Source organism: uncultured Vagococcus sp., from assembly GCF_963518325.1.
GTDB lineage: Bacteria > Bacillota > Bacilli > Lactobacillales > Vagococcaceae > Vagococcus_D.
Window position 1 is genome coordinate 1 of record NZ_CAUQJB010000033.1, and the last position, 55,417, is coordinate 55,417.

At 39.1% G+C, this 55,417-nt stretch carries 49 protein-coding genes, 3 tRNA genes, 2 pseudogenes, 1 riboswitch and 2 other annotated features; of the genes and pseudogenes, 41 read left to right on the top strand and 13 right to left on the bottom strand.

From position 1 onward, the window contains the following. Window positions 1-59: 59 nt before the first annotated feature. From RWN13_RS19375 to RWN13_RS19385, 3 genes are all read left to right on the top strand, one after another. Window positions 60-130 (top strand) — tRNA-Gly (locus tag RWN13_RS19375). Between the two features lie 30 nt (window positions 131-160). Next, window positions 161-234: transfer RNA gene (locus RWN13_RS19380), tRNA-Ile, on the top strand. A gap of 18 nt (window positions 235-252) precedes the next feature. Then, window positions 253-324: transfer RNA gene (locus tag RWN13_RS19385), tRNA-Glu, on the top strand. 70 nt (window positions 325-394) lie between these two features. Here RWN13_RS19385 and RWN13_RS19390 read toward each other — a convergent pair. Then, window positions 395-1,153 carry a hypothetical protein gene (locus RWN13_RS19390; protein WP_314067096.1) on the bottom strand — a complete coding sequence of 253 codons (759 nt, stop codon included), beginning with the start codon at window positions 1,151-1,153 and terminating at the stop codon, window positions 395-397. A 201-nt stretch (window positions 1,154-1,354) separates the two neighbouring features. Further along, window positions 1,355-1,442: riboswitch (SMK box riboswitch) on the top strand. Here RWN13_RS19390 and metK point away from each other — a divergent pair. Continuing rightward, complete coding sequence (gene metK / locus RWN13_RS19395; protein WP_314067099.1) at window positions 1,440-2,621, top strand: methionine adenosyltransferase; 1,182 nt, start codon at window positions 1,440-1,442, stop codon at window positions 2,619-2,621. Its footprint overlaps the riboswitch before it by 3 nt. A gap of 80 nt (window positions 2,622-2,701) precedes the next feature. Then, window positions 2,702-4,186 (top strand): MDR family MFS transporter, encoded by a 1,485-nt coding sequence (locus RWN13_RS19400; RefSeq protein ID WP_314067102.1) that lies wholly within the window; start codon window positions 2,702-2,704, stop codon window positions 4,184-4,186. Window positions 4,187-4,206: 20 nt separating this feature from the next. Here the strand turns inward: RWN13_RS19400 and RWN13_RS19405 are convergent, their stop codons facing one another. The 5 genes from RWN13_RS19405 to RWN13_RS19425 all read right to left on the bottom strand — a co-directional run bounded on the left by RWN13_RS19405 (window position 4,207) and on the right by RWN13_RS19425 (window position 8,297). Beyond that, a complete protein-coding gene (locus RWN13_RS19405; RefSeq protein ID WP_314067104.1) occupies window positions 4,207-4,785 on the bottom strand; it encodes a class I SAM-dependent methyltransferase in 579 nt (192 codons plus the stop codon). Continuing rightward, window positions 4,760-5,743: a TIGR01212 family radical SAM protein gene (locus RWN13_RS19410; RefSeq protein WP_314067107.1), complete on the bottom strand. Its 984-nt coding sequence runs from the start codon at window positions 5,741-5,743 to the stop codon at window positions 4,760-4,762. The genes RWN13_RS19405 and RWN13_RS19410 overlap by 26 nt, the downstream gene beginning before the upstream one ends. A gap of 14 nt (window positions 5,744-5,757) precedes the next feature. Continuing rightward, window positions 5,758-6,417: a phosphatase PAP2 family protein gene (locus RWN13_RS19415; protein ID WP_314067110.1), complete on the bottom strand. Its 660-nt coding sequence runs from the start codon at window positions 6,415-6,417 to the stop codon at window positions 5,758-5,760. Window positions 6,418-6,567: 150 nt separating this feature from the next. Continuing rightward, window positions 6,568-7,641, bottom strand: a complete 1,074-nt coding sequence (locus RWN13_RS19420) for a DUF4097 family beta strand repeat-containing protein (RefSeq protein WP_314067113.1) — start codon at window positions 7,639-7,641, stop codon at window positions 6,568-6,570. Further along, complete coding sequence (locus RWN13_RS19425) at window positions 7,641-8,297, bottom strand: HAAS domain-containing protein (protein ID WP_314067115.1); 657 nt, start codon at window positions 8,295-8,297, stop codon at window positions 7,641-7,643. Before RWN13_RS19425 ends, RWN13_RS19420 begins: the two co-directional genes overlap by 1 nt. A gap of 290 nt (window positions 8,298-8,587) precedes the next feature. Between RWN13_RS19425 and RWN13_RS19430 the strand changes: the two are divergent. The 6 genes and pseudogenes from RWN13_RS19430 to pepV all read left to right on the top strand — a co-directional run. Continuing rightward, window positions 8,588-10,879: pseudogene (locus RWN13_RS19430) on the top strand (LysM peptidoglycan-binding domain-containing protein); the annotation flags it as partial. A 75-nt stretch (window positions 10,880-10,954) separates the two neighbouring features. Then, window positions 10,955-11,239, top strand: a pseudogene (locus RWN13_RS23710) (LysM peptidoglycan-binding domain-containing protein); the annotation flags it as partial. A 46-nt stretch (window positions 11,240-11,285) separates the two neighbouring features. Further along, window positions 11,286-11,494 (top strand) — a binding site (T-box leader). A 173-nt stretch (window positions 11,495-11,667) separates the two neighbouring features. Beyond that, a complete protein-coding gene (gene leuS / locus RWN13_RS19435; RefSeq protein WP_314067121.1) occupies window positions 11,668-14,082 on the top strand; it encodes a leucine--tRNA ligase in 2,415 nt (804 codons plus the stop codon). Between the two features lie 471 nt (window positions 14,083-14,553). Further along, window positions 14,554-16,200 (top strand): polysaccharide biosynthesis protein, encoded by a 1,647-nt coding sequence (locus tag RWN13_RS19440; RefSeq protein ID WP_314067123.1) that lies wholly within the window; start codon window positions 14,554-14,556, stop codon window positions 16,198-16,200. Between the two features lie 63 nt (window positions 16,201-16,263). Further along, on the top strand, window positions 16,264-16,992 hold the full coding sequence (locus RWN13_RS19445) for a pseudouridine synthase (protein ID WP_314067125.1): 729 nt from the start codon (window positions 16,264-16,266) through the stop codon (window positions 16,990-16,992). 86 nt (window positions 16,993-17,078) lie between these two features. Next, window positions 17,079-18,491 carry a dipeptidase PepV gene (pepV, locus tag RWN13_RS19450; RefSeq protein ID WP_314067128.1) on the top strand — a complete coding sequence of 471 codons (1,413 nt, stop codon included), beginning with the start codon at window positions 17,079-17,081 and terminating at the stop codon, window positions 18,489-18,491. A 53-nt stretch (window positions 18,492-18,544) separates the two neighbouring features. On the opposite strand, the gene cbpA is transcribed toward pepV, so the two are convergent. After that, window positions 18,545-19,198 (bottom strand): cyclic di-AMP binding protein CbpA, encoded by a 654-nt coding sequence (gene cbpA / locus RWN13_RS19455; protein WP_314067130.1) that lies wholly within the window; start codon window positions 19,196-19,198, stop codon window positions 18,545-18,547. A 175-nt stretch (window positions 19,199-19,373) separates the two neighbouring features. Between cbpA and rpmG the strand changes: the two genes are divergently transcribed. Together rpmG and secE are read left to right on the top strand one after the other, a co-directional pair. After that, window positions 19,374-19,526 (top strand): 50S ribosomal protein L33, encoded by a 153-nt coding sequence (gene rpmG / locus RWN13_RS19460; RefSeq protein WP_209525368.1) that lies wholly within the window; start codon window positions 19,374-19,376, stop codon window positions 19,524-19,526. 19 nt (window positions 19,527-19,545) lie between these two features. Next, the gene (gene secE / locus RWN13_RS19465; protein ID WP_314067132.1) at window positions 19,546-19,716 is read left to right on the top strand and encodes a preprotein translocase subunit SecE; all 171 of its coding nucleotides are present in this window, start codon (window positions 19,546-19,548) and stop codon (window positions 19,714-19,716) included. 53 nt (window positions 19,717-19,769) lie between these two features. Here secE and RWN13_RS19470 read toward each other — a convergent pair whose 3' ends face one another. Continuing rightward, window positions 19,770-21,017, bottom strand: coding sequence for a dicarboxylate/amino acid:cation symporter (locus RWN13_RS19470; RefSeq protein WP_314067134.1), 1,248 nt, complete (start codon window positions 21,015-21,017; stop codon window positions 19,770-19,772). A gap of 241 nt (window positions 21,018-21,258) precedes the next feature. Here RWN13_RS19470 and nusG point away from each other — a divergent pair, with 241 nt between their 5' ends. The 3 genes from nusG (at window position 21,259) to RWN13_RS19485 (ending at window position 23,875) form a co-directional block, all read left to right on the top strand. Continuing rightward, on the top strand, window positions 21,259-21,801 hold the full coding sequence (gene nusG, locus RWN13_RS19475; protein ID WP_314067137.1) for a transcription termination/antitermination protein NusG: 543 nt from the start codon (window positions 21,259-21,261) through the stop codon (window positions 21,799-21,801). A gap of 257 nt (window positions 21,802-22,058) precedes the next feature. Continuing rightward, window positions 22,059-22,934 (top strand): alpha/beta fold hydrolase, encoded by an 876-nt coding sequence (locus RWN13_RS19480; protein ID WP_314067141.1) that lies wholly within the window; start codon window positions 22,059-22,061, stop codon window positions 22,932-22,934. Between the two features lie 86 nt (window positions 22,935-23,020). Beyond that, window positions 23,021-23,875 (top strand): alpha/beta fold hydrolase, encoded by an 855-nt coding sequence (locus tag RWN13_RS19485; protein WP_314067144.1) that lies wholly within the window; start codon window positions 23,021-23,023, stop codon window positions 23,873-23,875. A gap of 58 nt (window positions 23,876-23,933) precedes the next feature. On the opposite strand, the gene sdaAA is transcribed toward RWN13_RS19485, so the two are convergent. After that, window positions 23,934-24,800: an L-serine ammonia-lyase, iron-sulfur-dependent, subunit alpha gene (gene sdaAA / locus RWN13_RS19490; RefSeq protein WP_314067146.1), complete on the bottom strand. Its 867-nt coding sequence runs from the start codon at window positions 24,798-24,800 to the stop codon at window positions 23,934-23,936. Between the two features lie 18 nt (window positions 24,801-24,818). Then, entirely contained in the window at window positions 24,819-25,487 is a 669-nt protein-coding gene (gene sdaAB / locus RWN13_RS19495; RefSeq protein ID WP_314067149.1) for an L-serine ammonia-lyase, iron-sulfur-dependent subunit beta, read from the bottom strand. Window positions 25,488-25,683: 196 nt separating this feature from the next. On the opposite strand from sdaAB, the gene RWN13_RS19500 reads away from it, so the two are divergent. From RWN13_RS19500 to RWN13_RS19530, 7 genes are all read left to right on the top strand, one after another. Continuing rightward, entirely contained in the window at window positions 25,684-26,535 is an 852-nt protein-coding gene (locus RWN13_RS19500) for an ABC transporter ATP-binding protein (RefSeq protein WP_314067152.1), read from the top strand. Beyond that, window positions 26,522-27,256 (top strand): hypothetical protein, encoded by a 735-nt coding sequence (locus tag RWN13_RS19505; RefSeq protein ID WP_314067155.1) that lies wholly within the window; start codon window positions 26,522-26,524, stop codon window positions 27,254-27,256. Before RWN13_RS19500 ends, RWN13_RS19505 begins: the two co-directional genes overlap by 14 nt. A gap of 159 nt (window positions 27,257-27,415) precedes the next feature. Further along, on the top strand, window positions 27,416-27,838 hold the full coding sequence (gene rplK / locus RWN13_RS19510) for a 50S ribosomal protein L11 (protein WP_209525358.1): 423 nt from the start codon (window positions 27,416-27,418) through the stop codon (window positions 27,836-27,838). Between the two features lie 123 nt (window positions 27,839-27,961). Further along, on the top strand, window positions 27,962-28,651 hold the full coding sequence (gene rplA, locus RWN13_RS19515) for a 50S ribosomal protein L1 (protein WP_314067157.1): 690 nt from the start codon (window positions 27,962-27,964) through the stop codon (window positions 28,649-28,651). Window positions 28,652-28,722: 71 nt separating this feature from the next. Beyond that, window positions 28,723-28,846 (top strand) — a sequence feature (ribosomal protein L10 leader region). 55 nt (window positions 28,847-28,901) lie between these two features. Continuing rightward, a complete protein-coding gene (gene rplJ, locus RWN13_RS19520) occupies window positions 28,902-29,405 on the top strand; it encodes a 50S ribosomal protein L10 (RefSeq protein WP_314067159.1) in 504 nt (167 codons plus the stop codon). A 66-nt stretch (window positions 29,406-29,471) separates the two neighbouring features. Then, entirely contained in the window at window positions 29,472-29,837 is a 366-nt protein-coding gene (gene rplL / locus RWN13_RS19525) for a 50S ribosomal protein L7/L12 (protein WP_314067162.1), read from the top strand. Between the two features lie 211 nt (window positions 29,838-30,048). Then, a complete protein-coding gene (locus tag RWN13_RS19530) occupies window positions 30,049-31,986 on the top strand; it encodes a 5'-nucleotidase C-terminal domain-containing protein (protein ID WP_314067164.1) in 1,938 nt (645 codons plus the stop codon). A gap of 111 nt (window positions 31,987-32,097) precedes the next feature. On the opposite strand, the gene RWN13_RS19535 is transcribed toward RWN13_RS19530, so the two are convergent. Together RWN13_RS19535 and RWN13_RS19540 are read right to left on the bottom strand one after the other, a co-directional pair. Next, complete coding sequence (locus RWN13_RS19535; protein ID WP_314067167.1) at window positions 32,098-33,738, bottom strand: peptide ABC transporter substrate-binding protein; 1,641 nt, start codon at window positions 33,736-33,738, stop codon at window positions 32,098-32,100. A gap of 16 nt (window positions 33,739-33,754) precedes the next feature. After that, window positions 33,755-34,072 (bottom strand): cupin domain-containing protein, encoded by a 318-nt coding sequence (locus RWN13_RS19540; protein ID WP_314067169.1) that lies wholly within the window; start codon window positions 34,070-34,072, stop codon window positions 33,755-33,757. 294 nt (window positions 34,073-34,366) lie between these two features. On the opposite strand from RWN13_RS19540, the gene RWN13_RS19545 reads away from it, so the two are divergent. The 18 genes from RWN13_RS19545 (at window position 34,367) to RWN13_RS19625 (ending at window position 54,239) form a co-directional block, all read left to right on the top strand. After that, the gene (locus RWN13_RS19545; RefSeq protein ID WP_314067171.1) at window positions 34,367-35,827 is read left to right on the top strand and encodes a nicotinate phosphoribosyltransferase; all 1,461 of its coding nucleotides are present in this window, start codon (window positions 34,367-34,369) and stop codon (window positions 35,825-35,827) included. 26 nt (window positions 35,828-35,853) lie between these two features. Next, a complete protein-coding gene (nadE, locus tag RWN13_RS19550; protein WP_314067172.1) occupies window positions 35,854-36,678 on the top strand; it encodes an ammonia-dependent NAD(+) synthetase in 825 nt (274 codons plus the stop codon). 88 nt (window positions 36,679-36,766) lie between these two features. Next, a complete protein-coding gene (locus tag RWN13_RS19555; RefSeq protein ID WP_314067174.1) occupies window positions 36,767-38,575 on the top strand; it encodes an LTA synthase family protein in 1,809 nt (602 codons plus the stop codon). A 3-nt stretch (window positions 38,576-38,578) separates the two neighbouring features. Then, window positions 38,579-39,352, top strand: coding sequence for an ATP-binding protein (locus tag RWN13_RS19560; protein WP_314067177.1), 774 nt, complete (start codon window positions 38,579-38,581; stop codon window positions 39,350-39,352). 31 nt (window positions 39,353-39,383) lie between these two features. Then, window positions 39,384-40,100 carry a LytTR family DNA-binding domain-containing protein gene (locus RWN13_RS19565; RefSeq protein WP_314067179.1) on the top strand — a complete coding sequence of 239 codons (717 nt, stop codon included), beginning with the start codon at window positions 39,384-39,386 and terminating at the stop codon, window positions 40,098-40,100. A gap of 15 nt (window positions 40,101-40,115) precedes the next feature. After that, on the top strand, window positions 40,116-41,408 hold the full coding sequence (locus RWN13_RS19570) for a GHKL domain-containing protein (protein ID WP_314067182.1): 1,293 nt from the start codon (window positions 40,116-40,118) through the stop codon (window positions 41,406-41,408). 92 nt (window positions 41,409-41,500) lie between these two features. Next, window positions 41,501-41,620: a cyclic lactone autoinducer peptide gene (locus tag RWN13_RS23715; protein WP_399553705.1), complete on the top strand. Its 120-nt coding sequence runs from the start codon at window positions 41,501-41,503 to the stop codon at window positions 41,618-41,620. Next, window positions 41,613-42,209, top strand: a complete 597-nt coding sequence (locus tag RWN13_RS19575) for an accessory gene regulator B family protein (protein ID WP_314067185.1) — start codon at window positions 41,613-41,615, stop codon at window positions 42,207-42,209. Before RWN13_RS23715 ends, RWN13_RS19575 begins: the two co-directional genes overlap by 8 nt. Before the next feature lie 24 nt (window positions 42,210-42,233). Further along, the gene (locus RWN13_RS19580; RefSeq protein WP_314067188.1) at window positions 42,234-43,199 is read left to right on the top strand and encodes a M50 family metallopeptidase; all 966 of its coding nucleotides are present in this window, start codon (window positions 42,234-42,236) and stop codon (window positions 43,197-43,199) included. Between the two features lies 1 nt (window position 43,200). Beyond that, on the top strand, window positions 43,201-43,863 hold the full coding sequence (locus tag RWN13_RS19585; RefSeq protein ID WP_314067191.1) for an ABC transporter ATP-binding protein: 663 nt from the start codon (window positions 43,201-43,203) through the stop codon (window positions 43,861-43,863). Beyond that, a complete protein-coding gene (locus tag RWN13_RS19590) occupies window positions 43,853-46,159 on the top strand; it encodes an FtsX-like permease family protein (RefSeq protein WP_314067192.1) in 2,307 nt (768 codons plus the stop codon). Before RWN13_RS19585 ends, RWN13_RS19590 begins: the two co-directional genes overlap by 11 nt. A 170-nt stretch (window positions 46,160-46,329) precedes the next feature. Continuing rightward, window positions 46,330-47,055: a hypothetical protein gene (locus RWN13_RS19595; RefSeq protein WP_314067193.1), complete on the top strand. Its 726-nt coding sequence runs from the start codon at window positions 46,330-46,332 to the stop codon at window positions 47,053-47,055. 356 nt (window positions 47,056-47,411) lie between these two features. Further along, window positions 47,412-48,677, top strand: a complete 1,266-nt coding sequence (locus RWN13_RS19600) for a radical SAM/SPASM domain-containing protein (protein WP_314067195.1) — start codon at window positions 47,412-47,414, stop codon at window positions 48,675-48,677. After that, window positions 48,674-50,086, top strand: coding sequence for an AMP-binding protein (locus RWN13_RS19605; protein WP_314067198.1), 1,413 nt, complete (start codon window positions 48,674-48,676; stop codon window positions 50,084-50,086). The genes RWN13_RS19600 and RWN13_RS19605 overlap by 4 nt, the downstream gene beginning before the upstream one ends. 47 nt (window positions 50,087-50,133) lie before the next feature. After that, window positions 50,134-50,427 carry an acyl carrier protein gene (locus RWN13_RS19610; RefSeq protein ID WP_314067200.1) on the top strand — a complete coding sequence of 98 codons (294 nt, stop codon included), beginning with the start codon at window positions 50,134-50,136 and terminating at the stop codon, window positions 50,425-50,427. A 144-nt stretch (window positions 50,428-50,571) separates the two neighbouring features. Then, window positions 50,572-50,715 (top strand): hypothetical protein, encoded by a 144-nt coding sequence (locus tag RWN13_RS19615; RefSeq protein WP_399553704.1) that lies wholly within the window; start codon window positions 50,572-50,574, stop codon window positions 50,713-50,715. A gap of 227 nt (window positions 50,716-50,942) precedes the next feature. Continuing rightward, window positions 50,943-53,675: a cation-translocating P-type ATPase gene (locus RWN13_RS19620; RefSeq protein WP_314067202.1), complete on the top strand. Its 2,733-nt coding sequence runs from the start codon at window positions 50,943-50,945 to the stop codon at window positions 53,673-53,675. A gap of 129 nt (window positions 53,676-53,804) precedes the next feature. Continuing rightward, window positions 53,805-54,239 (top strand): hypothetical protein, encoded by a 435-nt coding sequence (locus tag RWN13_RS19625; protein WP_314067204.1) that lies wholly within the window; start codon window positions 53,805-53,807, stop codon window positions 54,237-54,239. Window positions 54,240-55,209: 970 nt separating this feature from the next. On the opposite strand, the gene RWN13_RS19630 is transcribed toward RWN13_RS19625, so the two are convergent. After that, on the bottom strand, window positions 55,210-55,417 hold a 208-nt coding region (locus RWN13_RS19630; RefSeq protein WP_314067206.1), incomplete at its 5' end, for a hypothetical protein.

A 55,417-nucleotide genomic window follows, 5' to 3' on the forward strand; every position in this document is an offset into this window, starting at 1 on the left:
TAGAGCAACGGATTGAAGCTCCGTGTGTCGGCAGTTCGATTCTGTCCTGAGCCATCCAAGCGGGTGTAGTTTAGTGGTAAAATCACAGCTTCCCAAGCTGTTGTCGCGAGTTCGATTCTCGTCACCCGCTCTCTGTTTTTTTTTGCAAAAAAACGGATTTGGGCCTATAGCTCAGCTGGTTAGAGCGCACGCCTGATAAGCGTGAGGTCGATGGTTCGAGTCCATTTAGGCCCACTAGTTTCATATTTTTATGGCCCGTTGGTCAAGCGGTTAAGACACCGCCCTTTCACGGCGGTATCACGGGTTCGATTCCCGTACGGGTCATTTTAAAGAGCATTTGCTCTTATTTTTTTTACTCAAAAAACGTCACTGTTCAATTGAACAGTGACGTCTATTAAATATAGTAAATCAAAAGAAGTAAGAGTAGGGCCGCATTTAGTGTGAGCTCTCTTTTTTTCTGATTGTTATGGCGTATGATAAACCAGGCAGCTAAGAAAATGACGGCAATCATAGGCAGTAGCAGTAGCCAGATTAAGTGTTTCGCATAGACTTGATACGCCAGATAGCCCATGAGAATTAGAAAGGAAATAAAGCTCAGTCGATTAAAGTCACTGTTGCGGCCACCTTTGGCATATAAGGATTGTGTTAAAAGCGTCCCAATTAAGACGATGAGGAAACTGAAGAGATAAGACCAAAAATAAAAGGCTTTAAAGGAATACGGGTAATGAATACTAATTATTAGGTTAAAAACGATGCCTTTAAAAAAGGCATTGAGGCAGGTGTACAAAAGTGTTTCTTGATAGTTATACTTTTCTGAAAAGATGAAGAATTGAAAGACCTCGTACATCAGTAGAATAATCCCATACTGTGGGGCCAGTTTATTGGTAATAATCCAAATACAGATGATACCAATGACCACTTTTCCTACATAGAGATTGAGGGAAAGGGACTGTCCATTGGCATTGGCTCGTTGAATAAAGACTTGGAAAAATTCTGACAGTAGTAAATACAGGAGCAAAAGGACTAAGGCAAAGGAAATGTCGACTCGATCTTCGACTAATAAGATTCCAGGTAAAACAGCCATGAAAGTTCGCAAGAAGGCGATTAACAGTGGATAAGTTAACGCACGAGAAATTGGTTGTGGTGTCATCAAAATGTGTACCTCACTTTTTAAAAGTTAATAATTCTTACTAGGAAGGTGTTTAGCAAGACGCTTCAACTATTTTTAGGTTAATCGACGAGCAAAGCATTTCTTAGTATTCATTAATGGTAGTGGAACTTTTGATTAAGGTCAAGTTAATCTTCTGTTACAGAGAAAAACAAGTGCTTTTAGATTTGAAATTTGATATACTAGGAATGTTGCAAGATTCCCGATAGGATTTATTGGCGATGCCTTTAAAAATGCCTTGTAACCGAAAATTAAGAGGGGGAATAAAGAAATGAGAGAAAAGTATTTATTTACATCGGAGTCCGTGTCAGAGGGACATCCAGATAAAATAGCAGATCAGATCAGTGATGCTATTTTAGACGCGTTATTGGCCCAAGATCCAATGGCTCGAGTGGCCTGTGAGACGTCAGTAACGACAGGTCTTGTCCTGGTCTTTGGTGAAATTTCAACGACGGCTTATGTGGATATTCAAAAAGTGGTCAGAGAAACGATCAAAGGGATTGGCTACACTCGTGCGAAGTATGGTTTTGACGGTGATACCTGTGCGGTGATGGTCGCAATTGATGAACAGTCACCAGATATCGCTCAAGGAGTAGACGATGCCTTAGAGACGCGTTCTAACGAGGAAAATGACATTGGAGCAGGAGATCAGGGGCTGATGTTTGGGTTTGCCTGTGATGAAACACCTGAGTTAATGCCGTTAGCGATTTCCTTAAGTCACCATTTGACTAGAAAGCTAGCTGATTTACGTAAGGATGGCACCCTGGCTTATTTACGACCAGATGCTAAGTCGCAAGTCACTGTGGAATATGATGAGGATGGCCGCCCATTGCGTGTGGATACAGTGGTTATTAGTACTCAACATGATGAGCATGTGACATTAGAACAAATTCAACATGATGTGAAGGAACAGGTAATCGCAGCGGTTATACCGGAGCTGTTGCTTGATAGTCAGACAAAATATTACATTAACCCAACGGGCCGCTTTGTTATAGGTGGTCCTCAAGGGGATTCAGGTTTAACCGGTCGTAAAATAATTGTGGATACTTACGGTGGTTATGCCCGCCATGGTGGTGGTGCTTTTTCCGGCAAAGACGCTACAAAAGTTGATCGTTCTGCTAGTTATGCAGCCCGTTATATCGCCAAAAACATCGTAGCAGCCGGTTTTGCTAAAAAATGTGAAGTCCAATTGGCTTATGCCATTGGGGTGGCACAACCTGTTTCAATTTCGATTGACACCTTCGGAACTGGAACTGTTTCAAAAGAAGCGTTGATTCACGCAATTCGTGAGAATTTTGATTTACGTCCCGCAGGCATTATTGAAATGCTTGATTTAAGACGACCGATCTATCAAAAGACGGCAGCTTATGGACATTTTGGTCGTACAGATGCTGATTTCACTTGGGAGCGAACTGATAAAGTTGAAGCTCTTAAAGCTAGTTTAGCAGAGTAACAGAGGCGGCTCTTAGTAAAGGTTAATCCCTTTATTAAGAGCCGCTATTTTTAAAGTGATAGGAAAAAGGATGATGAAAAATGATGAAACAAAAGGAAACAAATGTTAAAATCGTAACCCTTACGGTTTTTATTGCCACCTTTATGACGGCGATTGAAGCGACGATCGTCTCGACAGCAATGCCGACCATTGCGGGGCAGCTTAAGGGCGGCGAAATTATGAGCTGGGTCTTCTCGATTTATTTACTGACCAACGCCATGATGACACCAGTTTATGGTAAACTAGCCGATCGAATTGGTCGCAAGCCAATCTTTCTTTTCGGGATTGTGGTATTTATTATCGGATCGTCCCTTTGCGGGATTTCAGGCAGTATGTTGCAACTGATTATCTTTAGAGCGATTCAAGGAATTGGGGCAGGGGCGATTATGCCAGTGGCCTTAACGATTATTGCGGACATTTATCCCATTGATAAGCGGGCAAAAGTATTAGGCTTAAGCAGTGCTTTCTGGGGAATTGCTAGTGTGGTCGGCCCTTTATGTGGTGGCTTTATTGTGGATACAATTGGCTGGCATTGGATTTTCTTTGTTAACGTACCAATCGGTATCATTCTGGTTTTCTTAATTATGATCTTCCTGGTAGAACCTAAAAATGATCGTGAAAAACAACCAATTGATGTGGCAGGTAGTTTATCATTGATGATGTTCCTACTAGTATTGCTTTATGGGTTCCAAACACTTAGTGAGGGAACTGGTTTTGGCTTAACGAGTATGCTTTCATTTGCAGCAGCTATCGGTTTTTGCCTATTGTTTGTTTTTATCGAAAAACGGGCAAAAGATCCGGTTATTTCATTGGACTTATTTAAAAATAAAACTTTTATGATCGTCAATATTATCGCGGCGTTAGTCAGCGGTTTTCTGATGGGAATTGACGTGTATATTCCCATGTGGATGCAGGGAGTTCTTGGATTAAAGGCAGCCTTAGGTGGCATGGCATTGGCTCCCTTGTCCTTTACCTGGATTATTGGATCCTTAGTAGCAGGTCGCCTGTTGGAAAAAACCACTACTAAGCGGGCCTTAACCATTGGCTTGGTGATTATTATTCTCGGTGGCTTGATGTTAGCTAACGCTCCCGTTACGACCCCTTTCTGGGCCTTTTGTTTGATTTCCGGCTTTACTGGAATAGGACTGGGAATCACTATTACAGGCTCAACGGTTAAAGCTCAGAGTAGCGTCTCTCATGAAAATGTTGGGGTAGCGACTTCCTTCAATACCTTAATGCGGACCTTGGGACAAACGATTATGGTATCCATTTTCGGGGTAATCTTAAACAATCATTTAAACAATGAAATAGCCGCTAATGTGGATTTGGGTTTAAAACGTGAGATGATTGATCAATTGTCCAATCGTGAAACCTTAGCCCAATTAGCCACGGATTTAGTGGGGCCTTTGCGAGAAATTCTTTACAAAGGGCTACACAGTGTCTATTTCGTAGGGGTGATATTGTTAGTGGTTGCGATTATCTTGAATCAATTCCAGAAATCAGAGCGATTAATGCCTCACGAGTAACACAAAAAACTTCGCAACCTTTAAGGTTGCGAAGTTTTTTTGCGTTCAATGGCAATTAAAATCGGTGGGTTGTTTTGCTGATTGATAAACTGGTAGGAGAGAACGTTATACTCTCTTTGGGGAATATCTTTGACAAAGGCCATTACGCCATCTTTTTCAGTGTCCCCACCTTCATGCCCGTAATAAATCACCACGATAATCCGACCGCCAACGGCCAGTTTTGGCAGTAAGCTAGTTAAGGCAACTAGGGTTGTTTCTTTGCGGGTAATGATGGTTTTATCACTTTTTGGTAAATAGCCAAGGTTAAAAATAGCAGCTTTCACAATCACCTCACTGTTCAAGACCTGAGCGACCGTTTCATGACCTTGATGGAACAAAGTCGTTCGTGATGCTAAACCGGCTTCAGTGAGCTTTTGACGGCTTGTGTCAATCGCTTGACCTTGGATATCGAAACCGTAAACATGGCCCTGAGAACCGACTAAATCAGCTAAAAACAAGGTGTCGTGGCCGTTTCCTACGGTTCCGTCGACAACGGTATCACCTGGCAAGACCACATCCCGCAATAGTTGATGGCTATAATGAAGAGCGGTTTGTAACATGATGGGCCTCCTCTCGGCAATTAAAGCGCCCTTGATAGCTGTCGCGCCGTTTGAGTTCATCGTCAATGGCGTTTAAGACTTCCCATTTCTTTAAACTCCACATTGGCCCGATAATGCTGTCCCGTGGCGCATCACCTGTTAGGCGATGAATCACAATTTCCGGTGGAATCAGTTCCAACTGATCACAGACCACAGAGACATAGCGCTCGCGATCCATTAAAGTTAAACGTCCTTCCACATAATCCCGGACCATTCGCGTGTTGGTCATTAAGTGAAGCAGATGGAGTTTAATCCCTTGAATATCAGAATCCTGAATCGTACGTTTAACATTTTTAATCATCATCTCATCTGTCTCACCAGGCAAGCCGTTGATCAAGTGGGTGCAAACTCTAATGCCATGTTTGCGCAGTTTAGCCACACCGTCAAGGTAAGTTTGATAGTCGTGGGCCCGATTGATTGAGCGGCTAGTCTCTTCGTAAGTGGTCTGTAACCCAAGCTCCACCCATAAATAATAGCGCTGATTGAGTTCTGCCAAGTATTCCACCACATCCTCTGGCAGACAGTCGGGGCGGGTCCCGATGGAAATACCAACCACACCAGGCTGAGATAATACCTGTTCAAAGCGGTGACGAATCGTTTCCAGCGAGCCGTGAGTATTGGTGAAGTTTTGAAAATAAACTAAGTACTGAGTGACTCCGGGCCATTTGGCGTGCATGCGGTTGATTTCCTGATGGAACTGCTCCGGCAAAGGCTCAGTTGGGGCGATAATCATATCGCCTGAACCAGAGACACTGCAAAAGGTACAGCCACCTTTTGCGACAGTACCATCCCGATTAGGACAATCAAAACCAGCGTCAATCGGTACTTTAAAGAGCTTTTCACCAAAGGTTTCTCGCAAGGCGTAGTTCCAAGTGTGGTAACGTTTATTAGGGTCCGATGTAAAGTTAAAGTTTGTCACGTGATTACCTTCTTCTATTTTTGTTTGCCTTGAAAACGCCAGATAAAGCGACGTTTCTGAAAGGTTGGATAGGTTCCTAAAATCCAGGCAGCTCCTAAAAGATAGCCTCCCAAGATATCTGTTGGGTAATGGACGCCCACGTAAATCCGGCTGATGCCGATCGTTAAAATCAGAACAGCTAGAAACAATTGAACAGCTAAACAAAGGCGTCGATGGGTGATTAATCGAGGTAAAATAATGATCAGTGTACCGTAAAAGAGCATGCTGCCCATGGCATGTCCACTAGGAAAGCTAAAGTGAGTTTCCGTCACCAGATGAGGCACACTGGGACGAGGGCGCTGAAAGGCAAATTTAATCAGATAATTGCCAACACCAGCGACTAGAGCTGAATTGATGATTAACCACAGAGCTTCGCTTAAAAATTTGCGATACCAGCAAATCAGCGAAACCACAAGAACCAAACCGGCAATGACCATGCCACTTCCCAAATGCGTCACCCCAATATAGAAAGAGGTTAGACCATCAGTCATATGAGCGCGGATCAAATCGCTAATGGGCTGATCAATAAAATTAAGCGTTGATTCATAAAATTTAACAGTATAACCTAAGATAACAAAAATGACTAAGCAACAACTAGCGGCAAAATGCCAGTAGAGGTTTTTGGCTGAATCCATGATTCGATCTTCCTTTCCCTGAAGCTTTTCAAAGGTTGCTCGCAAGCTGTTAAAACCTAAGAAAAAGCCCTCTAGTATGACTAAAGAGCTTTTCTCATTATAGCATATTTCGCCACAGGATTTAATCGGGGACGTTGTTTTTAGAATTTTTTAAAGGTTTTCTTCGATGGCATTAATGACGTCCGTTTCAACATCATCAAAGGTCTCATCGTAATCATCATATTCGCTGTCCTCATCATACACACGAATATCACCATGAAGGGATTCAAGGATTAGTGCAGGTCCACCGGTTCCTTTTTTCAGCGACTTTTTATCTTTGCCAAAGAGTCTGACTGTTCCGTTATTATTTTTAGTTGTGATACTGAAGTTAGTTGGTTGACGATTTAAATTAACGCGAATATTGCCACTGCTGGTCTTAATGGTTAAGTCGTCTGTTAACTTACTGTCTTCCCAGTTAACGTCACCATCGTCGGTTTCCACAGATGTTTTGCCTTTTAAAGCAGATAGTTCAACGAAACCACCTTCTGTTTTGACCGTACTGTCGCCAGTTAAATCATTTAAACTAATGTGTCCGTCGGTATTCTCAATATCGAAGGTTTCCGCACGACTGTCGTAAAGAGAAACATACCCTTGTTCACCTTTGAAGATAATCTTTTTCTGAGCTTTAACGCTACTCAGGTTAATGCTGCCATTTTGAGCAGTAACAGTCAAGGTATCTAGAGTTAGATTTTTTAGATTAGTGTAATCATGACTGTCAGTATTAAGAACTAACTCAGTTGTCTTCAAACCACTAATCTCAAGGCTGCTATCTTTGGCACCGTTAATCGTAATGGACTCAAATGAAGTAGGAATGGCGATATTGACATATTGAGAAAATCCTAATTGAATGTAATCACGGTAATCGCCTGTTTCACTAAAGGCTACATCTATAAGGGTTTTATTACCACTTTCCGACGGTTCCCATGTGAAGCTCTGTTTACTCATGACCGAATGAGCCTGACCTTCAATGTGGATATCCTGATCGGTTGACTCTGTTAAATGGTACTTAATGTTACCTTTGATTGAGAGCTCCAAGTTCTGCTTGTTCTTTTTAACCTGGTACTGTTCATCGATAGTTGTTCGGCTTTGTTTTTCAGCTTTCGGAATAAAAAGTGCGGAACCGACGCCACCCACTACGGTAAGAATGACACCGAATATAGCGAAACCTATAACTTTCTTTTTCATTAGTGTCGCCCCCGTAACGTGTTGATGTTCCATTTAGTGTAATATTTAATAAAGCGGAATGAGTAAGTGGTGATTGGAACCATAATAGCCAAACCGATAAAGCCAAGCCCACCTGTGAACAATGTGATAAATAAGGCAGATAAAGCAAATGCCCCACTGGTAGCAAAGAGACTAAAGATACCTGCGGCTGGTGTTAAAACCAGTGCGATGGTAGCAATCCATAAACCAAAGAGAACGGCAAGACCAGCGATAATCATCCAGATCATGAAGAGAAAATTAAATAGGATAACGCCAGCTACCTGACAAAAGCGGACAAAAAAGGATTGTTTTTTTGGTCCACGATCATAAGCCGAATCGTAATTTTGGTAATAACCGTATGGTCCGTGGTTTTGTTCTGGTGCTGTCTTTTGGGTAAATTCCTGCCACTCATCGTGAGGGATGCTGGCTTCATCAGCCGAAATCCCAAATTCCTCTAAAATCTCTTCAGCAATCTCTCGGGGATTGCCGAGACATTTGGAAATCGCAGCTTCTTGTTGCCCCTCAGCAAGCTGTTTGTCAAACTTTTCACCGTAAAGTTGCAAGATATAAGCTAATTGTTGTTTAGGTAATGCTTTTAAATGAATTTTTAATTCCGTTAGAAAGTGCTCTTTATTCATATCTGTTCCTCGATTCTTACGTAATAGTATCTTAAAAAGCCCATGGCTTCATTTCTTATTAACTTAAATATATCGTCTAAGTGCCGATTAAACAATAGCTTAGGGCAAAAATCGGCCTAAAGTATGAGGGCGTGTCGGTACACAGGAGGATATGGAGACGGAGGTTTATTGAACGGGTTGTTATGTTACAAAAAAGACACCAATTGTTGAATGTTACAACCTCTTAACAATCCTATTAGATATACAGATATTTATTTTTATTGTGGGTCAGAATAGTGTATACTGAAACTATGGTTTTTAGACTGAATAATGAACAAAAAAAGGAGGAGATTACAAACATGAATGAGAAACAGCACCGTAGAAAAGCAAATAACCAAACAACCTTAAAATTACTCGCTCCTTTCAAAAAAGGGGTTTCTTTATTTGGTACGACGGCGATGTTAACAGCAGCCGTAATTCCGACCTTTGCCGCTAAAGTTGAAGCAGACGAGATGAATGAAGTAGAACCAAAAACACTTGACAGTAATGCTGTCAGCCAAGGGGCAGTTGAGCAGGAGCAATCAATTCAAGAAAGTACTGAGACTAGTCAATCAGAGAGTATTCAGAGTTCAGAGTCGATTCAAGCGGAAGTGCCACCAACAAGCGCACCGACGGCGGAATCAACAGAAACCCCTGTTCCAACTGAAAGTAGCGCGGAAGAAGTCGTCCCAGAAGCGGCTAACATTATGTCAGCTTCGATGATGATGAGGAGTGTAGCACCAAGTGCATTTATTGAGCAAGTGGGGGCGCAGGCTCAAAGTGTTGCCGCAGCCAATAATTTATATGCATCGGTTATGATTGCTCAAGCTATTTTAGAAAGTGCTTGGGGAAACAGTGCCCTATCTGTGTCACCTAATCACAATTTATTTGGGATCAAAGGCTCTTACAATGGGCAGTATGTGGAGATGCGGACTCAAGAAGTTTACAATGGCAAATGGGTCACGGTAACAGCCAAATTCCGGAAGTACCCATCACATACAGAATCATTGCAGGACAATGCTTATGTCTTAAAAAATACCTCATTCCAGTCAGGTGTCTATTTTTACAGTGGGGCTTGGAAGAGCAATACCAACTCGTACCGTGATGCAACTGCCTGGTTAACAGGGCGTTATGCTACAGACCCTGGCTATGCCGGCAAGTTAAACACGATCATCGAAAATAATAACTTAACTCGTTTTGATACACCGGGAAGCGGCACGGGAAACACCGGTGGCAACAATGGTGGTAATACAGGTGGTAACAATGAAGGCAATACAGGTGGCAACGGCAATATCACAGTGCCTAACAATGGATCGTACACAATTGCGTCGGGGGACACCTTATCAAGTATTGCACGCAAACATGGCGTCACGGTGGCTAATCTTAAATCATGGAACAATTTAACCAGCGATTTAATTTATGTGGGCCAAAAATTAGTCGTAAAAGCATCGGGTGGTAACACTGGCGGTAATAGTGGCAACAATGGCGGTAGTGGAACCACAACGCCTAGCACAGGGACTACTCATAGCGTGGCATCAGGTGATACACTATCGAGTATTGCTCGGAAATATGGTGTGACCGTTGCAAACTTGAAGTCATGGAACAACTTGACCAGTGACATGATTTATGTGGGACAAAAGTTAAATCTTAAGGCGACCGGTGGAACGAATACCGGCACGACCCCAGGGACGACTAATCCAGGCACGACCTCTTACTCAGTTGTTTCAGGTGATACCTTATCGAGTATTGCTCGGAAATATGGCGTGACCGTTGCCAACTTGAAGTCCTGGAACAGTTTGACCAGTGATACAATCTATGTCGGTCAAAAGTTAAATCTTAAAGGGACCGGTGGAACGAATACTGGTACAACGCCAGGAACCAATCAAGGAACGACTTCTTATTCTGTTGTTTCAGGTGATACTTTATCAAGCATTGCCCGCAAATACGGCGTGACCGTGGCCAACTTAAAGTCATGGAACAGCTTGTCTAGCGACAGGATTTATGTAGGTCAAAAAATCAGTGTTAAAGGCACAGCTAACAGCAATCCAGGAAATAGTGGTGGAACAACAACTGGCGCTACTCATGCCATCGTTTCAGGTGATACCCTATCAGGAATTGCCCGAAAGTATGGCGTAACCGTTGCGAACTTAAAATCATGGAATAATTTGTCAGGCAACATTATTTATGTGGGTCAAAAATTAAATATTAAAGGCGGCAACACCAGTAACACCAATAATAACGGTGCTACTGCCAGCGGCGCCTCCTATACGATTGCCTCAGGCGATACCCTTTCGAGCATTGCCCGAAAATATGGCGTAACGGTAGCTAATTTGAAGTCATGGAATAACTTATCTAGCGATATCATTTATGTCGGGCAAAAACTCAGTGTTAAAGGAGGGGGGACAAGCACGAATAACCCAACTCCAACCGGCAGCTCTTATACCGTAGTCTCAGGTGATACCTTGTCCAGCATTGGAAGAAAATATAATACGACGGCAGCAGCCATCAAATCGTGGAACAAGCTTTCCAGTGACACGATTTACGTGGGCCAAAAATTGAGCATCGGATCAAGTAGTGGCTCAACTACGCCGACTAACAACAGCAATAGCACAAGTTCAAATGCCAACTATACCGTGGCCTCTGGCGATACCTTAACCGGTATTGCTAGCCGTCACGGGGTCAGCGTTGCTAACTTGAAATCATGGAATAAACTAACAAGCGATACCATTTTTATCGGTCAAAAGTTAGTAGTGAAAGCCGGCAACACCTCTAATGCCAATACGAATCAAACCTATAAAGTAGTCTCAGGTGATACCTTGTGGTCGATTGCCAACAAACACAAGGTGACGGTGAAACAATTAACGTCATGGAATAACCTTAAAGGCGATGCGATTTACATCGGCCAAAGTTTACGGGTCAAGTAAGCAGCAAGGACTTGCGAAATCCATTAGAGTTTGTTAGTATAGGGACAATAAGACATTGATGAGGAGTAGTAAAAAGTAGCACAGCAAAGAGAGCACATGGATGGTGGAAATGTGCCTGGAAAACTTTTGAACTTACCTTAGAGTCGTTTAGTTGAGAAGGCTAAACCGGAGCACATCCGTTATCGTGTTTGAGGTTTAAATGGCAACATTTAAACAAAAATAGGTGGTACCACGTTAGTAAACAACGTCCTATAAAAGTAGTTTAGTCTGCTTTTATAGGGCTTTTTTTTATTTTTTTAAAGAGTAACCCCTTATTCACGGAAAAATCGAATAAACTTGCCCTTCTTTTCATGGTTAAAGTGGTAAACTGGGAGCAAGCACAAGAACACCAACAGCATGGTCTGTTAAAAATGAGTGGAGGAAAGTAAATGTCGTATCAACACAAAGCAATTGAGAAAAAGTGGCAAAAACATTGGGCGAAACACAATACGTTCAATACTACAGAAGATCCAAATAAGGAAAAGTTCTATGCCTTGGATATGTTTCCCTATCCATCAGGTCAAGGCTTGCATGTAGGGCATCCAGAAGGCTATACGGCAACGGATATCTTAGCGCGAATGAAACGTAGCCAAGGATACAACGTTCTTCATCCGATGGGATGGGATGCTTTTGGGCTGCCAGCTGAGCAATATGCCTTGGACACGGGAAATGACCCAGCAGAGTTTACCCAAAAAAACATTGAAGTATTTCGTCGTCAAATTAATTCACTAGGCTTTAGTTATGACTGGAACCGTGAAATTAATACCACAGATCCCCAGTACTATAAATGGACCCAGTGGATTTTCGTTCAAATGTTTGAACGCGGTTTGGCTTATGAAGCTGAAGTCCCTGTTAACTGGTGCCCCGCTTTGGGAACTGTTTTGGCTAATGAAGAAGTAATTGACGGCAAGTCTGAACGCGGCGATCATCCTGTTTACCGGGTGCCGATGAAGCAATGGATGTTGCGGATTACCCAATATGCTGATCGTCTGATTGATGACTTGGAAGAGGTCGAATGGCCAGATAGTATTAAAGAGATGCAAAAAAATTGGATTGGTCGCTCTGAAGGGGCTAATGTGACCTTTAAAGTAGCCAATTCAGACAAAGATTTCAGTGTCTTTACCACTCGTCCTGACACGTTGTTTGGGGCTACCTACGCCGTTCTGGCACCTGAGTTAGCTCTTGTTCAAGAGATTACAACGGCAGAGCAAATAGCAGCTGTCACGGCTTATATTGAAGAAGCAGGTAAAAAGTCCGAGTTAGCAAGAACCGATTTGGCCAAAGATAAGACGGGTGTCTTTACAGGGGCTTATGCAGTTAACCCTGTGAACGGCAAAGAAATTCCGATTTGGATTTCTGACTATGTCTTGTCAACGTATGGAACAGGCGCAATTATGGCAGTTCCAGCTCACGATCCTCGTGACTACGAGTTTGCTAAACAATTCGATTTGGAAATTATCCCAGTTGTTGAAGGCGGCGACGTCTCAACTGAAGCCTTTGTTGGAGATGGCCCACACATCAATTCGGATTTCTTGAATGGTTTAGGTAAAGAGGAAGCCATCACTAAGATGAACGAGTGGCTGGAAGCAGAAGGTCTTGGGAAAACAGAAGTCAGTTATCGTCTTCGCGATTGGTTATTTTCACGTCAACGCTACTGGGGTGAGCCTATTCCAATTATTCACTGGGAAGATGGCACTACAACGGCTGTTCCAGTAGAAGAGTTACCGCTTAAACTACCTGTTACAACGGATATTCACCCTAGTGGTACTGGCGAATCACCATTGGCTAATATTGAAGAATGGGTCAATGTAGTGGATCCTAAAACAGGGATGAAAGGTCGTCGTGAAACCAATACAATGCCACAGTGGGCAGGAAGTTCATGGTATTACTTACGCTTTATCGACCCTCACAATAAAGAAGCCATTGCCAGTCCAGAAAAATTAAAAGAGTGGATGCCAGTCGATATTTATATCGGTGGGGCAGAACACGCAGTGTTGCATTTACTTTATGCTCGATTCTGGCATAAATTCTTATACGATATCGGCATTGTTGAAACGAAAGAACCTTTCCAAAAATTGTATAATCAAGGCATGATTCTTGGCGGCAATAATGAGAAAATGTCGAAATCAAAAGGAAATGTAGTTAACCCCGATGATGTTGTCGCAAAATACGGAGCAGATACCTTGCGGATGTATGAAATGTTTATGGGACCACTAGATGCGGCGATTGCTTGGAATGAAAACGGCCTAGAAGGCAGTCGTAAATTCTTGGATCGGGTTTGGCGTTTAGTCGTAGATGACACGAATAAAATGCGGGACCGAATCACGACCTTTAACGATGGCCAGTTGACAAAAGTCTATCACCAAACCGTTAAAAAGGTAACGGAAGATTATGAAAACCTGCGCTTTAATACTGGCATTTCTCAATTGATGGTTTTTGTGAATGAAGCCAATAAACAAGAGGTCTTGCCTTACGAGTACGTGGAAGGCTTTATCCAATTGTTGGCACCTGTTGCGCCTCACATCAGTGAAGAACTGTGGGAAATTACGGGTCATGAAGGTAGTTTATCTTACGTTCCTTGGCCAACCTTTGACGAAGCTCATTTAGTTGAAGATGAAATCGAAATTGTGATTCAAGTAAATGGTAAAGTCAGAGCGAAAGTAACCATTCCGCGGGACATGGATAAAGAGCAACTAGAACCCCTAGCATTGGACAACGAATTAATTAAAGAACAACTAGACGGTAAAACAATCCGAAAAGTTGTCGTGATTCCCAACAAACTAGTTAATATTGTGGCTAATTAAGGATATAAGACTATAATAAATGAAAGAATACTCCGATGTAATCATTGGGGTGTTCTTTCTTTATGCGTTGTGATGTCAGGCCAACCTTCAGATCAATGGCTCGAAAGGACAGTCTGACCATCACAGTAGAAGTAGGATCAGTAACACTTGTCTGTTTAATCATACAAAAGATGACAGAATCACCTTTTTTTGACAGCTCTATGCTTTCTTCCTTTTTTCACGTATAATAGAACTATTGGAAAATTGTTTTATGATAGTTTTTTTGTAACCTTTAGCTTATAATGTAATTATTATAGGAATGTTTAATGATAAAATAACGCAAAACGATAGAGTCTATTCGTAAATAAATAATAAAATCACATAATCGCTCTTAACGAAAAGCGATTAATTTGGTAAAATGGGTAATGCGAGTGTGAAAAAGGACTATTCTTCATAGAGAGACTAGAATTGTGAGAAAGTTGGACATGATCAATGCAAATTCCAAATGAGAATTTTGAACAAAAAGATATTGAATCAAAACAAAAAATGGTCCGTGGCTCAATCTGGATGACAGTTGGTAGTGTTGTCTCTAGGTTGATGGGTGCCATTTACATCATTCCTTGGTATGCTATGATGGGCGAAAATGCTAAAATCGCTAATAACTTATTTACTAAAGGATATAATATATACGCGCTGTTTTTAATGATTGCTACAGCAGGAATTCCCGGGGCGATTGCCAAACAAATTTCCCACTACAACTCATTAAATGAGTACGGTTTAAGTAAAAAATTATTCAAAAAGTCTATGATAATGATGGCTGGATTAGGTGTGGCCTTTGCGGCAATTATGTATTTTGCGGCGAGTATTTTATCGGCGGGTGATAAAGATTTGATTCCCGTCATGCGAGCCTTAAGTGTGGCCTTGCTGATTTTCCCATGTATGAGTGTAATCCGTGGCTTTTTCCAAGGGTACCACGACATGATGCCCTCAGCGGTCTCTCAAATAGTCGAACAATTTGCCCGAGTATTTTACATGCTGTTGGCAACCTACATCATTATGCAAACTGGAAGTGGCAACTACGTCAAAGCAGTGACTCATTCAACTTTTGCCGCCTTTATTGGCATGTTGGCCGCTTTGGGAGCTCTTTTGTGGTTCTACCAGCGTTATTCCGGTAAATTAAAAATACTGGAGGCCAACAGTAATAATGAGTTGAAGATATCTACGAATGATTTATTAAAAGATATGATGATCCAAGCTTTCCCGTTCATCATCATCGGGTCAGCCATTACGATTTTTAAAATCTTTGATCAATATACCTTTGAGCGAATCATGTTTAATTTAACCAATTATACCGATAAGCAAGTCAAAGAATTGTTTACGATTTTTAGTGCCAATCCAGATAAATTGACCATGATTACTATTTCGATTGCCACCTCACTATCGGTAACCAGTTTACCGCTCGTAACGGAAGCCTTTACGATTAAAAATCGCAAGGGCGTGGCCAAGTTAATCAGTGATAATTTTCAACTGTTCTTCTTTGTTATGATTCCGGCAACCCTTGGAATGATTATTTTAGCAGAACCGCTTAATACCTTGTTTTACGAGCACGATATATTGGGCACATCCGTATTGATTCAAGCCTGTTATGTAGGGATTATTTTAGGCTACTACATGCTGGTATCAACGACACTTCAAGGTCTTTATGAAAATAAAAAAGCCATGATCTATTTGGGAATTGGCTTCTTGGTGAAAGTGATTCTGCAATACCCATTTATTTGGTTGTTTGAAGTATACGGGCCGCTGTTATCTACAGGTGTCAGCTTTATCGTGGCGTCTTACTTAACAACGCGGGAAATACGAAAAATAACGAAATTTAACGTTAGCCTAACAGCCAGAAGAACCTTGTTAGTGACATTGTTAAGCTTGGTCATGGCATTGGCATCCTGGCTAACACGGACGATCCTCTACCTGATGATCAGCCCAACAAGTAAAACTCAATCCTTTATTATTGTGATTCTTGTGGCAGCAGTAGGAGGCGGTTTATACGGTTATATGGCGTTAAAAGTGAAATTAGCTGATAAATTATTAGGTGACCGAGTAGCAGGTATTCGTCGCCGTTTGAAGATTAAACCACTTTAATTTAAATAGTTAGAAAGGACATCTTTTTAAGGTGTTCTTTCTTTTTTAGAAAGGAAAACAACCATGAGATTAGATAAATTATTAAGTCACAGCGGTTTTGGTAGTCGTAAAGAAGTCAAGCAATTGCTTAAAAAGAAGCTGGTAACCCTTAATGGCCACCAGGTAAAAGACGGTAAGATTAACGTGTCAGAAACAACCGACCAAATTTCAGTTGATGGCCAGCCAGTTAGTTATCAGGCCTACTTTTATTATCTCTTGCACAAGCCCAAAGGAGTAATTTCAGCTACCGAGGATACTAGTCATCGAACGGTTGTGGATTTATTGTCAAAGGAGGACTATCGTCCAGATATCTTTCCAGTCGGACGTTTGGATAAAGATACGACAGGACTATTACTACTAACAAACGACGGTGACTTTAGTCATAATTTACTATCCCCTAAAAAACATGTCTCAAAATGTTACGCAGCAACTATAAATGGGATTGTGACAGCAGCGGATTGCCAGAACTTTGCAGAAGGTGCGACCATATCTGGTGGAGACATCTGCCAACCAGCTCTGTTAGAAGTCCTATCGGTTAATCAAGAAAAGCAAACCTCAGACATTAAAGTCACCATCACTGAAGGGAAATACCATCAAGTCAAGCGAATGTTCGAATCGGTAGGCAAGCAAGTCACGGAACTTCACCGAGAAACCATGGGGCGATTAACTCTTGATCCTTCATTGGCACCAGGTCAATACCGTGAATTAACAGAAGCAGAATTGATGTTATTAGGTCTGGAAAGGGCGAATTAACATGGGGAATAGCTGTTTCCTGAAGCTTTTTTTTGCTATAAATGATATGATAGAAGGAGTAGTAAAACAGACAGGAGTGGATAATAGTGACAATTGATTGGCAAAAGGAAGTAGAAGCGCGGAAAGAAGCGTTGTTTAAAGATTTATTTGACTTATTGAGTATTCCAAGTGTTAGAGAAGACGATAAAGCAACAGCAGATGCACCTGTTGGACCTGGTCCAAAAGAGGCACTATTGCGCTTTTTGGAAATTGGCGAACGTGATGGCTTCATCACTAAAAATATTGATAACTTGGCAGGGCATTTAGAGTATGGAGCTGGCGACGAAACCATGGGAATTTTTGGTCACGTTGACGTGGTACCAGTAGGAACTGGTTGGGATACGGACCCGTTTAAACCAGAAATTCGCGATGGTAAACTATACGCTCGCGGTTCAAGCGATGATAAAGGACCAAGTGTAGCAGCTTATTACGGACTAAAAATTATTAAAGAGTTAGGATTACCAATTTCTAAACGCGTTCGCTTTATTATTGGAACCGATGAAGAAAGTGGTTGGAGCTGTATGAACCGTTACTTGGAAGTGGAAGAAAAACCTGACTTTGGGTTTGCACCTGATGCAGAATTTCCAATTATCAACGGTGAAAAAGGCATGGCTAATATCAATGTGAACCTTGGCGGCACCAACGCCGGGGATTATCGATTGGTCAGCTTTGAATCAGGTCTTCGTCCTAACATGGTACCTGAATCTGCAACTGCGGTTGTGGAAGTAGCTTCTGTCGAAGCAGGGGCAAAAATGGAAGTCAGCTTCCTTGATTTTGTTGAAAAGAACCCTGTTTCTGGTACGATCGATGTTAATGGCACCACTGTCACAGTTGTAGTGAATGGTAAATCAGCTCATGGTGCTAGTCCAGCGGCAGGTATAAACGGTGGCACCTTTATGGCAGTGTTCTTGGCAGGATTTACTTTTGGAGCGGATGCACAAACATTTATCGACGCCGCAGCCAACTATTTACATGAAGAATCAAGGGGCACAGCCTTAGAAATCGCTCATACAGACGAAGTCATGGGTGAGCTAACTATGAACCCAGGCATCTTTAACTTCCAAGCAGATGCTGCAGAAGGCAATAAAATCACCTTGAATATTCGTTTCCCTAAAGGGGTAACTCATGAAGGCCTAGAAACACAAATTGGAAAAAAACTAGGAGATAATGTCCGGATTGATTCTGAATCACGGGGGCAAGTGCCTCATTACGTTCCAGGCGATGATCCGTTGGTGAAAACCTTACTAGAGGTCTATGAAAAACATACTGGCCTTAAAGGGGCTGAGAAAGTCATCGGTGGCGGCACTTTTGGACGTCTCTTGGAACGAGGCGTGGCATATGGCGCCATGTTCCCTGACAGTATTGATACCATGCACCAAGCCAATGAATTTATGGCAGTGGACGACATTATGAAGGCAACAGTAATCTATGCAGATGCCATTTACAGTTTGATTAAATAAAAAAACGTCTCAAGGGACATTTCCCTTGAGACGTTTTTGACTATTTACTTGATTTAGTTATTTAATTCTGAGGCTTTTTGTAAATCTTCGACTTCTACAACCTTGTAATCTTTTCGTTCCAACTGCTCGATGACAGTGTTCAGCGTTGCTTCATCTGTATCGGTCGGTAAGGTAAAGAGCATGCGACGAATAAATTCATCTTGACCTACATCCAGTGTGATGCAACTGGTAATGGCAGAGTGCTTAGAAATAATCTTCGAGATAGCAGCTAAGTCACCACGGCGACCAATTGAGGCAACCGTTAAGACGTAACGGCCTTCTTTGACATTCCAAGATTGTGCCAAAATATTCAATAATTTACTATGGGTTAAGATCCCATAAAAATAATTGTTTTCGTCAAGAACCGCGATATAAGGCAACTCTTTAATCGTAAAGAAAATCTTGAAAAAGGATGAGTTTAAGTAAATAAATTTTGTGGCATTTTTTAATAGATGAGTGACGGGTAACTGCATGTCCCCACCATTAGCTTTATGACGATAGATATGCATTTTATAGATATTCCCACGGAAAATTTTACCTGATTCATCAAGGATTGGCACACAACGATAGCCAGACTCTTCCAAGATGTTAAGGGCATTTTCAAGGGTACAGGTTTCATCAACTGTCGTTAAGTCACGTTTGCGAATACAAACTTGTTTGATAAGCATAAAAGAACCTCCATTTATGATTGCTTTGTTACTGTTATCTTACCATATAAACCGCAAAAGCCCTAGGAAAAGCTCGGTTAATCACCCTATGAAGATTGAGATAGCGATTGACATGTATAGAAAATGGTGTTAATGTAGATTAGTAAAAGAATAGATAGAATGGAGGAAATGAACAGTGGCAACAAAGAAATCTTCCCTTGCCTGTTCAGTTTGTGGTTCTCGTAACTATTCTAAAGCTGTCAATGAAGGACAGCGCACTGAACGACTTGAAATTAAAAAGTTTTGTAAATATTGTCAGAAACATACATTACACAGAGAAACTAAGTAGGAATTTGGAGGTCAGAAGAATGTTTAAGTTTTTAGCAAGTGTCCGTGACGAAATGAAAATTGTAACTTGGCCAACGGGCAAACAGTTACGTAAAGATGTCTCAACTGTTATTCAAACAACGATTTTATTCGCTATCTTTTTCGCAGTCGTTGACTTAGGAATTAAAACAGTCATTAATTTATTTGTTTAAAAACAAAAACCCCAGACAAGTCATTGTTTGAGGTTTTTTTGTTGGTTTTAAGTTTAAGCAAGTTGTTTTTGCAGCCAGTTCTTCCCCTCAACAATCCGAGCAACCAGCATGGCTGAGACGGTATTACCAGATGAATTAAGCAAGGTAGCAGGAATATCGATAATTGTACTGATGATCAGAATAAGTGGTAGGGCCTCCATGGGAAAGCCGAATAAGGTAATAATGACAGTCTCTGCCACCATCCCCCCACCAGGAATAGCGCCCATGACCATACCGACTAAAAAAGCACCAAGAATAATCGAGACCATGTTTTGCGGCGAGCTGAAGTCTTTTTCAAATAGACTAAAGAGAAAAGCAATTTTTAAGATACCCCCAATGACAGACCCATCTTTATGGGTATTTGCCCCTAAAGGAATGACCGTTTCGGCAATATCAGCCGGCACCCCCATCTCTTTTGTGCTGGCCAAATTAATGGGAATACAAGCTGCTGAAGAGCTAGTAGCAATGGCCGTAATGGCCGGTTGTGGAATGTTTTTCCAAAACTGCTTCAAGCCAAGTCGGCCACCTGCTGTAAAAGCGTACAGTGACATAATACCGAAAAAGTAAACCACCGTAACCAATAGATAGAGTAATAAAATTCGAGCGTAGCCTGTAATCATTTGCGCGCCTAGACTACCAATCGTGGTAGCAAAAAAACAACCTAATCCAATTGGGGCATAAATCATAATAACTGAGACAACTTTCATCATGACCTCATTTGCTGAACCAAGGAATTTGGCGAAGGGCTGACCACTTTCACCAGCTAAAGAAGTTCCAATACCAATTAACAGTGAAAAAACAATCAAGGCTAACATGTTATTTTTTGAAAGCAAATCTTGAAAATCTGAGACAGTAAAGGTTTCGACAAGCTTTTGCAAAATCGGAACAGAACTTGTTTCTCCTTGGCTGGCGGTTGACATCAAACGTTCCAAACTAGAGGTGTCAATGTTTTTGAGAGGATCCATCACCAACACCCCGAGATAACCAATAATGGCAGAAATAAAACCAGTCCCAAAGAAAACTAAGAATGTGGCCCCAATTATTTTGCCAAGGCGTTTCATTTCCGTCATATTGGCAATCGCTGAGGTAATGCTGAAAAAAACCAAAGGAATTAAAATCATAAACATCAGGTTTAAGAAAAGGTCTCCCAAAGGTTTGACGACCATGGTTTTTTCACCGAAAACCAGACCGCTAATACCCCCGATAATGATGCCGGACAATAAGAGGATCGTGGTGGCGTATTGTTTTAATACTCGTGTCATGTGTCTTCTCCTTTAAAATAATCGTTTTATGTAAAAAAGTCGCTAATAGCACTCATAACTATTTTTCCTTCACTACGGATAATAGCATATTTTTAGCCCAATAGACTACTATTTTCTGGTAAAATCCTGTTCAAATTAAGTAACTAGCCAACAGAAGCAAATAGTGCTATAATTGATGAAGAGAAAAAACTTCGGACAGTGCTGAAGTTTTTTTATTTTACAAGAAAGTAGGATGCTAGGAATGGAAACATTTGAAAAACAATGGTATGTGTTGCATACGTATTCTGGCTATGAAAACAAAGTAAAAGCGAACATCGAGTCACGTGCGCAAAGCATGGGGATGGAAGATTTTATTTTTCGCGTGGTTGTTCCTGAAGAAGAAGAACGTGAAGTGAAGAATGGCAAAGAGAAAGTAAACATGAAGAAAACTTTCCCTGGATACGTGTTGGTGGAAATGGTTATGACAGACGACTCTTGGTATGTCGTACGTAACACACCAGGTGTAACAGGCTTCGTTGGCTCCCATGGTGCCGGAAGTAAACCAGCGCCATTGTTAAATGAAGAAATTGAGCATATTTTACGTAAACTTGGCTTAAGCAAGCGTCATAAAGAGTTGGATGTGGAAGTTGGCGAAGTGGTTACAATCATCGAAGGAGCTTTCTCTGGTTTAACAGGTGAAATTTCTGAAATTGATTTAGAACGTCAAAAACTTAAAGTGAACATCGACATGTTTGGTCGTGAAACCTCTACCGAGTTAGACTTCGAACAAATCGATAAACTATAAAGAGCTAAAGCTACTTGTCTGGAGAACCAGCAAGTGGCTTTTTTTGGTGTTTTGCCAGAAGCCCTGTGGCAAAAACGCCAAATCAAAAGGTAGAAGAACTAATTGAGGTCAGGTTATAGGAGGCATATAGCGATTTTTTCTCTTTAAGGTATATTTAATTAATATTTTGCTAAAAAGCGTTCGTTTAGATTTTAAATGATAGTTAAATGAAGCAAAATTTGCTATTCTTAGTAGGAAGAGTGAAAGGTCGTGAAGGGATGAAATCTGCTAAATGGCTTAAAGGAGCGGCATTGGTTAGTGGCAGTTTATTGGCCCTAAAAAAAGGGCATCAGTTCTTAAAAAAACGAGCACCATTTAAAAAGTTAACTGTTGGTGAAGAAAAGGGAGCCGTTCCCACCTTGTTGATTCATGGTACTAATGGCACTCGACGTTCTCTGGGGGGCATGATTGACCGTTGGGACAAAAGAGGGGTAGCTTACAAAGCTTTGGATGTGGAAATATCAAAATCAGGCAAACTTCGTTTAACAGGCAACTGGCAAAGTTTCCGTACCCACAAGCATCCTCTGGTTCACGTTATCTTTAAAGAAGGGGACCCGCCTGAGTGGCAACAAGGGGCTTGGGTTAAAGATGTCTTGGTTTTACTCAGAAAGCAGCTGGGTATTGAGGAGGTCTATCTGATGGGGCATTCAATGGGAGGCGTGGCAGGTTTGCGTTATATTGTCGACAACAGTTTCGACCTTAGCTTGCCCAAAGTCAAAAAGCTGGTAGTAGTCGGGGCGCCCTTTAATGGCGAAGTGGTGCATTCGTCGGGACGAACCCTCTATGACCTAGGTCCTAAAGGCCCTAAAAATAAAGATGAAACCTATCGTTATTTCCATACTTATCGCACGGGCATTCCTGCCAGCTTAGCTATTTTTAATGTCTACGGCGACTTGAAAAATGGCAGTCGCAGTGATGGTTTTGTCAGTGTCGATAGTGCGAGATCTTTGAAATACCTTGTTAAAGGCAAGGTCGTTAGATACCGAGAACATTTAGTACTGGGATTAAAGGCGCAACATAGTCTGTTACACGAAAATCAACAAATTGACCGTCTTGTTGCTCATTTTTTGTGGGGGACTGAATTGGATAGATAGCCTCCATCAACTAACTAGAGATAATCGAGACAAACAACATAATAAGATTAGGAAAATAGCTTCAAAAAAATAGGAGTGTGTTAGAGATGAAAGTAAAGTCAGTCAAAACCTTAGTGTTACTAGGTCTCGTATGTGGCGTCGTTTTAGTGGCCTGTTCCGTTAAAAAGAATCAACCAGAAGCTCAAGCAACACCTGAAAGTACCGAAGAGATGATAAAGAAAACCAACATCCCCACACTTTTTTTTCATGGATACAAAGGCACGCTGTTAACCTTTAATGGCATGCTGCAACGCTTGAGTCGCAATGAATATGGGGAACGCTCAGTGACCTTAACTGTCAGCCCAACAGGCGATATGACAGAAGACGGTAAGTGGACATCTGAAGGTAATCCAATGATTCAAGTGATTTTTGAAGATAATACCAATCAGGAATGGCAGCAGGCTGAGTGGATTCAGCGTGTTCTTGAGTACTTAAGTGAAACCTATCAAACTAAGCAAGTGAATCTATTAGGTCACTCCATGGGAGGCGTTAGCATCATGCGCTACTTGGCTAACTTTGGCGTCGATGGCTCAGATGTGGCGATTCGCAAAGTGGTGACAATTGGTTCGCCTTTTAATGACTTTAATGAAGATGACCGAGAATTAGCGGAGATTGCTAAGACGGGACCACAAGTACCAGCCCCTCGTTTTGTGGAGTACGATGAGTATTTCAGCAAATTCCCTCAAAATGTCCCTTACCTAAATATCGCAGGGGATATTGACGGGGATAACGGCAGTGATGGCACAGTGCCTGTAGCCAGTGTGGCTGCCATGAATTATTTATTTGAAAAGTATCAACTACCCTATAGGTTTGAAAAAGTAGCTGGTAAAACAGCTCAACACAGCGCCTTACACGAAAATCGTAAAGTGGATAAATTAGTGGCTGAGTTTTTGTGGAAATAATAAAGATGACCGAAAGCTTTCAGAGATGATCTGAGCGTTTTCGGTCATCTTATTTAGTTTATTGATTAAACAACTCTTGAGCGAGACGTCGGCCTGTTGGCGTATCGGCTAAGCCACCCTCAGCCGTTTCTTTGAAGATACTAGGCATTTGTCTGCCCACTTTCCCCATAGCAATGACCACTTCATCAGGTGGAATCACGCTGCGAATCCCTGCCAAAGCCATGTCAGCAGAAATATAAGCCTGACTGGCACCCAAAGCATTGCGCTTCACACAAGGAACTTCAACTAAACCAGCGACAGGATCGCAAATCAATCCCATCATGTTTTTGAGGGTAATAGCAACCGCTTGGGCCGCTTGGTCTGGTGTCCCTCCAGCCGCTTCGACGAGAGCAGCACTAGCCATGGCACTGGCTGAGCCAATCTCTGCCTGGCAGCCACCTTCAGCGCCACTGATTGAGGCATTATTGGCAATGACTAAGCCAAAAGCACCCGCTGTAAATAGAAAGTTAGTTTGTTGCTCTTCGGTCAATTTTAAATCTTCAATGGCAGATCCTAAAACACCAGCTGCTACACCAGCACTACCAGCAGTGGGATTGGCACAAATCAACCCCATCTTTGCATTAACCTCATTGACCGCAATCGCATTGCGAACGGCCCGTAAAATCGAGTCACCACTCAAAAAGTTACCTGACTCCAGATACTCGTTCATCCGCTTAGCATCGCCGCCAGTTAACTTAGTGACAGAAGTAACACCCGCGACCCCTTGCTCAATCGATTGCAACATGACCTCTTTATTTTGATGCATATGGGCAATGATGTCTTCTCGTGAAGAGCCAAAAGCCGCCATTTCTTCTTGAATCATGGCCTCAGCAACAGATCCCCACTTATTCCCTAATACGACTAATTCTTCAATTGTCTGAAACATTCTTATCCCCACTTTCCCTTACTTAAAGAACGAGGCATTATGCACATGGGCGATGGCCTTTAATTGTTCAAGGCTAGTGCCAACTTCTCGTTCATCGACTTCAATAATCATAATGGCCTTGTCTCCTTTAGCTTCGCGAGTGACCGTCATGGTGCCAATATTGATCTCTTGTTGCTCAAAGATTTGGGTGACTTTGGCAATCAACCCAGGTAAATCCTGATGGACAACGATAAAGGTAGGAATGCCCATACTTAAATTAATTCGAAAGCCATTTAACTCAGAAATCTGAATATTACCGCCACCGATGGAAATGCCCGTGACACTCATGGAACGATCGCCTTTTCTGACCTTCATGGTAACCTGATTTGGATGTTCAGCTTTTTCCTTCTTAGGAACGAAAGCTACTTCAACCCCAGCATCATGAGCTAACTTTAAGGATTCTGCTAAGCGTTCATCATTGGGTTCCATTCCCAATAAACCACCGACTAAAGCAATATCCGTCCCATGACCGCGATAGGTTTTAGCAAACGATTCGTAAAGTAAAATGTCCACCTGATCCGGCAACTCACCAAAAATATTACGAACGATTTTCCCAATCCGTGCCGCCCCAGCGGTGTGGGAACTACTGGGTCCAATCATTACAGGTCCGATAATGTCAAAGACACTTTTAAATTGTGAAACCATCATTAACCTCTCCTTTGAAAAGACGATTACGTCCTGTTTTATCTACGATAATAGTAACACAAATAGAGGGAGAAAAAATTAGAGAGTGGTGTTAAATGGTGAGAATATTGCCATCTTATGAATAAGCCCGATTTATGACGGACAGCCGCCTGTGCCATATGGTAAAATTTAAGTAATGGATCTTAGAAAGGAAATATAAATGGCTACAACGAACGATTTACAGATTAAATTGGAAGACGTGTCAAAGAGTTACCATAAACAAGTCCTCTTAAATAAAATTAACTTAGACATTTACCGAGGTGATGCCATCGCTCTTTTAGGTCCGAATGGCTGCGGCAAAAGCACCATGATGAGGTTAATTGGGCAACTGTCTCCAGTGTCCACAGGCAAAGTCAGTCACTCAAAGTCTTTGAAAATCGGCTATGTTGCCCCTGATTTTCCCGATAGTTTGCTGACACCTGAGACCTTGTTTAAGCAGTTGATGGCAATTGATCAACTTTCCGGAGCCTATGACATGATGGCCGAGTTGGTTGAACAGTTTGGTATCAGTCAGATGTTAAAAACGCCAATTAGTTATTTATCTAAAGGCTCCAAACAAAAAATTAATGTGATCCAGGCCTTATTAAGTCGACCGGATATCTTGTTGTTGGACGAACCTTTGTCTGGTCAGGATGTGGCATCTCAAGTTTATTTTATCAAATTGATTCAAAAGCTTAATGAAGAAGGGGTGACGGTTATTATGTGCTGCCATGAGCCTTTCTTAACAGAAGCGCTAGCGAGGGACGTCTATCATGTCAAAGAAGGACAGTTACACTTAAAAGAAAGCCATGCCCTGGATACAGCGAAAACGCTATACGCCGTGATAATAACAGACTCACTTGAAGAGGGCAGGGAGACCTTTTTGGAGGCTATCCAACATGTAGCGCAACAGATTGAGGAGTCAGAAACGGATTGCCAGTTGATCTGTACCGTCGCAGAAAGCCAGCAACTACTCTCACTTTGCGTGGCTCATCAGGTTCATGTTAGGAGGTTGACTCATGAACTCATCTAGAGGGATTGTTGCTTATTATCGAATCCTTTATCAGCAGTCAAATAAATGGGTCATGCCTGTGATTGGTTGGGCCGTTTTTCTCTATTTAAATTATTTAGTCATGCCCCAAGAGTTCACTTCGACCATGTTGAATTCCGCCACAGCGATGTTTTTGCTGACAGCCTGGGTGAGTCAAACCTTCTTAGGAAGTTTGACACCTGTTATGGAACAAATTATCGTGACCAGATTGTCAAAGAAAGAGGGCTATTGGGCACAAACGCTAATTTTTGTCAGTTGGCTCAGCTTGCTTCTTTCCCTAGTATCAGTGGCTTTGCCACTGGTGATTAATCTAGTTAAAAGCCAAGGATTATTTAGAAGAGAGATAGCCTTAGAAGAAATCATCTCTGCCTTACTCATTCACGTGGTATTTTGCTTAATGGGCGGCTTAATCACGTTGATTATCCAGCCCCGCTACCTATTTCGAGATGGCAAACTAAGCAATCTGTTCTTAGTTTTAGTGGGACTTATTAGCATAGTCGGTCATGCCATGGCCACAAAAATTCCCGGATTTCAGTTTCTTCTCTGGTTATTTCCACCACTATCAAGGGTGACAAACTACTTTTTAGAAAAACCAGTCTTTGCTATAAGTGAGGTCTTAAGCCAGCTAATCGGTTCCATAATCTACATTATTGTCTTAATAATAGTTTATCGATTTCTGAGAAAGAAATTCTTATACGAATAAATCGACAATCAAGCAGAAAGAGCTTGAAATAAGTAAGGAAACCAAGTATAATGATTTAGTGCGTGAAAAAGCGCATTTCTTTTGCTTGCAAAAGAAACGTGGGAGGAGAAATCTTAATCTCCATATAACCACATCACCGGACTCAAGGAGGTATGTCTCGTGGCAAAAAAAGTAGAGAAATTAGTTAAATTGCAAATTCCTGCAGGTAAAGCAACACCAGCACCGCCAGTAGGACCTGCACTAGGTCAAGCGGGTATCAACATCATGGGATTCACAAAAGAATTCAATGCTCGTACAGCTGATCAAGCTGGATTAATCATTCCAGTTGTTATCTCAGTATACGAAGACCGCTCATTTACATTCGTAACAAAAACACCACCAGCAGCAGTTCTTTTGAAGAAAGCAGCTAACGTGGAAAAAGGTTCTGGCGAACCTAACAAGAAAAAAGTTGCAACTGTTACTAGCGAGCAAGTAAAAGAAATCGCTACTCTAAAATTAGAGGACCTAAACGCAGCTGACGTTGAAGCAGCAATGCGCATGGTTGAAGGTACTGCACGAAGCATGGGGATTACAGTAGAATAGATCACTAGCCTGATGTATGATGCACTGTAACCACCGGAAGTAGCTTCTCAGTCGGTTCGTATTGAAAGATATGAATTCCGTGGGAGGTTCTACCGTTATAACCACATTCAAGGAGGAAACAAAATGGCTAAAAAGAGCAAAAAATTGCAAGATGCACTAAAAAAAGTTGACACAACTAAAACATACTCATTAGCTGAAGCTGTAGCTTTAGCAAAAGATACTAATATTGCGAAGTTTGACGCAACTGTTGAAGTTGCTTACCGTCTAAACGTTGACCCTAAAAAAGCGGATCAACAAATTCGTGGCGCAGTTGTACTGCCAAACGGAACAGGTAAAACACAATCAGTTTTAGTTTTTGCTAAAGGCGAAAAAGCTAAAGAAGCAGAAGCTGCTGGTGCTGACTACGTTGGTGATGCTGACATGGTTAACAAAATTCAACAAGGCTGGTTTGACTTTGACGTTGTTGTTGCAACGCCAGACATGATGGCTGAAGTTGGTAAATTAGGACGTGTTTTAGGTCCAAAAGGCTTAATGCCAAACCCTAAAACAGGTACTGTTACAATGGACGTTACTAAAGCGATTGAAGAAGTTAAAGCTGGTAAAGTAACTTACCGCGTTGACAAAGCTGGAAATATCCACGTTCCAATCGGTAAAGTATCATTTGAAGATGACAAATTAATTGAAAACTTCAAAACAATCCACGAAGTAATGTTAAAAGCGAAACCTGCTGCAACTAAAGGAACGTACATGAAGAACCTAGTTGTAACAACAACATTTGGCCCTGGTGTCAAAGTTGACGTCGCTTCTATCTAAAAGAACTAGAACTAGAAAAACGTTAAAAAATTCTTGACCTGAGTAATTGGCTATGGTACAGTTACTTAGGTTAAGATTTATATGATGTACCGAAGACAGTAGGTGGCGCAAGCCTTAATTTCCTACCGAGGACAATGTTGAGAGTATCAATAGTCCCTCTATGTCAACGGTGGCATGGGGTTTTTTGTTTTGAAACAGTGTTTCAAAAAAATAACCCATCCATCTAAAATTACAGGAGGTGAAATTTTAAATGAGCGAAGTAGCAATCACTAAAAAAGCCCAACAAGTTGAAGAAGTAACAGTTAAATTTTCAGAAGCTGCATCTGTAGTAGTCGTTGACTACCGTGGCTTAACAGTTGAACAAGTAACTGATTTACGTAAACAATTACGTGAGGCTAATGTAGAAATGAAAGTTATCAAAAACTCAATCCTATCTCGTGCAGCTGTTAAAGCTGGATTAGAAGGCATGGAAGATGTTTTTGTTGGCCCAACCGCTATTGCATTCAGTAACGAAGACGTTATCGCACCCGCTAAAATTATGAACGAATTTGCTGAGAAAATCGAAGCATTGGAAATCAAAGGTGGCGTAATCGAAGGTAAAGTATCTTCAGTAGAAGAAATCGTATCTTTGGCAAAACTTCCAAACCGCGAAGGAATGCTATCAATGTTACTATCTGTATTACAAGCTCCTGTCCGCAACGTGGCTTACGCGATCAATGCAGTGGCAGAGTCAAAAGAAGAAGAAGTGGCTTAATCGCAGCTTAATCTTAGTACCAAAAAAATAAACCAATAATATAAACCAAAACGGAGGAATTTCAAAATGTCATTAAACATTGAACAAATCATTGCTGATTTAAAAGAATCAAGCATTTTAGAATTAAACGACCTAGTTAAAGCGATCGAAGAAGAATTTGGCGTATCTGCTGCTGCTCCTGTAGCTGCTGCTGCTGCCGGTGGCGCTGCTGCTGAAGAACAAACTGAATTTACTGTAGAATTAACTTCTGCTGGCGATTCTAAAGTTAAAGTTATCAAAGCTGTTCGTGAAGCAACTGGTCTTGGCTTGAAAGAAGCTAAAGCTGTTGTTGATGGTGCTCCATCTGCAGTTAAAGAAGGCATCTCTAAAGAAGAAGCAGAAGCTCTTAAAGCTGCTTTGGAAGAAGTCGGCGCTGGCGTTACAGTTAAATAATCTTATTTTAATAAGACTTTGCACATCGGAAACTCGTTTCCGGTGTGTTTTTTTTTGTCAAGATGAGGTAACAGGGATTGAGTTTGTTTTAAAATATAACAAACGTTGTTGAACTTTGTTTTCCTGGATGTTATACTGGCGATTAGCACTAATGAAAGGGGATACAATTGGCGGTTAGTAATAGAATCAGCGAAAGGGACAGGTGGAATGAATGAGATATGTAAAAGCCATAAGTTTGTTATTGGTATTAAGTGGGGTAGTCTTAGTGGGATGTACAACGAATAAAGAAACGAGTAAAGTCACAAGCAAAGAAACAACAGATAAACAAGTGACCATACTAGGGACATCAGATATCCATGGCCGCTATATGGCTTGGGATTATGCAACAGATATTGAAAATAAAACAGGCAGTTTTGCTCAAATCAGTACTATCGTAAAAGAAGTCAGAGAAGAGAACCCCAACACCTTACTGGTAGATGCAGGCGATTTGATCCAAGATAATTCTGCCGAACTGTTTAAAAACGACGACACCCATCCGGCTACAGAATCATTGAAGGCCTTAAAGTATGATATTTGGACGATGGGGAATCATGAGTTTGATTATGGCTTTGGCGTCTTGGATAAGATTACCAAACAATTTGACGGAGCTGTTTTAGCAGGAAACGTCATGACCGACGACGGTGATTCTTACTTTGATTCCTATAAAGTCATTGAGAAAGACGGAGTTAAGATAGGGTTTATTGGCATGACCACACCGATGGTAGCTGAATTTAAAGCAGATACAACTATCTTTGATGGCAAAAACCTCAATGACCCTGTGAAAGAGACCATTAAAGCCGTAAAGGAATTAAAAGATCAAGTAGATGTCTTAGTCAGTGTCGTCCATATGGGGATTGAAAATGAAAATAATGTCCAGAATACCGGCGTAGCGGATATGGCGGAAGCCATCCCAGAACTAGATGTTATTTTTGCTGGACACATGCATACCTTGGTTGAAGAAGAGTTCATTAACGACGTCTTAATAGTCGAGCCAGATAAGTACGGTCGTTATGTCTCACGAGTTGATTTAGCATTGACGAAAAAAGATAAAGGGTATCAAGTTAAAGAGAAAAAAGGCACGGCAATTGAAGTGGCTCCTTACGAAGAAGATCCAGAGATTAATCAGTTGCTGGATGCCTCTCACCAAAAGGCTCGGGAAGATGCCAATACCGTACTTGGAGAATTGGTTGGTATGGACTTAGTCCCTAAAAATGAAATTAAAGGCATTCCGGCAGCACAAATTCAGGAAACACCGCTGGTAAATTTCTTTGGCGAAGTAATGTTGCACTACAGTCAAAAAGCAGATGTTGTGGCCTTTCAAATTGATACGGACACACCTGAGCTAAATAAAGGGGAGATTAAGAAAAAAGACATTGCTCGAAATTACCAGTTTACCGATGGCGAAGTCACGGTCTATGATATCACGGGGAAAGACTTGAAAGATTACATGGAATGGGCAGCTGATTATTATAATTCAGTGACGCCAGGGGACGTTACTGTTAGCTTTAACCCAGAACGGCGCACAAGTAAGTACAACACAAATGATCGGTTTTTTAATATGACTTATGACATTGATTTAACTAAAGATAAAGGTCAGCGAATTACCAATTTGAAACGATTAGACGGAAGAGTTGTGGCCGACGAGGAGCCATTGAAGATTGGCATGAATGCCTATCGGATGAAATTTTTACAATCAGAGGAGGGCCCTTTGGCTGGGCGGTCCTTTAAAGAAGGATACTCAACCACAGCAACAGAGGCATTTGGTGAAAAAGAAGGGCGGATTAGAGAGTTGGCCGCCCGCTACATTAAGGAAGAGAAACAAGGGGTCTATCAAGGTGTTCTGTTAAATAATTGGCGATTAACAGGCTTGGATGATCAAGGGCCTGAGAGAGCGGCTGTGGTTGAATTAGTCAACGCAGACATTTTGGCCGTTCCCAGTTCAGAAGATGGGACTGTCACCAATATTCGGTCAATTAATGTGACGGAACCAGCGACAGAAGAAACGATCACTCTTTTGGCGGAAAAAGCAGGTGTTCCCGTTGAAAAGTTAAAAGATGTTAAAACAACGGGAGAGCTTTACCAAAAAATTAATGTGGAACGAACAAAATAGGGAAAAGAAAAAAGGCTAGGGTGAAGGACATACTAAGAGAACGGCTACCATAATATTGAAATATAAACAACCGCAGCGCGGAAAGAACTCATACACGCTGCGGTTGTTTGTTTATTTCTTATAGACGCTCTTCAAGGTAACAGGAGCTGCGAAAGTATGATATTCCAAACCTTTCAGCTCCGGATTTTGTAAGACGGATTGTTTATTTTGACTAATAGCAATCGTCCCAGCTGTATTTTGGATAATTTCTTTTTCAGCATCCATCAAGGCCTGCCATCTTTCACCAGGCTTGTTGGCTAAGGTTGTGGCTGCTTTATCCAATAATTCGTCATATGCAGGATTGCTGTAATGCATTTTATTTTCCGAATGGAAAGTGTTCAAGGTTGAAATGGGATCTTGATAATCAGGTGTCCAGTAAATCAGGAACATCTCATAATCACTTTCACGACCTAAGTTAAGAGCTGTTTCAGTCGGCATAGAGCGGACATCAATCGTTAGGCCCTCAAATAATTGTTCTAACCCACCTTGGATACTTTCAGCGATCTTTTTATAGTTACCATCGTCATTGACTAGCAAGTCCACAGTAACGTTATCCCCAAGTTCAGCTTGAGCTTTTTTCCAATAGCCCTTGGCTTCCTTTTCATCAAAGTTCATTAAATCGCCAGCTTCTTCACGGAAGTCTTTACCAGTTTCAGGGTTAGCTAAAAAGCCATTAGGAATTAAACCATAAGTTGGTTCAGAACCATCTGAGACGATGTTGTTAATAATCGTTTCTTTGTCGATGCCATAAGCGATTGCTTTACGGAGATTTTCATTGGCTAGTGGGGTCTTTTTCCCATTTCGCTCCTGATTTAATCTTAAATAATTAATCGTGGCAGTTGGATTTGATTGAAAGTCAGGATTGTCTTTGTTTTCAGACGCCAGAACACCAGTTAAGGCAGCAACATCCAATTCACCAGATTCATATAAGTTAAGAGCCGTTGAGCTTTCTTTCACCACTTCGTAATGAATGGCATCAGATTTGACGTTATCTTTATCCCAATAACTGTCATTTTTTTCTAAATCCCAGTTAAGATCACTTTGTTTCCAGTTTTTGACGACGAAAGGTCCATTGTAAATCGTATTCTCTGTATCAGTTCCGTAAGCCTTGCCTTTTTCTTCCACAAACTTTTGATTTTGTGGGAAGAAAGTTGGAAAGGCCATTAATGAAGTAAAGTAAGGGCGAGCCTCTTTTAATTGAATTTCCAGTGTATAATCATCCAGAGCTTTTACGCCTAAATCATCGACTGGCTTATCACCAGCGGCAATTTCAACCCCATTCAAAATCGTGTCTTGAATTAAAAAACTATAAACCAGTGCGTTATCTGGGTCAATCATTTTTTTCCAAGCGTAAACAAAATCCTCAGCCGTGACACTGTCACCATTGGTCCATTTGCCATCTTCTCGTAATTTAATCGTGTACGTCTTGCCATCCTCGGAGATTTCCGGTAAGGCCTTGGCTGCAGCGGGAATAATGGCGTCATCTTTATCTAAGCCATAAAGCCCTTCAAAAGCCGCCGTTTGAACAATCGCATCTGGAAAATCCAACATGACAGACGTATCCAGAGTGGTTAATTCTGTGGCAGACATAAACTTAAGCTCAGGTGTTCCTTCAGCTGTATTATCCCCAGGTTTTTCATTAGTTGAGCCACAAGCACCTAGGATGGCTGCGCCGAACATCATCAGTAAACCAGCTTTCATTAACTTTTTCATTTTTTTCCCTCTTTCGTTAATCCCGTTCTACAAGCATCCAGACGACCACTGCCTCTTCGTCCCCATCGTTGTAGTTAATGTGTTTTTCATTGGCAACGATCAGTTGGGCATCGCCAGGTGTCCCTAATAAATCTGTACCATCTTCCAAAATCGTGTGAGCCAGACCAGATACGACATAAGAATATTCATCTTGTTCATGGCAGGCATAGCCTTCCACTGGACTGCGTTCGCCAGGCTGTAATTTAATCAGCCCCATTTGTACTCGTTTGTTTGCTTGATTGTCAGCAGTGAAAAAATAAGTCATTGCTTGATCAAGAGTTGGTTTAATTTCCATCAGATTCTCCTTTCCATCATCGTTAACGTTGTGACACACGCCTTCAGTAAAAATTCAGTGACTTGAATCGTATCATAAATCGGAGAATAAGTACAGTGCATTTTTAGAATTTTCTGAATATTCAACGAGCTCCTTTTGACTTTTTGTTGTGAATTGCTACTAAGATATTCTGATTAATGATACAATTGTAGGTAAGAATTGTGTAAGGTGTGTTGTGTTAAAAAACAAGCGATCCTTTGGCAACAGGCACGAGTAATAACCTAATGACGTAACTATAAAGAATGGGGTATAGAAATGAACTATAACTATCCAGATGACAGCTTAATGCTGCACACAGATTTATATCAAATTAATATGATGAAAACCTATTGGGAGCTTGATCGGGCTGACCGACATGCGGTCTTTGAGTGCTACTTTAGATCAATGCCCTTTAAAAATGGCTATGCGGTGTTTGCTGGTTTGGAACGCCTAGTTGATTATTTTGAAAATTTACGTTTTACAGCATCTGACTTGGCCTATTTAAGAGAGGTTGAAGACTATCCAGAAGCTTTTATTGACTATTTAGCGGATTTCAAGTTTGAATGCACGGTCCGCTCAGCAGTTGAAGGGGAACTGGTTTATAACAACGAACCGATTGTTCAAATTGAAGGCCCATTGGCCCAGTGCCAATTGGTAGAAACGGCCCTATTGAATATTATTAATTATCAAACTTTAATCGCCACTAAAGCAGCCAGAATCAAATCCGTTGTAGGCGATGAATTACTGATGGAGTTCGGCTCACGCCGCGCTCAGGAAATGGATGCAGCGATATGGGGGACACGAGCGGCGTATATCGGTGGCTGTGATTCTACCAGTAATGTCCGTGCTGGGAAAATTTTTGGGATTCCCACAAGTGGAACTCATGCTCATTCGCTAGTTCAATCCTATATCGACGATTACAAAGCCTTTAAAGCATATGCAGAAACCCATCGAGATTGCGTCTTTTTAGTGGATACTTATGACACCTTAAAGTCCGGTGTGCCAAATGCGATCAAAGTTGCCAAGGAAATGGGCGATAAAATTAATTTTATGGGCGTCCGCATCGACAGTGGCGACATGGCTTACATCTCCAAAAAAGTCCGTCAACAATTAGATGAGGCAGGCTATCCAGATGCTAAAGTCTACGCATCGAACGATTTAGATGAAGCAACGATTCTTAATTTAAAGATGCAGCATGCGAAAATAGATGTTTGGGGCGTGGGAACCAAGTTGATTACTGCCTTCGATCAACCAGCTTTAGGGGCAGTATATAAACTTGTCTCAATCGAAGATGACAATGGTCAAATGGTTGATACCATCAAATTGTCAAACAATGCAGAAAAAGTCTCAACCCCAGGCAAAAAACAAGTTTGGCGGATTACACAAAAAGACACTCAGAAATCAGAAGGGGACTATATCGCCTTGTGGCATGAAAACCCTAATGAACGAGATGAGTTGTTTATGTTCCACCCAGTTCATACGTATATTAACAAGACCGTGGTTAACTTTGAAGCGCGGCCGATTTTACAAGATATCTACCGTGACGGGCAATTAATTTATAGCTTGCCAGCTTTGGAAGACATCAAAAAAGTCGCCAATCAAAACCATGATAATTTATGGGAAGAATATAAACGAGATTTAAATCCACAACTGTACCCAGTTGATTTATCTCAAGCGGCTTATGACAATAAGATGAAAATCATTGATCAAGTTCGCAGAAAAGTAAAAGAACTTTAGATAGATAGGCGGAAGGACTGACTGACATGTCATTACAAGCAGAGATTATTAGTGAACTAAAGGTGCTACCGGAAATTGATCCTCAGGCAGAGATTCGCAAAAGTGTGGAGTTTTTAAAAGCCTATATGCTTAAGCATCCTTTTTTAAAGACGCTGGTACTGGGCATTAGTGGTGGCCAGGATTCCACTTTGGCAGGTCGCCTTGGTCAAATGGCCATGAGCGAGTTAAGAGAAGAAACAGGTAATCAAGACTACCAGTTTATAGGAATTCGCCTTCCTTATGGCAATCAGGTAGATGAAGAAGATGCTAAGAGAGCTATGGCCTTTATCCAAGCAGACGTTGAATTACGGGTGAATATAAAAGGGGCAGTCGATGCCGCCGTGGATGCGTTAATTGAAATCGGCACGACGATTACTGATTTTAATAAAGGAAACATCAAAGCACGTCAACGCATGATCGTGCAGTATGCCGTGGCTGGTGACCGACAGGGAGCTGTCTTAGGAACGGATCATGCCGCCGAGAGCGTCACTGGCTTTTTCACCAAATTTGGTGATGGCGGTGCCGATATCTTGCCCTTGTGGCGATTGAATAAACGTCAGGGAAGAGCCCTTTTACAAGTGCTAGGAGCAGATCCTCAGCTGTATTTAAAAACACCAACAGCCGATTTAGAAGATGACAAACCCCTGTTGGCCGATGAAGTGGCCTTAGGTGTCACTTACGACGAGATCGATGATTATCTAGAAGGGCGTGTGGTTAGTTCTGAAGCAGCGGCTACCATAGAAAACTGGTGGCAAAAGACCAAACACAAACGTCATTTGCCAATCACCATCTACGACGATTTTTGGATTTAGTAAACCGATAGAAGAGCTGATAGAGTAGTTCTATCAGCTCTTCTTAGAATATAGGAAATTTTAGTCAGGAAGTTAGAGGAAGAAACACGTGAAAGAAAAAATCAAAAAACAGTGGCCGAAAATAAAAATAGGGCTGCAAGTAGCAACGACCCTATTAATGGTCTTTGCCAGTAATTATTATCTACAATTGTCACAAAACAATCTGAGCTGGGACTTGGCGACTAAGTTTGCCTTTAGCTGGCACACCGAGAAGTTTATCTTAGGGTGTCTGGTATTAGGAATCTTCTTACTTTTCCTGATAAGCTTAATCGGCTCATGGTCAGTTGGCTTGCTTTTTTTCACGGTGGTTATCGGCATTCTGGGATTTGCCAATTATCAAAAGATGTTTTATCGGGTGGAACCCATTTACCCGGATGATTTGAAAATGGTGACGGAACTAACCTTGATGAAAGAGATGATTGGCACTTGGCCCTTCATCATCTGCTTGTTGGTAATTGGTGTAGCCCTTGGCTTTTTCTGTTACGCCTTCTACCGTAGCCTCTTTTTGTCTCGCAAGAAACAGATTGTCAGAGTGAGTGCATTAGTCATTAGCTTGTGTGGTTTATTTTATGTGGGTCAGTTTAATCAACCAACTAATATCTTACGCAAAGCTTACAATAAAACAGCCCTGTGGATTCCTTACAGTCAAAAAATGAACTATTACAATACTGGGTTTATGGGCGGTTTTTTATATAATTTACATGTGGAAGCTATGGCAAAACCGGACAATTATTCCCAAGAAGCAGTCGAAGAAGTTGTGGCCAAGTACCAAGCGAAGGAAACCAAAGAAGCTAAACCTAATATTGTTTATATTATGTCTGAAAGTTTTTCGGATCCATTGCGCTTAAACGGCTTAAAAAGTACGACCGATCCATTAAAAGCCTATCATGAGATTGCCAATCAAACATACAGTGGTCAAATGCTGTCGCAAAACTACGGTGGTGGCACAGCTAATATCGAATTTGAGGCGTTGACCGGTCTGTCGATGGAGTTGTTTAACAGTCAGCTGACCACACCTTACACCATGTTAGTTCCTAATTTAGCCGAATTGCCATCGATTGTGTCCTTAACCAAAGAACGAGGGTATGAAACAACGGCAATTCACCCTTATAATACCTCTATGTATAAACGGAAAGATGTTTACAACGTCTTGGGATTTGACCGATTTTTAGATGAATCCACCATGACTCATCAGGATAAATTGGAAAATAATCCTTATATTTCAGATCAAGCGGCCTTTACGGAAGTGTTGGATGTCTTAGCGTCTAATAGTCCACAGTTTGTTCATTTGGTAACCATGCAGACACATATGCCTTATAAGGATAAGTATGAGGCCTCAGGAAATCAGCTTAGCGGGGTAGATAACCCGCAAACCATCGATAATTACATGACCGATGTCAAGTACACTAGCGAGGCTCTGGCAGCCTTTTTGGAAGAACTAAAACAATTACCAAAACGGACCCTAGTTGTCTTTTGGGGGGATCATTTGCCTAGCATCTATTCAGATAGTTTTCAGGAAGCCAATAGCGATGTGGACATGCATTTAACAGAGTTCTTCTTGTGGGATAGCCAGCAACTTAAAGAGACCACCACCACAGCCATCATGAGTCCCATTTATTTTGCACCGAAACTGTTTGAATTAAGTGGTGTACCGGGAACAGGTTTCTATCAATTATTAACGGACTTAGAAAAGGTCTTACCAGCCTTTGAGAAGAATTTTTATTACACAGCTCAATGGCAACAAACATTGAGCTTAAGCGGTGAGGACCAGCAACTGTATGAGGATTATCAGCTGATTCAATACGATATCGTAGCAGGCAAACAGTATAGTATCCCAGCCAATTTTTTTAAGGAGTAAGGTATGGCACATCAAAAAAAAGACAATCAAGTGTATTACAACCCCCTCCGACGAGCCATTCTCAATCATCAGATGATTGAACCAGGAGACCGAGTGGCAGTCGGTCTAAGTGGAGGGAAAGACAGTACCACCCTCTTCTATTTACTGGATCGAATTGCCAAGGAAAGACGCCTTGGCTTCGAGTTTGAGCTAGTGCCGATCACTTTGGATATGGATATGGGCATGGACATCAGCCCATTAACAGACTTTATCGAAAAACTGGGGTATGAACTAACGGTCGTTCCAACTAACATAGCTACTGTAGTATTCGATATTCGGCAAGAGAAATCTCCGTGTTCTTTGTGTGCCAAGTTGCGTCGGGGGATTTTAAATCAATCGGCGAAAGACCTAGGCTGCAATAAGATGGCACTGGGGCATCATGGGGATGACGCTATTGAAACCTATTTGATGAACTTTCTGTTTCACGGCAAATTAGCCAGCTTTGCACCCGTTACCTATTTGAGCAAGGTAGACATAACCTTGATTCGGCCCCTGCTCTATTTAGAAGAAACCACGATTAAAACCTTTGTGGCACGGGAAGACTTACCTGTGATTTTTAACCCTTGTCCGGTGGATAAAAAAACCAAGCGGGAAGAGATAAAAAAAGTGGTGACACAGCTGTCTGACAGCTATCCATTGATTCGTCAACGCTTCATTCAAGGGATGGAACAAGGGACCGCTGAGAACTTTTGGCAAAGTAGTTTGCCAAAAGTTAGTGATGATAAGGGTTTCGACTAGAGCTCAAATTAAATGACGAAGGAGAGGTAGTGTGAAAATTGCTATTTGTGATGATGATATTAATGTTGTAGAGTTTCTATATTCAAGGTGTGCGGTCTATTGCGAAGATAGTTATTCGGGAATCAAAAGTAGTGTAGTAGCGTTTGACAATGTGTTAGACTTGCTTAAAACTACAGAGCTGTTTGATATAATTTTCTTAGACGTTGAAATAGGAAATGAAAATGGAATTGAGGCAGCAAAACAGATAAGAGTTCGAGATAAGCAAGTGCAAATTATTCTCATTTCAGGGCACAAAGAGTATAAACCTTTAGCATTTTCTATTCATCCATTTGATTATTTGGATAAGCCGATTACAGATGAGAAAATTAGCAAGGTATTAGATGAGCTGAGAGCGTATCAACTAGAGAGAAGAGAGGAGGAATTCATCGTTCTTAAAACAAACAGTGGCATTGTTAAATTAATATTGAGTGAAATTAAATATTTTGAATATTTAAACCGTAAAATATATGTGTATACATATTCAGGGGCGTTCGAATTATATGGTAATTTGAAGGGGATTCTAGCGGAAATTGCAAAACATGGTTTTGGAATGCCCCATAGAGCGTTTGTGGTCAATTACAAGTTTGTTCAATTAATTAAAGTTAATCGAATGATATTGGTTGGTGATACCGAAATTCATATTTCCAGATTGAGGCTTAAGCAAATAAAAGAGGAATTTTTTTCATATTTGACCAAACAGATTAACTAAAAAAGGGGGAGGATTGTGGAAGAAGGCTTATTTTATCTAACTACTCTAGTTACCGTGGCAATAACAAATATTGTAATAGTTGATTTTTTTTATAACAAGTACCAAATAAATTATTCAGAGAGAATAATGATTTTATTTTTTCTATTCGTAACGATAGTCATTTCAGGAGTTAACACGTTTGAAATCCCCGCTTTAAATTTAGGGGTTAATATACTTCAATTGATATTATTAAGTAAATTTATGTTTGACGTAAAGGGGATCATTGATTATCTAATAAATGGCTTGTTTTTTTTCGTCTGTATGTTTTCGGAAGGGTTAGCATTTTTTAGTGTCGATTATATGTATGACACGTTATCAATAGTTTCAGAAAAGAATGTGGCTGGTTTGAAAATGGTGATATCCAGTCTAATTGTTCTGTTAATATATAATTTAATAAAAATAGGCTTGGCAAAAAACAAATATATTTATTTGGCTGTTAGAGATATGTTATTTACTGTATTTGTTAATGTTATTGGAATAGTGATTTTAGTATTATTGGTAAAAAAATCTACTGAAAATAACATTGAGATTACGGTGTTATCGCTACTAACGGCTACCTTTATGCTTATTTTGATGACATATTTAATTAATTTACTAACTCGAATAAATGAAAAATATGAAATTGAATTCCAATTACGTGCTAGTGAAAAACGTGTAAAAGATCAATTAAATCATTATGAGAGAGTTCAAGCATTAGAAATTAAGACGAAAATGATTTCTCACGATATGAAGAATCATTTACAAGTCATGTCAAATCTCATTGATAATAACTCTTATAAAAAAGCCGAAAATTATTTGGCAGAAGTAGTACGAGAAATCGGAGAGACGCAAAAGGATTTTTATTTTCCGAATAAAGTACTAGAAATACTAATTAATGAAAAAATTTATGGGTGCCGTCGAAAAAATATTCAAATGGTGGTTGAAACAAATAAGCCACAGCTAACATTTTTAACGGATTTTGAATTAGTAACGATATTTGGCAACATTTTGGATAATGCCATTGAAGCTACCCAAGAAGTAGAGGGACAAAACAAAACGATTTATTTGAAAATTCAAAAAAAACAAAACCATTTGATTATTACAACTGTGAACCCGTGCGTAAACGAGCTGAAAATAATCAAAAATAAATATATCACAACTAAACCCAACCACGCAGGTCTAGGGAATGGGAGCATTATGTCAATTTTGGATAAAATGAATGGGGCATTTACTATTGAAATATCCGATGAATGGTGTACAGTCAATATTTTAATACCGTTTGAACAATAAAAAAAGCATTATACTCAATGTGTATTGAATGTCATGTATTTCATAGTAACATTGGATGAGACAAGGGGGTGCTAGCTGTGAAAATAAAGATGATGACCGTATTTTCTAAAATACTGAGATGGAGCGCTAAGTCTGTAAATTATTCATGTTGTATTTGGATATGTTATCAACCTAAAATCCCCATTGAATTACTCAAGAGTTTAGATGAGTGAGCAATTGATTAACATCACAGTTAATAAATTAATCAGCTATAAAATAGTAAGTGAGGGTCAGCGCTTAATTTATTTTTATGGTTTTCAGATCTTAATTCTAAAAATTGTCCATTTGCTATCAATAATGTCAATAGGCATTTTATTTAGTAATGGCTATTTGCAACTATTGTTTTTACTGAGCTACACAACATTAAGGAAATACACTGGTGGATTTCATTTTAAGAATCAAAATGTATGCTGGATCTCATCAATGGTAATAAGCATACTTGTTTCTGTCATTAATATTCCGTTAATTTCAAATAGTTTTTTAATCGGTTATTTTACTGGTTGTTTGTTTATAATTTGGTTATTATGCCCTATTAGTAATGAATTCATTTTTTTGTCAAGTTGTAAAAAACAATGTTATAAAAGAAAAGCGATTTTATTTTATATAGTATGTGTCGTTCTTTTTTTTAGTGCTAAGTCACTAGGGTTAGATGAGTTGCCTAATGTGTTGCTTTTATCGATATCTGTTAACACTATCTTAATAATTATTGGTTGGTTATCAAGTGAATATTTGAGCAAACGGAATGACCTTGAAAATAGATAAAGGTGGATTAAGGAGAGCAAAAATATGGAGCCAATTGTCAGTATGGAGCAAAATTTGAATATTGAGAAAGGGACTCTTAACGAGAAAAAAGGAATCTATTGGTTATATTATCCTAAAATAGACAAACTTTATCATTTACATATGAATATTTTGAATTTGGAGAAGCTTTGTCTAGCACATAAAAATCAATATCTTCTTTTTTTGAATAAAATAGCCCAAGAAACACATTCAAAAAAGGAATATTCATTAATGAGTATCCTCATGGAATGGAGTATTAAAGCGGATTTTTTTCCTAAAAGAACATACACAATCATTGGCATGCTTACCCTATTTTTCGGAGTAGTAACAATGTTTAATTTAGATGTGGTGCAAGAGATTATGAATAAGACGTATGACTTGAATTTTTTTCAAGTAGTACTAATCTCATTGTTTTCTTACATTTTTCATGAGTGTGGCCATGCAGCATGGTTAAGAGAACATGATATAACATCAATAATATTAGGGTTTGCCTTGTTGTTAGGTATTTTACCCACTTTTTATATACGACATAAGGTATATGTTTTTAGTAAACAGCAAAAAATATCTTATTATTTTTCTGGTTGTTTGGCCAATTTATTTCTCATACTAGTATCATTTGTTTTGGGGCTGATTTTCGGGAATGACAATATGATTGCCTATTTAATAATAATAAATGGCTCGATTATTTTTTTAAATCTAGTTCCTTTCTTTGTAACAGATGGCTATCAAATTCTAAGTGTTTTATTTGATGAATACAATCTCAGAAAAAAGTTTACACAAGTGGTCAAAGAACCGTCTAAATTTGCGACATACAGTCGATTTGTTAAGTGGTATATAAGTTTAAGCTTTCTGTCCATCCTTTTTATTGATTTGAATGCTTACTGTAAAATTACTCAGTACACAAATAATGTTATCGGTGTCGTTACAGTTATGTTACTTTTAATTTTTCAAGTAATTATTTTAAGGAGATAGTATGATAACAATTAAAAATTTAAAAAAACAATTTACTAATACGATAATTCTAGACAATATTTCATTAGAAATTAAGGTAGGAAGTAAAACAATTATCTTAGGTGAAAGTGGTTCAGGTAAGTCAACGCTATTGAATCTCATTGCAGGGTTTGATTTACCAGATTCAGGCGAACTGATTGTTGGAAGTAAAGATATTGCAAAGATGAACGAAGAAAAACGAACAGAGTATAGGCGAGGCAAAATAGGATTTGTTTTTCAAGATTTTATGTTGTTTGACGATTTAACAGTAGAAGAAAATCTTAGAATGGGAGCTAAGTTTAATAGAAAAAAATTAGATAAGACAGAGACTAAAGATTTGATAGATAATACGCTAAGTTTACTTGGATTGACAGAAAAAAAAGATTATTACCCAGAACAATTATCTGGAGGTCAAAAGCAAAGAGTAGCAATAGGTAGATCATTATGTACAGAACCGGAATATATTTTAGCGGATGAACCAACTGGCGCATTGGACAGTGCAAATGAAGAGAAGGTGTTGAGAATTTTCGATATTATAAACGAAAAATACGGAACAACCTTAATATTGGTAACCCACAGTCAAAGGGTCGCACAAATAGCAGATGAGATTATCTATATAGCTGACGGTAAAATATATGAAAAATAATAAAATGTCTAAAATTTTTTTTAATGGTGTTTTCCTTTCATTAATTGTAATTTTTGTTTGCATTGCGCTCTTTCAAGTAAGTTCAACATTAAATGTTGAAACAGATAAATATAGTAGCATAGAGCTAAGTGCAAAAGGTAAAGTTACTTATGAGGATAATTCCTTATTGTTTAATAAATATAAAAGTAAGTCAACCATTTCAAATTTTCATTTTGTTAAGCTAGATAAAGGGAATTATGAGGAATATTTGATGATGAAGGAAAGTGATAAGTTAAGGGATTATGAACTAACAGAGGGGAGACTCCCACAAAAAAAAGATGAGGTTTCTATCTCAGAAGAGGCTGCTAACGAAAATAGTATAGTGATTAATCAAATAATAGTAATTGATAATCGCCCCAATAATGTTGTAGGCGTGTATAAACCCGATGGAGAACAAGTTGAGAACATTATAAAAAAACTGGTGGTAATGCCAGATACAAATATAACTCAGGTTACATTTTTTCAATTAGATAAAAGTGAATTTGAAGATATTAAAAGCCATAAAACTAATAAATTTGAGATAGTTATAGACGATGGTAATAATCAAAGAGAGGCACTACTTACTCTTTTAAAGTTGATTGTTTACATTATTTCTGTAATTACAATTTTTCTACTAGTGATTATGATCGAGTACGAGATTAAAAAAGTTTTAAAAAGAAGGAAGAAAAATATTTTTTTATTAAAGTCTTTAGGAGAGACCAATCCTAAAATTTTAAATAATGAAGTTATGTATTTTCTTAAACCTTTTGTTATAGGCTTAGTATCGGGCCTAGTTATAGGAACTATAATAATACCAATATTTTACAATCTTTTGTTAGGGAATTTCGGTGGAAAAAGTTTCTACCAGTTTAGTTATCATAATTACCCTATAAAGCCTATACTATTTGGTGTTTTAATCTGCTTTTTTGTTGAGTTCATGTTATTTTATTTTAATGTTTCAAAGAGTTTGAAAAGTGTGACGCTAAAAGATTTTTACCTGGAGAAATCCAATAATAGTTATACGGTTACTGGTGTTTTAAAAGGCGCAAGTATGTTGTTAGTTTTCATGCTAGTTACAAGCCTATTATTAAAAGTTGATGTAACTATTTTTTTAAAAATAGTAATAGTAGTTTTGATAATTATGTCAATTTTACTATGGCCAATCTTTTTTATGTTTTGTGTTAATCGCTATATGCGCGGAAAGCTATTGTTTGTCAAATCATTTATCAATACTAATCAAAAAAAAATTAGTAGTATCATATTAGTTTTCACTTCAATACTAACCTTGCAATTTGTGGTGATAAGTGCAGTTATATCAAGCCTAAATACGGTTAATGAAGGATGGAAAGTGATTCTGACTGGTGATGGATTTGCCATAAATCCTTCGATGGAAAAAATGGATCCCCAGGTACTATCTGATATTAAAGGAATTGGAAATCTATATGTTTCTACTAAAATATATCCTACCGATAAACTCTTTTATAAAGGAGAGAGTACAAATGGTTTCATGATAAAGGGGACAGATATAGCAAAATATAAATCAAGTGTGGAAGGGGAAGTTGAAACAAACGGTATCTTAGTTGGTAAGGCGATTTCAATGAAATTGGGTATTTCGATAGGTGAGTATGTGACATTCAAAGGTCATGATTTGCCAGTGTCAGGTATTACGTCTTCTGGTGAAAATGGAGGAGATATAATTTACATTGATCCTGATATGTTTAAATTTTTATTTGCTGAAGAGGGGTCTGAAATTGTAACTTTTGATATTATAAACGAAAGAGAATTTTATAAAAGCCTTGAAGGAAAAGGAAATGTCTTCTATTTTAGAACTAATGAGGAGTACATTCAAACGGGGATAAAGTCAGTGTATTCTACTTTGGCACCAATAGTAGCCTTGGATGTGATAGTAGCGGTTCTAGGTATCCTCATCATTATGCTAATGTTAAGTGACTTGGTACATGATAATCGTAAATCTATAATTTTATTACGATCGTTAGGTAGTAGGAGAAGAGAGTTGTTCAAAGAAAACCTCATGGTCTTATGTATAATTTCAGGTATGTCATTTGTTTATTCTCTAGTATTCACACAGTTAATTGCAGAGCACCTTAATCGTTTTATTGTTTCTATGTTAGGGTCGATTGTTGAAATTAATGTAGTAAATGGAGCTACTTTTACAATTAGTTTTATCATATTGGTTATTATTAATCTAGTCATTACGATAATAAATACTATTAAGATGAACAAGGTTTCTATTGCCAACGAGGTGAAAATTTTATAAAAAGGGGCAAGATGATAGTGGATTGCTACATTAATTCGATTTACAGAATATCGCCGTTAAAAGACTCAATTGATATAGAAACTTTTGGTTTTTATTCGACCTATTACACGTTTTCTTTGTTTCAGACAAAGTATAAAAAAATTCCTTTGTATTATTTTGTGGGATGTAATATGGAAATTAAGGCTTCTCTCAAAAAGTACTTTAATCTAAACCTACTAGAGAAAGAGTTCAACACATTTTTAGCGTTTTATACTAGTTTACTGAGTATCAATAGGGCAGTGATACCTGTAGATAAATACTATCTACCATATTTAAATACGGATCAACATTTTTGTTATCACTTTGTGACGGTCGAGCGTGTGTCTGATCACGGCGTGTATGTCTATGATTACCTATTGCTTGACGAATTTTTTATTGCATGTAGTGATTTAGAAAAAGCAATGAGACCCTCTGATGAACCTTTTTCACAAGGATTCAAGTTAAAATATTTTCAAAATAATCCATTCAATTTTGATGACGTAATCTTGGATAAGAGGGAGTGTTATAAAGATTATCGCCACCATCTTAAAGAATCAAAAAAACAAATCGAATTGGTTTGTCTCAAATTAAAAAAAAATGAACAAAATAGCAGTGTGTACTATCGGTTGCTATCCAAATGGTTATTTCAAACACTCGCCATTATGGATATAAATAAAGCATATTACAGAATCGATATAATGAATCACTTCCTAGGGTTAAATGATAAAGAACAAAGTCAATGGTGGTTAGTTCAATCTGAGAAGTATAGATATCTGTCAAAGAGTATAGAAAATAAACCTGAAGGTTTCTTTCAGCACGTAAATACCCTTAAAAGCTTAATTGAAAAAGAAATAGAGTTTTATGAAGGTGAGTTATGAAATTGATTTATTAAGAAGATATTTATTTTGCTGCACTGTAGTATAAAAATGCAGGTGGCAAAGTTTTTATAGCGATGGGAATAGGTATCTGCTCTTATCGAAATATTATATGAAAGGAGAATAGAACATGAAAAATCAATATGATGAAGTTGTAATCGAAGAATTGGAAGATTCAGTGACAGCCGGTAGTGGATTTGGTTGTAACTGCTAGAATGTTTAACTGATTAGCTATGCAAGCTGTGTGTTGAAAGTGATTTTGACATATAACTTGCATAGTTTATTTAAATAAATATAATTGTTCGTATTTTATCTAAGTAAGTACTAAGGATTATGTTTATTTACTAACTATGAAGGGATTGAAAGATGAAATGGGAACTCAAAACATAATACCGATAGTGAAAAATTATTTTTATGAGGCAAATACTAATAAAATATTACGTGGAAGTTATGAGAGTATTATTGAGAATGAATTTAACAATAAGCACGAAGTGACGTTGATGTCTTCATTTGTTGATGTGAAGTTGAAAAAATTAACTATCACAGTAACTAATGCATGCAATTTAAATTGTAGCTATTGTTATGCAGGAGGTGGTAGCTATAATAAAGCAGTGAAAACTATGACAAAAAAATTAGCTAAAGAAGTAGTTAATTGGATGTTAATGACGTTCAAATTAGGTATAGAGAATGTTCAGTTTTTTGGTGGAGAACCGTTACTTGCCTTAAATATTATTGGATTTATATGTGAAGAAATTGAGAGGCGCTGTTCTGAAAATAATAATTTAATAAAACCGCAGTATTACTCAATAGTAACAAATGGTACCTTATTAACGAATAAAGCCCAGGAAATTCTAAATAAATATAAGATTAATCTAACCATTAGTTTAGATGGCCCACAGGATAGTCATGATGCATTTAGAGTATATAAGAAGAGTAACAAGGGCTCATATAATGATATCTTGACCTTATTAAAAAAGAATGAATTGAATCGTGAATATAATATAGCGTTTCAAGTGACCGTGACGGATGATTTGGTGCCTATAATGACGCCAATAAACATCTGCGAGTTTTTTTCTCTTTTGGAAAGTTTTAATCCGTCTTTGATTCATATTAATCATGTAACTCAAATTCGATCTGAAAATGAGGAAAAAGTTAGTATTGCAGAATGGGAACGTTTTAATCGAGATTTATATGATTACATCTATAAGTTAGGCATCAAAAAAATGTACAAAGACGTTATTGGGACCTTATCGAAAATTTCGAAACCGATTTCGGCTGTATGTGATAACTACTGTAGCGCGGGTATAAATGAATTTTGTGTAGACGAAGTTGGAGGTATATATCCGTGTTTCATGTTCCAAGAATTTCCTGAGTATCAAATATCGCATATTTTAGAATACGAATCTCAAGAGATGGACAAAAGTATCAAAAATTTTCAAACAATTAAAAAAAGTGATAATTCTAAATGCTTGTCATGTTGGTTGAGAAATCAATGTTCATCATGCATTGCTGAGGGGTTACTTGTCAATAAAGAAGTTGGGAATAATTCGAACTTAATGTGTGAAAATAAAAAAAATAAAATGTTGGAAGTATTGAAACATGAACTTGTGGGAGAGCTTGAATGACAAATTGGCTGGAAATGATAACAAAGCTATATGGTGAAAAGATTGCCTTTATTGATAAAGATAACCGACAGATCAGTTATGAAACTTTTTTTGAGAATGTTGAATGTCTCGCTGAGCTTATAACGACAGAAGACAGCCAAAATATTATATTGGGAGGATCTCAAACATATGAATGGATTGTAGCTTTCTTTGCAATTATTTATTGTGGAAAGACTGTTGTTTCAGTTGATGTCAATTATTCAGCTGAAAAAATGAGTTTAGTAGGGACTCAATTAGAGTCAAACTGTATTCTGACCACAGATAAACAGATAGTGAAGGTTGAAAATATGAGCGTCAAGAATATAGCAAATTTACAATTTGAAGTACGAAAAGAAAAAAATACAACTAGGGAACGTGTTTTAGATAGTAATACAATTGTGATTATACAGACTTCAGGTACTACTGGAAATCCTAAGTGGGTAGAACTATCATCAAAAAATATCCTAGCTAATATTTTTTCAGTTAAAGAAGTAGTTGAATTTAAAGGAGAAACGATTCATTTCTTACCATTACACCATGCATTTGGAATTGTAGCTCTATTAGTAAGCTTATCCTGTGGTTGTAAAATTCATTTGTTAGAACACTCGAGATTTCTACAAAAGAAACTATGTGAAGTTAGAGTGAATTATTTGATTGGCGTTCCTATGGTTGTAGAAGCATTGTATAAGTTGGCTCATGGAGAAGTTCAGGCAGATTTAAAAAAAATATTAGGGAAAAAAATGAATACAATTGTTAGCGGAGGTGCAGTGCTTGATTCAAAGTATGAAACCTATTTTCAGGAATTAGGAATTAAACTAATTAATGGATATGGAATCACAGAATGTTCGCCGATTATTTCTGTTAATTCAAACATCTATCCTGAAAAATTTAAATGTGGTTCTGTAGGAAAAGCAATCAGTTGTAACGACATAAAAATTATTGATCAAGATAAGGAAGGAAATGGAGAAGTTTGTGTCCGGGGGGATAATGTTTTTAAACGATACTATAATGAGTCAACCTCACTAAGTAACAAGTGGTATAACACAAAAGACATTGGCTTTATTGATGATAATGGATTTCTTTTTTTGAAAGGTCGGGCTAAAAATATGATTCTTTTATCTAATGGAGAAAATATTTATCCAGAGCAACTAGAGAAAGTTTTTCTTGAATCGTCTCTAATTGATGAGGCTATAATATATGAGAGAGAGGGAAGGATAGAAATAGAAGTCTTTTCAATAAATGGAAGTAGTTCTGATAAATTTAAGCGAGCTATCAGAACAGAAATTAACCATATTAATAAAACCTTACCTTACAATCAAAATGTTTCTGGTATTTTTGTAAGAGAGCATGCCTTTGAAAAAACTAACACAAATAAAATAATCAGGAAGTAGTTCAGACTCACTAGTATTTCGTGTCTTATCAGTGTACGTGTATTAATATGGCTTTAGAGACGATGTTTATTTTGGAAGGAGAAACGGTGGAAGACTTAAAGAAAGAAATTTTTGATGAAATAAAGAGCGAATGTATGAAGATTCGAGAAAAAGAATCACAAGATATAAGTTCAAACACTGTGCTATTAAATGATTTAGGATTGTCATCTTATGACTCAATGATACTGGTTGCTACACTAGAAGATAAATTTGAAGTATCATTAGAAAATGACGATTTTTTTCAGGTTCGAAAAATAGGTGACTTAGAGACCTGCCTTTTAAAAAAAATATTAGAAACTTAAATTAGCAACTATTTAAAAGAAGAGCGAATAGAAAATGGATTAATAGATTCACTCGTTGAATATTCCCTTTCAAAATATGTGATCAATGATTGAAATCGTCTGCTTACCTTAGATAAAAAAACCAAGCGGGAAGAGATCAAAAAAGTGGTGACACAGCTGTCTGACAGCTATCCATTGATTCGTCAACGCTTCATTCAAGGGATGGAACAAGGGACCGCTGAGACCTTTTGGCAAAGTAGTTTGCAACAAACTGAAAAAGTTAGTGATGATAAGGGTTTCAATCCCTAATCTAAGGTAGAATTAATTGCAACCTGTCAAAAATCGTGTATAATTATAAATGAAATGCTCATAAGGGAGTAACTGGCGGCGATTGCCGTGACAACATCACCAGCACTGAAGGGAACCCCTTTCTGGTGTTGTCTTAATTAGTGAGACTTATGTATGCTCTTATTTGCGCATACACAAGTCTCTTTTTGTATTCTGTGTACGCAAATAAAAATTTTAGGAGGATGGAAATGTCGGAAGAGAAAAAGCAACAACTGAAAGAAGCGTTTTATACTCAAACTGAAGCAGAAGTACTTGAGAAAATGCAGACGTCAAAAGAGGGGTTATCCAATCAGGAAGCCCACAAACGATTAGAGGCCTATGGGGCTAATCAATTAGATGAAGGGAAAAAGAAAACCCTGTTATCTAAATTCATCGATCAGTTTAAAGACTTTATGATCATGATTTTATTAGCAGCAGCCTTGATTTCATTCTTTACAGGCGATCGCGTCGAAGCTATTATGATTATTGTTGTGGTTCTTATTATGGCGATCTTTGGAGTGGTTCAAGAAGCGAAAGCAGAGCAGGCCATCGATGCGCTGAAAAGTATGGCAACGCCAAATGCGAACGCCATGCGAGATGGCAATGTTAAAACCGTTAAAAGTACGGAGTTAGTACCAGGAGACATTATCATGTTAGAAGCCGGTGACGTGATTCCTGCGGATCTGCGTTTAATTGAAGCCAACTCAATGAAAATTGAAGAAGCAGCTCTAACCGGTGAATCAGTGCCTGTTGAGAAACATCTAGATGTGATCAGCGATGCAGAAACAGGAATCGGCGACCGTTTGAACATGGCGTATATGAATAGCAATGTTACTTATGGCCGTGGCGTTGGTGTCGTTGTGGGAACAGGCATGAATACCGAAGTTGGTAAGATTGCCCATATGTTATCACAAGCAGATGAAACCAACACACCATTAAAAGAAAACTTAAACTCATTAGGTAAAACACTGACCATCGCGATTTTAGGCATCTGTGTGATCATGTTTGGTGTTGGAATGTTAAAAGGCAATACAACGTGGATTGACATGTTGTTAACCTCTGTTTCACTTGCTGTAGCAGCAATTCCAGAAGGTTTGCCTGCGATTGTGACCATCGTCTTGGCGATTGGCACACAAAAAATGGCCAAACGAAATGCCTTAGTACGTAAATTACCAGCCGTTGAAACCTTAGGTAGTACTGATATTATCTGTTCTGATAAAACTGGGACGTTAACAGTTAATAAAATGACGGTTGAAGCAGTTTTCACTAATAACGAATTGCATTCAGCAACAGATGAGCTTGCAGCAGATAACATGACTTTAAAAGTCATGAACTACTGTAACGATACAAAATTCTCTAAAGAAGGCACATTAATTGGTGACCCAACAGAAACAGCCTTAGTCCAATTTGGCTTAAATAAAGCGTATGACGTTCGTGAAAAACTTGTGGCAGAACCACGTGTTGGTGAAGCACCATTTGATTCAGAACGTAAATTAATGTCAACCATTCACGAGTTGGCTGACGGTCGTTTCCTAGTAGCGACTAAAGGCGCACCGGATGAACTATTAAAACGTTGTGTCTCTTATGACGTCAACGGAGAATTAAAACCAATGGATGAGGCTGAGCGTCAGTTAATCCTAGAAAATAATACGGGTCTTGCTAAACAAGCCCTACGTGTCTTAGCCATGGCTTACAAAATTGTTGAGACTAAACCAACAAGCGTAGAATCAGCTGATTTAGAAAAAGACCTGGTCTTCTCTGGCTTAGTAGGGATGATTGACCCTGAGCGTCAAGAAGCTGCTGAAGCTGTTCGTGTTGCTAAAGAAGCGGGAATTCGTCCTGTAATGATTACAGGGGATCACCGTGACACAGCTGAAGCGATTGCGGTTCGTTTAGGAATTTTAGGTAAAGATCAGCACGAGGCAGTTATTACGGGTGCTGAACTAAATGACATGTCTGAAGAAGAGTTTGCTAAAAAAGTTGGCGATTACTCTGTTTATGCTCGGGTATCGCCTGAACATAAAGTGAGAATCGTGAAGGCTTGGCAAACAGCAGGTAAAGTCGTTGCCATGACCGGTGATGGTGTCAATGATGCACCAGCTCTTAAAACAGCTGATATCGGAATCGGTATGGGAATTACCGGAACAGAAGTATCGAAAGGCGCCAGTGATATGGTCCTTGCAGATGATAACTTTGCGACGATTATCGTGGCTGTTGAAGAGGGACGTAAAGTTTTCTCAAATATCCAAAAGACTATTCAATACCTGTTAGCTGCTAACTTAGGTGAAGTACTGACCTTGTTTATCGCCACATTAATTGGTTGGGATACCTTATTACCGGTTCACTTATTGTGGATCAACGTCGTAACAGATACTTTCCCAGCGATTGCACTGGGTCTTGAACCAGCTGAACGTGATGTAATGAGTCACAAACCTCGTGGCCGTAACTCCAATTTCTTCTCTGGTGGCGTCATGAGCAGTGTGATTTATCAAGGGATTTTAGAAGCAGCGATTACCTTAGGCGTATACTGGGCAGCTATCCAATGGCCAGCACACGTTGCCTTAACAGCCGCTCAAGAAGCTGCAGCAGCAGCCAACAACATTGGCTTGAATCAAGCTATTTACGACATGCAACATGCAGATGCTTTGACTATGTCTTTTGCAACATTAGGCTTAATTCAACTGTTCCATGCCTTTAATGTTAAGTCGATTCATCAGTCAATCTTCAAAGTGGGAGCCTTTAGAAATAAAGTCTTTAACTATGCGGTCTTGCTATCCTTTGTGTTATTGGCAAGTACGATTGTGATTCCAGGCTTTAACGATTTGTTTAGCGTGGCTCACTTAGATGCTTACCAATGGGCAATTGTCTTTGGTTCATCCATCGCGATTATCCCAATTGTGGAAATTGTGAAGTTCTTCCAAAGAAAATCATTAGATATCTAGAATAATCTAAATCCTCTGACTGTGGTCAGGGGATTTTTATGTAATAAATACTTTAGCAAGGAAGGCTTTTCTTCTTTGACCAAACAGTGTAAAATAGAAACAGATAATCAAAAGAAAGAGGAGAATCAAGTGAAAGCGAATTTAGGATTTTATATTCAAAAAATAAACGATATAGTCAAAGAAACGGAAACGATTGGCGAAACCATGAACCCTTATTTTGAAGAGGTGAGAAACGCCATTGATAACGGGACAGTTGACCAATTATCAACAGATAAATTAACAGAAGTTCACGAAAACTTTGGGAAAGGCACGGCTAGCTATCAAGGACTATTGGATACGATTAAAGGATTAAAAGCACCGGCCAAAGTCATTGGCATTCATAAAAAATTGGAAAAAGCATATACTGATTACGTTGCTGGTTGCCAGGAAATGGTTGATGCGGTGAATCCATCAGCCGCCACAGTTGATTCGGCTGCCTTCGATGACGCTGAGAAAAAACAAGATGAAACCACTGATACAATTGCTTTTTGTATCCAACGAATGACCAGTTTGTTAATGAAATAAGAAAAGCACCTCGCCAAGGGCGAGGTGCTTTTGAAGCTATTAGTCGCTGGATAAACCGCGGAAAAGTGGCAGTGTATCGATGAACTCGTTCTTTACTTCACGAGTTATATCACTGAGTTTTTCAAATAAAATTGATTAGCTTCCTCTTGAGTGTTAAATTCTCACCGAATTTCGGAAATGAAACAGGGGTATTGAATAACGACATGTCCTTTCTTATGTAAACGATTTGTCGCCAGTCTGTCTGAGAGGCTATTCATCCTATCTTGCATGTTGATCATATTAATCACCTCCTCTCCCCTATTAATTAAGATACGAAAAAAAGTTGAATTAACGTTAATTTTTTTAAAATAACATTTATGACTGACAATCGGTCTTAAAAACAGTAAATAAGCATGCAAATATGATAGTTAAAATGTTTTTTTAAGGAATGTTTATTTTAACTAGACTTTTGGGCAAAACAGTAGTAAAATGAACTTATAACCAACAACAACCTTTTTATTTTTCATTTTACTCCTCCAGAGTAAAATAACTCCTTTTTTCCGCCTATCTAGTAGATAGGCGGTTTTTTACTTAATAGGAAAGTATATAACTTTCTCTATATCGTAGTTTGGATTCAGCTTCGTGAGGCACTACTACGCTTCGATCGCAACAAATGCTAAGTGCTGCCGTTGGTCTAGCTTTTTACTGCTTAGAGACAAACAATGTAGTAAAGCAATAGGAGAAGCGGCAACGCCTCGTTCAGCCTTTTTTGTAGGTTCGAATAAGTAATGATAATTAATATGAAGTTTGTTATATTGAAAATGATAAAAAAATAGGTGTAGCTATGTCAGGTATAAAGAGCGAATTTGACAGTTCAAGTCAAAAAGAAACAGCCTTTAGGAATGCAACAAGTGAACTTGTTCAACCTACTTCGGTTATGTCCAAAGAATAAATTGATTGAATTACTTTCAAATCATTCAATTAATTAACCTCATTCACTTGTGATATGCACATGCGTATCACAAATAATGAGGTTTTTCTTACAGAATGGCGGTTTGATGGGATTGATAAATGATACTATGTTTTCTCGAAGATACAGATAATAGAAAAAATGGCTAAACCTTAACACTTCAATATTTAGCCATTTTAGGATTGCGGAAGGCATAAAAGAAATATCCTCTCTTTCTAATAGACCTAGG

Bases quoted from the DNA above. Each gene is read 5' to 3' on its own strand.
- RWN13_RS19535 (WP_314067167.1), bottom strand. From the start codon at position 33,738: ATGAAAAAGTTAATGAAAGCTGGTTTACTGATGATGTTCGGCGCAGCC.
- RWN13_RS19470 (WP_314067134.1), bottom strand. From the start codon at position 21,017: ATGACACGAGTATTAAAACAATACGCCACCACGATCCTCTTATTGTCC.
- rplA (WP_314067157.1), top strand. From the start codon at position 27,962: ATGGCTAAAAAGAGCAAAAAATTGCAAGATGCACTAAAAAAAGTTGAC.
- RWN13_RS19620 (WP_314067202.1), top strand. From the start codon at position 50,943: ATGTCGGAAGAGAAAAAGCAACAACTGAAAGAAGCGTTTTATACTCAA.
- RWN13_RS19445 (WP_314067125.1), top strand. From the start codon at position 16,264: ATGAGATTAGATAAATTATTAAGTCACAGCGGTTTTGGTAGTCGTAAA.
- RWN13_RS19440 (WP_314067123.1), top strand. From the start codon at position 14,554: ATGCAAATTCCAAATGAGAATTTTGAACAAAAAGATATTGAATCAAAA.
- cbpA (WP_314067130.1), bottom strand. From the start codon at position 19,198: ATGCTTATCAAACAAGTTTGTATTCGCAAACGTGACTTAACGACAGTT.
- nusG (WP_314067137.1), top strand. From the start codon at position 21,259: ATGGAAACATTTGAAAAACAATGGTATGTGTTGCATACGTATTCTGGC.
- RWN13_RS19425 (WP_314067115.1), bottom strand. From the start codon at position 8,297: ATGAATAAAGAGCACTTTCTAACGGAATTAAAAATTCATTTAAAAGCA.
- RWN13_RS19420 (WP_314067113.1), bottom strand. From the start codon at position 7,641: ATGAAAAAGAAAGTTATAGGTTTCGCTATATTCGGTGTCATTCTTACC.
- RWN13_RS19540 (WP_314067169.1), bottom strand. From the start codon at position 34,072: ATGGAAATTAAACCAACTCTTGATCAAGCAATGACTTATTTTTTCACT.
- RWN13_RS23715 (WP_399553705.1), top strand. From the start codon at position 41,501: ATGACCGTATTTTCTAAAATACTGAGATGGAGCGCTAAGTCTGTAAAT.
- leuS (WP_314067121.1), top strand. From the start codon at position 11,668: ATGTCGTATCAACACAAAGCAATTGAGAAAAAGTGGCAAAAACATTGG.
- RWN13_RS19585 (WP_314067191.1), top strand. From the start codon at position 43,201: ATGATAACAATTAAAAATTTAAAAAAACAATTTACTAATACGATAATT.
- RWN13_RS19610 (WP_314067200.1), top strand. From the start codon at position 50,134: ATGGCTTTAGAGACGATGTTTATTTTGGAAGGAGAAACGGTGGAAGAC.
- RWN13_RS19405 (WP_314067104.1), bottom strand. From the start codon at position 4,785: ATGTTACAAACCGCTCTTCATTATAGCCATCAACTATTGCGGGATGTG.
- RWN13_RS19500 (WP_314067152.1), top strand. From the start codon at position 25,684: ATGGCTACAACGAACGATTTACAGATTAAATTGGAAGACGTGTCAAAG.
- RWN13_RS19505 (WP_314067155.1), top strand. From the start codon at position 26,522: ATGAACTCATCTAGAGGGATTGTTGCTTATTATCGAATCCTTTATCAG.
- sdaAA (WP_314067146.1), bottom strand. From the start codon at position 24,800: ATGTTTCAGACAATTGAAGAATTAGTCGTATTAGGGAATAAGTGGGGA.
- RWN13_RS19605 (WP_314067198.1), top strand. From the start codon at position 48,674: ATGACAAATTGGCTGGAAATGATAACAAAGCTATATGGTGAAAAGATT.
- metK (WP_314067099.1), top strand. From the start codon at position 1,440: ATGAGAGAAAAGTATTTATTTACATCGGAGTCCGTGTCAGAGGGACAT.
- RWN13_RS19545 (WP_314067171.1), top strand. From the start codon at position 34,367: ATGAACTATAACTATCCAGATGACAGCTTAATGCTGCACACAGATTTA.
- sdaAB (WP_314067149.1), bottom strand. From the start codon at position 25,487: ATGATGGTTTCACAATTTAAAAGTGTCTTTGACATTATCGGACCTGTA.
- RWN13_RS19575 (WP_314067185.1), top strand. From the start codon at position 41,613: ATGAGTGAGCAATTGATTAACATCACAGTTAATAAATTAATCAGCTAT.
- RWN13_RS19400 (WP_314067102.1), top strand. From the start codon at position 2,702: ATGATGAAACAAAAGGAAACAAATGTTAAAATCGTAACCCTTACGGTT.
- RWN13_RS19415 (WP_314067110.1), bottom strand. From the start codon at position 6,417: ATGGATTCAGCCAAAAACCTCTACTGGCATTTTGCCGCTAGTTGTTGC.
- RWN13_RS19480 (WP_314067141.1), top strand. From the start codon at position 22,059: ATGAAATCTGCTAAATGGCTTAAAGGAGCGGCATTGGTTAGTGGCAGT.
- rplL (WP_314067162.1), top strand. From the start codon at position 29,472: ATGTCATTAAACATTGAACAAATCATTGCTGATTTAAAAGAATCAAGC.
- RWN13_RS19590 (WP_314067192.1), top strand. From the start codon at position 43,853: ATGAAAAATAATAAAATGTCTAAAATTTTTTTTAATGGTGTTTTCCTT.
- rplJ (WP_314067159.1), top strand. From the start codon at position 28,902: ATGAGCGAAGTAGCAATCACTAAAAAAGCCCAACAAGTTGAAGAAGTA.
- nadE (WP_314067172.1), top strand. From the start codon at position 35,854: ATGTCATTACAAGCAGAGATTATTAGTGAACTAAAGGTGCTACCGGAA.
- RWN13_RS19595 (WP_314067193.1), top strand. From the start codon at position 46,330: ATGGAAATTAAGGCTTCTCTCAAAAAGTACTTTAATCTAAACCTACTA.
- RWN13_RS19530 (WP_314067164.1), top strand. From the start codon at position 30,049: ATGAGATATGTAAAAGCCATAAGTTTGTTATTGGTATTAAGTGGGGTA.
- RWN13_RS19580 (WP_314067188.1), top strand. From the start codon at position 42,234: ATGGAGCCAATTGTCAGTATGGAGCAAAATTTGAATATTGAGAAAGGG.
- RWN13_RS19560 (WP_314067177.1), top strand. From the start codon at position 38,579: ATGGCACATCAAAAAAAAGACAATCAAGTGTATTACAACCCCCTCCGA.
- RWN13_RS19485 (WP_314067144.1), top strand. From the start codon at position 23,021: ATGAAAGTAAAGTCAGTCAAAACCTTAGTGTTACTAGGTCTCGTATGT.
- secE (WP_314067132.1), top strand. From the start codon at position 19,546: ATGTTTAAGTTTTTAGCAAGTGTCCGTGACGAAATGAAAATTGTAACT.